At 36.1% G+C, this 57,671-nt stretch carries 48 protein-coding genes (2 of these 48 only partly in view); 21 read left to right on the top strand and 27 right to left on the bottom strand.

The annotated features are described in order from the left end of the window. The 3 genes in view from MWU65_RS00975 to MWU65_RS00965 are tightly spaced (at most 31 nt apart) and all read right to left on the bottom strand, a layout consistent with a single transcriptional unit that may run on beyond the window. Positions 1-330: the start of a DUF1080 domain-containing protein gene (locus MWU65_RS00975; protein WP_247074962.1), read on the bottom strand. The gene continues 477 nt to the left of window position 1, outside the view; 330 of the gene's 807 nt are visible here — the first part of the coding sequence; its start codon is at positions 328-330; the stop codon falls past the left edge of the window. 1 nt (position 331) lies between these two features. Beyond that, entirely contained in the window at positions 332-1,075 is a 744-nt protein-coding gene (locus MWU65_RS00970) for a DUF1080 domain-containing protein (protein ID WP_247074960.1), read from the bottom strand. A 31-nt stretch (positions 1,076-1,106) separates the two neighbouring features. Further along, positions 1,107-2,159, bottom strand: a complete 1,053-nt coding sequence (locus MWU65_RS00965) for a sugar phosphate isomerase/epimerase (protein WP_247074958.1) — start codon at positions 2,157-2,159, stop codon at positions 1,107-1,109. Between the two features lie 179 nt (positions 2,160-2,338). Here MWU65_RS00965 and MWU65_RS00960 point away from each other — a divergent pair, with 179 nt between their 5' ends. Beyond that, a complete protein-coding gene (locus MWU65_RS00960) occupies positions 2,339-2,800 on the top strand; it encodes an ASCH domain-containing protein (RefSeq protein WP_247074957.1) in 462 nt (153 codons plus the stop codon). 66 nt (positions 2,801-2,866) lie between these two features. Here MWU65_RS00960 and MWU65_RS00955 read toward each other — a convergent pair whose 3' ends face one another. Genes MWU65_RS00955 through MWU65_RS00945 form a run of 3 tightly spaced genes read right to left on the bottom strand, consistent with a single transcriptional unit; the run spans position 2,867 to position 5,500 of the window. Continuing rightward, the gene (locus MWU65_RS00955) at positions 2,867-4,003 is read right to left on the bottom strand and encodes a Gfo/Idh/MocA family oxidoreductase (protein WP_247074956.1); all 1,137 of its coding nucleotides are present in this window, start codon (positions 4,001-4,003) and stop codon (positions 2,867-2,869) included. 50 nt (positions 4,004-4,053) lie between these two features. Beyond that, positions 4,054-4,497, bottom strand: a complete 444-nt coding sequence (locus MWU65_RS00950) for a DinB family protein (RefSeq protein WP_247074955.1) — start codon at positions 4,495-4,497, stop codon at positions 4,054-4,056. Between the two features lie 16 nt (positions 4,498-4,513). Further along, positions 4,514-5,500 (bottom strand): sugar phosphate isomerase/epimerase family protein, encoded by a 987-nt coding sequence (locus MWU65_RS00945; protein WP_247074954.1) that lies wholly within the window; start codon positions 5,498-5,500, stop codon positions 4,514-4,516. A 134-nt stretch (positions 5,501-5,634) separates the two neighbouring features. Here MWU65_RS00945 and MWU65_RS00940 point away from each other — a divergent pair, with 134 nt between their 5' ends. From MWU65_RS00940 to MWU65_RS00930, 3 genes are read left to right on the top strand one after another with little or no spacing between them, the layout of a single operon-like run. After that, positions 5,635-7,353 (top strand): GMC family oxidoreductase, encoded by a 1,719-nt coding sequence (locus MWU65_RS00940; protein ID WP_247074953.1) that lies wholly within the window; start codon positions 5,635-5,637, stop codon positions 7,351-7,353. Next, on the top strand, positions 7,353-7,997 hold the full coding sequence (locus MWU65_RS00935) for a gluconate 2-dehydrogenase subunit 3 family protein (RefSeq protein WP_247074952.1): 645 nt from the start codon (positions 7,353-7,355) through the stop codon (positions 7,995-7,997). The genes MWU65_RS00940 and MWU65_RS00935 overlap by 1 nt, the downstream gene beginning before the upstream one ends. Before the next feature lie 36 nt (positions 7,998-8,033). Then, positions 8,034-8,957: a TIM barrel protein gene (locus MWU65_RS00930; protein WP_247074950.1), complete on the top strand. Its 924-nt coding sequence runs from the start codon at positions 8,034-8,036 to the stop codon at positions 8,955-8,957. 476 nt (positions 8,958-9,433) lie between these two features. Here the strand turns inward: MWU65_RS00930 and MWU65_RS00925 are convergent, their stop codons facing one another. Both MWU65_RS00925 and MWU65_RS00920 read right to left on the bottom strand, forming a co-directional pair. Further along, positions 9,434-11,896 (bottom strand): ribonucleoside-diphosphate reductase subunit alpha, encoded by a 2,463-nt coding sequence (locus tag MWU65_RS00925; protein ID WP_247074946.1) that lies wholly within the window; start codon positions 11,894-11,896, stop codon positions 9,434-9,436. Between the two features lie 115 nt (positions 11,897-12,011). Next, positions 12,012-12,995 (bottom strand): ribonucleotide-diphosphate reductase subunit beta, encoded by a 984-nt coding sequence (locus MWU65_RS00920; RefSeq protein WP_247074938.1) that lies wholly within the window; start codon positions 12,993-12,995, stop codon positions 12,012-12,014. A 911-nt stretch (positions 12,996-13,906) separates the two neighbouring features. Between MWU65_RS00920 and MWU65_RS00915 the strand changes: the two genes are divergently transcribed. Both MWU65_RS00915 and MWU65_RS00910 read left to right on the top strand, forming a co-directional pair. After that, positions 13,907-14,641: a LytTR family DNA-binding domain-containing protein gene (locus MWU65_RS00915; protein WP_247074934.1), complete on the top strand. Its 735-nt coding sequence runs from the start codon at positions 13,907-13,909 to the stop codon at positions 14,639-14,641. Between the two features lie 6 nt (positions 14,642-14,647). After that, a complete protein-coding gene (locus MWU65_RS00910) occupies positions 14,648-16,615 on the top strand; it encodes a tetratricopeptide repeat protein (protein ID WP_247074932.1) in 1,968 nt (655 codons plus the stop codon). Here MWU65_RS00910 and MWU65_RS00905 read toward each other — a convergent pair. After that, positions 16,608-17,177, bottom strand: a complete 570-nt coding sequence (locus MWU65_RS00905) for a DUF3109 family protein (RefSeq protein WP_247074927.1) — start codon at positions 17,175-17,177, stop codon at positions 16,608-16,610. The genes MWU65_RS00910 and MWU65_RS00905 overlap by 8 nt on opposite strands. Positions 17,178-17,300: 123 nt before the next feature. On the opposite strand from MWU65_RS00905, the gene MWU65_RS00900 reads away from it, so the two are divergent. Both MWU65_RS00900 and MWU65_RS00895 read left to right on the top strand, forming a co-directional pair. Continuing rightward, a complete protein-coding gene (locus MWU65_RS00900) occupies positions 17,301-17,873 on the top strand; it encodes a MarC family protein (RefSeq protein WP_247074925.1) in 573 nt (190 codons plus the stop codon). A gap of 12 nt (positions 17,874-17,885) precedes the next feature. Continuing rightward, positions 17,886-18,086: a hypothetical protein gene (locus MWU65_RS00895; RefSeq protein ID WP_247074923.1), complete on the top strand. Its 201-nt coding sequence runs from the start codon at positions 17,886-17,888 to the stop codon at positions 18,084-18,086. Positions 18,087-18,319: 233 nt separating this feature from the next. On the opposite strand, the gene MWU65_RS00890 is transcribed toward MWU65_RS00895, so the two are convergent. The 8 genes from MWU65_RS00890 to MWU65_RS00855 all read right to left on the bottom strand — a co-directional run bounded on the left by MWU65_RS00890 (position 18,320) and on the right by MWU65_RS00855 (position 33,183). After that, entirely contained in the window at positions 18,320-19,549 is a 1,230-nt protein-coding gene (locus MWU65_RS00890) for a DUF4998 domain-containing protein (protein WP_247074918.1), read from the bottom strand. A 35-nt stretch (positions 19,550-19,584) separates the two neighbouring features. Further along, positions 19,585-20,793 carry a DUF5000 domain-containing lipoprotein gene (locus MWU65_RS00885; RefSeq protein WP_247074917.1) on the bottom strand — a complete coding sequence of 403 codons (1,209 nt, stop codon included), beginning with the start codon at positions 20,791-20,793 and terminating at the stop codon, positions 19,585-19,587. 25 nt (positions 20,794-20,818) lie between these two features. Next, complete coding sequence (locus MWU65_RS00880) at positions 20,819-22,717, bottom strand: RagB/SusD family nutrient uptake outer membrane protein (protein ID WP_247074914.1); 1,899 nt, start codon at positions 22,715-22,717, stop codon at positions 20,819-20,821. 51 nt (positions 22,718-22,768) lie between these two features. Then, positions 22,769-26,092, bottom strand: coding sequence for a TonB-dependent receptor (locus MWU65_RS00875; RefSeq protein WP_247074912.1), 3,324 nt, complete (start codon positions 26,090-26,092; stop codon positions 22,769-22,771). Positions 26,093-26,549: 457 nt separating this feature from the next. Further along, positions 26,550-30,032 (bottom strand): efflux RND transporter permease subunit, encoded by a 3,483-nt coding sequence (locus tag MWU65_RS00870; protein WP_247074910.1) that lies wholly within the window; start codon positions 30,030-30,032, stop codon positions 26,550-26,552. 7 nt (positions 30,033-30,039) lie between these two features. Beyond that, entirely contained in the window at positions 30,040-31,206 is a 1,167-nt protein-coding gene (locus tag MWU65_RS00865) for an efflux RND transporter periplasmic adaptor subunit (RefSeq protein ID WP_247074908.1), read from the bottom strand. Positions 31,207-31,239: 33 nt separating this feature from the next. Then, entirely contained in the window at positions 31,240-32,577 is a 1,338-nt protein-coding gene (locus tag MWU65_RS00860) for a TolC family protein (RefSeq protein ID WP_247074903.1), read from the bottom strand. Beyond that, positions 32,578-33,183 carry a TetR/AcrR family transcriptional regulator gene (locus MWU65_RS00855; RefSeq protein ID WP_247074901.1) on the bottom strand — a complete coding sequence of 202 codons (606 nt, stop codon included), beginning with the start codon at positions 33,181-33,183 and terminating at the stop codon, positions 32,578-32,580. It abuts the gene before it with no gap. Between the two features lie 142 nt (positions 33,184-33,325). Here MWU65_RS00855 and MWU65_RS00850 point away from each other — a divergent pair, with 142 nt between their 5' ends. The 10 genes from MWU65_RS00850 to MWU65_RS00805 all read left to right on the top strand — a co-directional run bounded on the left by MWU65_RS00850 (position 33,326) and on the right by MWU65_RS00805 (position 40,980). Then, on the top strand, positions 33,326-34,300 hold the full coding sequence (locus tag MWU65_RS00850; protein WP_247074900.1) for a polyprenyl synthetase family protein: 975 nt from the start codon (positions 33,326-33,328) through the stop codon (positions 34,298-34,300). A gap of 121 nt (positions 34,301-34,421) precedes the next feature. Next, positions 34,422-35,078, top strand: coding sequence for a metal-dependent transcriptional regulator (locus MWU65_RS00845; protein ID WP_247074899.1), 657 nt, complete (start codon positions 34,422-34,424; stop codon positions 35,076-35,078). Positions 35,079-35,082: 4 nt separating this feature from the next. Further along, positions 35,083-35,868: a transporter gene (locus tag MWU65_RS00840; protein ID WP_247074898.1), complete on the top strand. Its 786-nt coding sequence runs from the start codon at positions 35,083-35,085 to the stop codon at positions 35,866-35,868. 7 nt (positions 35,869-35,875) lie between these two features. Further along, positions 35,876-36,799, top strand: a complete 924-nt coding sequence (locus MWU65_RS00835; RefSeq protein WP_247074896.1) for a zinc ABC transporter substrate-binding protein — start codon at positions 35,876-35,878, stop codon at positions 36,797-36,799. A gap of 6 nt (positions 36,800-36,805) precedes the next feature. Next, complete coding sequence (locus MWU65_RS00830; RefSeq protein ID WP_247074893.1) at positions 36,806-37,543, top strand: metal ABC transporter ATP-binding protein; 738 nt, start codon at positions 36,806-36,808, stop codon at positions 37,541-37,543. Between the two features lie 33 nt (positions 37,544-37,576). Next, entirely contained in the window at positions 37,577-37,795 is a 219-nt protein-coding gene (locus MWU65_RS00825; protein ID WP_247074891.1) for a four helix bundle protein, read from the top strand. A 14-nt stretch (positions 37,796-37,809) separates the two neighbouring features. Next, complete coding sequence (locus MWU65_RS00820) at positions 37,810-38,934, top strand: metal ABC transporter permease (protein WP_247074889.1); 1,125 nt, start codon at positions 37,810-37,812, stop codon at positions 38,932-38,934. Then, positions 38,927-40,087 (top strand): metal ABC transporter permease, encoded by a 1,161-nt coding sequence (locus MWU65_RS00815; RefSeq protein ID WP_247074886.1) that lies wholly within the window; start codon positions 38,927-38,929, stop codon positions 40,085-40,087. Before MWU65_RS00820 ends, MWU65_RS00815 begins: the two co-directional genes overlap by 8 nt. Before the next feature lie 53 nt (positions 40,088-40,140). Then, positions 40,141-40,572, top strand: coding sequence for a hypothetical protein (locus tag MWU65_RS00810; RefSeq protein WP_247074879.1), 432 nt, complete (start codon positions 40,141-40,143; stop codon positions 40,570-40,572). A 33-nt stretch (positions 40,573-40,605) separates the two neighbouring features. Next, complete coding sequence (locus MWU65_RS00805; RefSeq protein WP_247074877.1) at positions 40,606-40,980, top strand: DUF423 domain-containing protein; 375 nt, start codon at positions 40,606-40,608, stop codon at positions 40,978-40,980. A 12-nt stretch (positions 40,981-40,992) separates the two neighbouring features. Here MWU65_RS00805 and MWU65_RS00800 read toward each other — a convergent pair whose 3' ends face one another. The 7 genes from MWU65_RS00800 to MWU65_RS00770 form a co-directional block, all read right to left on the bottom strand. Further along, positions 40,993-42,510, bottom strand: coding sequence for a carboxypeptidase-like regulatory domain-containing protein (locus MWU65_RS00800; RefSeq protein WP_247074874.1), 1,518 nt, complete (start codon positions 42,508-42,510; stop codon positions 40,993-40,995). 461 nt (positions 42,511-42,971) lie between these two features. Beyond that, positions 42,972-44,150, bottom strand: a complete 1,179-nt coding sequence (locus MWU65_RS00795) for an acyl-CoA dehydrogenase family protein (protein WP_247074869.1) — start codon at positions 44,148-44,150, stop codon at positions 42,972-42,974. A 63-nt stretch (positions 44,151-44,213) separates the two neighbouring features. After that, positions 44,214-44,894 (bottom strand): methyltransferase, encoded by a 681-nt coding sequence (locus MWU65_RS00790; protein WP_247074864.1) that lies wholly within the window; start codon positions 44,892-44,894, stop codon positions 44,214-44,216. Between the two features lie 65 nt (positions 44,895-44,959). Then, positions 44,960-46,408 (bottom strand): sulfatase, encoded by a 1,449-nt coding sequence (locus MWU65_RS00785; RefSeq protein WP_247074863.1) that lies wholly within the window; start codon positions 46,406-46,408, stop codon positions 44,960-44,962. Between the two features lie 73 nt (positions 46,409-46,481). Then, positions 46,482-47,009: a ribosome maturation factor RimM gene (rimM, locus tag MWU65_RS00780; protein ID WP_247074862.1), complete on the bottom strand. Its 528-nt coding sequence runs from the start codon at positions 47,007-47,009 to the stop codon at positions 46,482-46,484. Positions 47,010-47,024: 15 nt separating this feature from the next. Further along, positions 47,025-47,558, bottom strand: a complete 534-nt coding sequence (locus MWU65_RS00775) for a 30S ribosomal protein S16 (RefSeq protein ID WP_247074855.1) — start codon at positions 47,556-47,558, stop codon at positions 47,025-47,027. A gap of 332 nt (positions 47,559-47,890) precedes the next feature. Then, the gene (locus MWU65_RS00770; RefSeq protein WP_247074853.1) at positions 47,891-48,565 is read right to left on the bottom strand and encodes a hypothetical protein; all 675 of its coding nucleotides are present in this window, start codon (positions 48,563-48,565) and stop codon (positions 47,891-47,893) included. Between the two features lie 323 nt (positions 48,566-48,888). Here MWU65_RS00770 and MWU65_RS00765 point away from each other — a divergent pair, with 323 nt between their 5' ends. After that, positions 48,889-49,359 (top strand): PA2169 family four-helix-bundle protein, encoded by a 471-nt coding sequence (locus MWU65_RS00765; RefSeq protein WP_247074851.1) that lies wholly within the window; start codon positions 48,889-48,891, stop codon positions 49,357-49,359. Between the two features lie 113 nt (positions 49,360-49,472). On the opposite strand, the gene MWU65_RS00760 is transcribed toward MWU65_RS00765, so the two are convergent. Further along, positions 49,473-50,546, bottom strand: a complete 1,074-nt coding sequence (locus tag MWU65_RS00760; protein ID WP_247074849.1) for a lactonase family protein — start codon at positions 50,544-50,546, stop codon at positions 49,473-49,475. Positions 50,547-50,809: 263 nt separating this feature from the next. Here MWU65_RS00760 and dnaE point away from each other — a divergent pair, with 263 nt between their 5' ends. Beyond that, entirely contained in the window at positions 50,810-55,246 is a 4,437-nt protein-coding gene (dnaE, locus tag MWU65_RS00755) for a DNA polymerase III subunit alpha (RefSeq protein ID WP_247074848.1), read from the top strand. Positions 55,247-55,270: 24 nt separating this feature from the next. On the opposite strand, the gene mscL is transcribed toward dnaE, so the two are convergent. After that, positions 55,271-55,717 (bottom strand): large conductance mechanosensitive channel protein MscL, encoded by a 447-nt coding sequence (gene mscL, locus MWU65_RS00750; RefSeq protein ID WP_247074844.1) that lies wholly within the window; start codon positions 55,715-55,717, stop codon positions 55,271-55,273. A 336-nt stretch (positions 55,718-56,053) separates the two neighbouring features. On the opposite strand from mscL, the gene ssb reads away from it, so the two are divergent. Next, positions 56,054-56,389 carry a single-stranded DNA-binding protein gene (gene ssb / locus MWU65_RS00745; RefSeq protein ID WP_247074841.1) on the top strand — a complete coding sequence of 112 codons (336 nt, stop codon included), beginning with the start codon at positions 56,054-56,056 and terminating at the stop codon, positions 56,387-56,389. Positions 56,390-56,466: 77 nt separating this feature from the next. On the opposite strand, the gene MWU65_RS00740 is transcribed toward ssb, so the two are convergent. Further along, positions 56,467-57,671, bottom strand: the 3' portion of a protein-coding gene (locus tag MWU65_RS00740; RefSeq protein WP_247074839.1) for a M20/M25/M40 family metallo-hydrolase. It continues 346 nt past the right edge of the window; only the last 1,205 of its 1,551 coding nucleotides appear in the window; its start codon lies off the right edge, out of view; the stop codon is at positions 56,467-56,469.

Raw genomic sequence — 57,671 nt, 5'->3', positions numbered from 1 at the left:
ATAACCAGATTTGTTTTTTACAGTAAAAAATCCTTCTTCCTTGTTTACTTCCCAAGGTGCCGGTTTGTTATTTACACCTACCCATTGTTCTAAGTTAGAACCACTAAACAGAACAATAGCATCACTAGGTGCTGCATTGGCCTTGGCAGGTATCACTGTGGGTGGTACCGGAGCGTAAAGCTCTGTCTCCTGTGGCTTGGTAGGCTCTACACCACTGTATTCTGTAGGTGTGTTATAATTTGTATCAATGGTAGTTTGGTCAATCTGGTTGTTTACTTTACAGGAAGCGATCAGTACTAGTGCAAAAAGGGGTACTATAATTTTATGCATGCTATAATTCTTTTATTTTGATATTTCTAAAAGACACAATATTTCCGTGGTCTTGTACTCCAATTTTCCCTGTTTTAAATTTTGCAAAACCATCCCAATTGCTAAATTTTGAATTGGCAAGTAAGGCATCCCATTCAGGGCCGTGAAGCGGAAATTCTGCGATAGTAACTCCATTTAGTGTACTACTACCTTTGTTTGTTTTATAGTTAATAGAAATAACGCAGCTGTTCCATTCTCCTACGGGTTTCGTGACGTCTTTACTTGGTGCAACCATATCGTAAAGGGCACCTGCATGGCGATCTGGTCCGTTTTTGCCATCTGGATGTTTCTCATTGTCTAAAACTTGAATTTCTGGTCCAGTCTCATAAGGTTGTCCGTATTTTCCATCGTCATTTATACCCCAGAAAATACCACTGTTTCCTCCTTCAGATATTTTCCAGTCCATAGTGAGTATGAAATTGGTAAATTCTTTTTTAGTAATTAAATTGTAGTTTGCCCCTTTAACACGGTCTGTTGGTGGATGAAAAACTAAGGCATCACCTTCAATTTTCCATTCTGCTCTTGGCGAATCTTCACCATATCCTTTCCATTGGTCAAGGTTTGTACCGTCAAAAAGGACAGTCCATCCATCTTGGTTTTCTTCTGTTGTAGTTGAGTTTGTAGCTGTTTCAGTTGTTTTGTTGGTTTTGTCCTTACAGCTAAAGGTCAGCACAGCAACACAAATAATAAAAAATATTTTTTTCATGAGTTCAGTTGGTTTTAGAAATGATTGAGTATTAAAGGCCAAGTATCTTTTTTAGTTTTTCTTTGTCGGTTTCAGCCCCTGCAAAGTCGTCAAAAGTTTTTTCGGTGGCTTCAATAATATGGTCTTGAATAAATTTAGCGCCTTCAATGGCTCCTTGTTCTGGACTTTTAATACAGCATTCCCATTCCATAGTAGCCCAAACATCGCAACCGTATTGGGTTAATTTAGAGAATATAGTTTTAAAATCTATTTGTCCGTCTCCTAAGGAGCGATACCTACCTGCTCTATTTATCCAATCGTTATAGCCTCCAAAAGCTCCTTTTTTTCCAGTGGGATTAAATTCAGAATCTTTTACGTGAAATGACTTAATAAATTGGTGGTAATGGTCTATAAATTCTATATAATCTAATTGTTGTAATACAAAGTGGCTAGGGTCGTATAAAATATTTACCCGTTTGTGGTTCCCAGTGGCTTCTAAAAATCGTTCAAAAGTATCGCCGTCATGTAAGTCTTCACCCGGATGAATTTCATAACAAACATCAACACCTTCATCATCAAAATGATTTAAGATAGGCAGCCATCTTTTTGCCAATTCTTCAAAGCCCAATTCTACTAAACCTGGAGGCCTTTGTGGCCATGGGTGCATGGTATGCCAAAGTAGGGAGCCTGAAAAAGTAGCGTGACTTGTAATACCTAACCGTCTGCTAGCAGTAGCCGCCTTTTTTACGGTTTCAATAGCCCATTCAGTTCGTGCTTTAGGGTTGTTGTGCAGATGTTTAGGCGCAAAACCATCAAACATAATGTCGTAAGCGGGGTGTACGGCTACAAGTTGTCCCTGTAGGTGGGTAGAAAGTTCGGCAATTTCTAAACCGTAAGAATTTACTTTACCCTTAAGGTCGTCACAATAGGTCTGACTTTCCGACGCCTTGTCTAGATCGATTAAAAAAGTTTCCCAAGTGGGTATTTGTATGCCTTTATATCCTAAATCTGCTGCCCATTTGCATAAGCCATCTAAGGAGTTAAAGGGAGGTTTGCTATCAATAAACTGTGCTAAAAAAACTGATGGTCCTTTTATTGTCTTCATTTTATGTAATTTAATCCTATATTTATCGTTTTATTTTAGATATCAAAATGGTGATATCCTAAAGTTATAAATATAAGAATTTGAAAACGATTTGCACTACCTTTTTATACGAATTGGATGGTTTTGTGCGACGAACAACATAAAACTGAAATTAGAATAAAAATATAAATCTATCATCTGTGGAAAACAATAGGTCAGCAAAAAGTTTATGGGGAGATTATTTAGATAAGCATTTAGAGGATGCTTTTGTAGAAGCTCCTAAAGTTGAACATTTTTGTGATAATGAAAAAGCAGCCAATGCATGTGCTAAACTAGTTTTAAAAGGAGTAAAAAAAGCAACCTCACATTCTTTGTTGGGTCTGCAATTACGAAAGGAACGTTTGCCTAAAATTGGAGATTTTCGGATTGTTACGGATTGGGATGGCGAAGCAAAATGTATTGTTCGTACCACGGCGGTACAATTAAAACCGTTGTTTAGTATTGATGAAAATAATGCGCAATTGGAAGGGGAAGGAGATCTGAGTTTAGTAAATTGGAAACAAACGCATTGGGCGTATTATCAACAAGAGTTAGCTCCTTTTAATAGAACGCCAAAAGAGAGTATGATTGTTGTTTTTGAAGAGTTTGTAAAAGTATTTTAAATACTTAAACTGCATAAAAAAAGCCGCTTTTAAAGCGGCTTTCTACTTTGGATTCTATAGGGTTGGTTATTTTATATCGATCCAAGTATTTCCGTCATTGTGAGAATCTATACAACTTTGTATAAAACTAAGTCCACGTACCCCATCTAACATTGTAGGGAATTCCCCATCGTTGTATTTCTCTCCACGTATAGCCTTGGCTACGCCTAAATATATGTTGGCCATAGAGTCAAAAATTCCTTCGGGGTGTCCTGGAGGTAATTTTGTACCGTTTAAAGAGAGGTCAGAATTGTAGGCATGGCCTGGCTTGTAAACTTGCATCGGCTTATCGTCACTCATTACATAAAGGTGGTTGGGATTTTCTTGTTCCCATCGGAATCCGCCTTTGTTCCCGTAAATGGTAATGGCAAGTCCGTTTTCTTCCCCAGTAGCAATTTGGCTTGCTCTAATAACGCCTTTGGCATTGGTGTTAAATCGTATTAATGCCGTTCCATCAATATCCATTTTGTTGTCCTCATACAAGTAGTTTAAGTCTGCCAACAAAGATTTAACCTGCATCCCCGTGGTGTATTCTATCATATTAAAAGCATGCACACCTATATCTCCCATACAGCAGCTAAGGCCTGCTTTTTCAGGATCTAAACGCCAAGTTGTACTTCTTTTAGCTTTTTCATGAACAATAGGGTTTAACCACCCTTGGTAATATCTAACATCTACCTTTTGAATAGTGCCTAATGCACCATCTTTTATCATTTCGCGCATTTGGCGTACCATAGGATAGCCGGTATACGTATAGGTTACAGCAAAAATTGTTCCTGCTTTCTTTAAAGTTTCTTGTAAAATAATAGCCTCTTCATAGGTGGTAGTCATTGGTTTTTCACAAATAACATGAAACCCGTTTTCTAATAGCTTTTTGGCCATTGGAAAGTGTAAAAAGTTAGGGGTTAAAATAGTACACACCTGTATGCGTTCTTCTTTGGGTAATTTTAACTCTTCTACTATTAAAGTGTCAAAATCTTTGTAAACCCTGTTCGTAGGAATATCTATTTCTTTGGCAAAATCTACATTTGCGTTAAAATCTGGATTAAATACGGCACCTACTATTTGGTAATTGTCATTCATAAAGGACGCTATTCTATGTAGCACGCCTATTAATGAATCGCCACCACCGCCTAATATTCCTAATCTAATTTTCTTACTCATAAGATCGTTTTTAATACGCTAATTTAATAGTACTGTTAATTTTTTCGTTTTTATCGTTTGTAGAATATATAATCAAAAGGGATTGGTTCAATATCATTGGATCTGAAATCTAGGGATATCTGAGCTCTGTGATGTGTAGAGTGGTTGGTGATATGAAATAACATATCCTGTATGGTGTTAGTGAACAATCGACCTTCAGAATTTTCATAGTCTATGCGTTTGTCAAAGGCATCCGTTGCCATAATAATATCAAATGATGTTCTTTGGTTGTCATAATGGATAGCTCCCCAATCTGTTCTGTCGTGATTTTCAAACACTTTGTAACTGCTAGGTTTTTCCAAAATTCGTGCATTCCAAATATGATGTGCATTTAGGATGTGGTTGAATAATGCACAACTTTTTTCTGGTACGTTTTCTAAAATAGTACATTCTTCAATCAATTTTTTATTGCAGTAAAAATTGTAATCGAAAAGTTGATTAAAGAATGTTTTCATCTTTAAAAGTTTTAATTTATTTTAAATTTTTAGAGGCTTTCACCAATAAATCTCTTGTGGCAATTATACCTTCTATTTCTCCTACTTGAGATCCTTCGTATTCTACACCAATAAAACCAGTATAGCCAGCATCTTTTACAATTTGAAGTATTCTTACGTAATCTATATTTTTTTCATTGCCATCAGCATCAAAAGCATGAGACTTAGCGCTTACCGCTTTAGCGTAAGGCATTAACTCTGTAACTCCCTTGTAGATATCGTACATTTCAGCACAGCCATCTTTAGATCTTTTAATACAGAAGTTTCCAAAATCAGGTAAAGTTCCAACATTTTCCATATTTACTTGTCTCATCACCTCGGCTAACAAAGCACCATTAGATGAAAGTCCGCCATGGTTTTCTACCGTTACCTTAATATTGTGCTCTTTTGCATAAGTTCCCAATTGTGTTAACCCATCTACAGAACTAGAAATCCAGGCCTTTTCTTCTTGAGCACCTGATAAGTTAACGCGGATTGCGTGGCAACCCATTGCGGCAGCAGCCTTAACCCATTTGTAGTGGTTTTCTACAGCTTTTTTGCGTTCTTCATCATTAGCTGTGGCAAGATTACCTTGTCCGTCTATCATAATTAACACATTTGTCATTCCGTGCTTTTTTGCTTCTTCATTTGACTTGGCTACAAAATTTGCCATAGCTTCGTCAGAATAATCGGCTTTACTTAGATCCCCATACAAGCCACTAACATATTCTAAACCAGAAAAGCCTAGTTCTTTAGCTTTCGCCGCAAATTGATAAGGATCTGCACCATCATTGCGAACGGCTCTATGTAAGGACCATTGTGCAAGCGATAATTTAAAGAATGGTTTTTGATCTACTGTAGTAGCTGCAATTTCTTCTTTTACTTCTTCTGTTTTTTTTGCGGCATCTTTACAAGAAGCTAAACTTAAAACAAGTACTATTAATACACATTTAATACTTTGACTAAGGAGATTTTTTACTTTCATTTTGTTACTTATTTAATTTTTAAGACTTTATATCCACTATAACGTTGTAGTATGTTATCCTCAATGATAACAGGGTTTAAATGTAGAAAATTTATTTTATATTTGAGAAACTTATGAAATAAACAATTCAATGTATGGGCAAATTTTATTATAATGAAGAGCAGGAATATTATGATGCTATCGTTGTTGGAACGGGTATAAGTGGGGGATGGGCAGCAAAAGAGTTGTGTGAAAATGGATTAAAAACATTGGTTCTTGAACGCGGAAGAATGGTGACTCATAGAAATGATTACACTACTGCCCATTCTGAAAAATGGGATTTCCCAAATAATGGCGCTATATCTCCAGAAGAAAAAGAGAAACAATTTAAACAAGCTAGAACAGGGTATACCGTAGGTGCAGCAACCAAACATTGGTTTGTGAACGATTTAGAACATCCTTATAATGAAACAAAAAGGTTTGATTGGATGCGTGGATATCATGTTGGAGGACGTTCTTTAACATGGGGAAGACAAAGTTATAGATGGAGTGATATTGATTTTGAAGCCAATAAAAAAGAGGGCATTGCTGTAGATTGGCCCGTGCGTTATAATGATATTGCCCCTTGGTATGATAAGGTAGAAAAGTTTATAGGGGTTTCGGGAGAGAAATTAGGATTGCCTCAATTGCCAGATGGGGATTTTGAACCAATGATGGAGTTAAATTGTGTTGAAGAGGTGGTTAAAGAAAAGGTGGCCGAAAATTTTAATGGGAGAGTGGTTACCATTGGCAGAACTGCCCATATTAATAGTGATAAAAAATTTACAGGAGATGGCCGGTCTAGGTGTCAGTTTCGTAATCGATGTAGTCGTGGTTGTCCTTTTGGAGCCTATTTTAGTAGTAATTCATCTACTTTGCCTGCAGCAGAGGCTACTGGGAACTTAACCTTACGTCCAGATTCTATAGCTTATGAAGTGGTCTATGATGAAAAGACAAAGAAAGCCACTGGAGTAAAAATTATAGATAGACTTACCAAAGAAAAGATAGAATATAAAGCGAAAGTAATTTTCTTATGTGCTTCTACAGTCGCTTCAACATCCATATTGATGCAATCTAAATCTGAGACCTTTCCAAATGGAATGGGGAATGAGTCGGATCAATTGGGAAGAAATATTATGGATCACCATTTAGGGTCTGGTGCCAGAGGTAAATTTGATGGTTTTGAAGATAAATACTATAAGGGGAGGAGACCCACGGGTATTTATATCCCTCGATTTAGAAATATTGGAGGTGACTCTAAGACTACTGAATTTTTAAGAGGATATGGCTATCAAGGTAGTGCTAGTAGAGGCAATTGGCAGGACGACATTGCAGAAGTATCTTACGGAAAAGAATTAAAAGATGTTATTTTAAAACCAGGAGGTTGGACTATGGGTATTATGGGCTTTGGAGAAGTGTTGCCGTATGAAGAGAATAGGTTTACCCTGGATTATGATAAATTGGACGATTGGGGCTTGCCTACGGTTACCTTTGATGCAGAGTTTAAGGAAAATGAATGGAAGATGCGTGAAGATATTAAAGAGCAAGCTATGGCTATGTTAAAAGCTTCTGGTTGTACCGATGTCTCAACTTATGACAATCCAGGAGCCCTTGGTTTGGGGATTCATGAAATGGGAACAGCGCGTATGGGTCACAACCCTAAAACTTCGGTTTTAAACAAAAACAACCAACTACATGCTGTACCAAATGTTTATGTGACCGATGGTTCATTCATGACTTCATCTGCCTGTGTAAACCCATCCTTAACCTATATGGCATTTACAGCTAGAGCAGCCAACCACGCCGCAGAACAACTAAAAAAAGGACTACTATAATGGAAAGAAGAATAGCACTTAAAAATTTAGGATTAGCGTTTGGATATGTTGTTGCAGCTCCTACTTTACTTAGTATAGTTCAAAGCTGTAAGAATGAAAATGGGGTTGCCTGGGCACCAGAATTTTTCACCGATGAAGAAGGGAAGGTTTTACGGAAACTCGTAGACATTATACTTCCAAAAACAGATTCGCCTTCGGCCTCGGAGGTTAATGTACATCTATTTATAGATCAATATATCAATGTGGCGAACACCAAAGAACAAAAAGACTTGTTTAGGGCAAAGATGTCGAGCTTTACATCTCTTGCAGGATCAAATACAGGTAAGGATAGGGCTCAAGAGCTAAATGCGGAAGAATTAGAAGCAACCTTGGCTCGTTGTTTACAACTAAAAGAAGAAGATCTAATGGCCAATAATAGAGCCATGCAAAACTACACCAAGGCTATTGCAGCTGGAGAAATAGTTGAATTGGACGTAAATAGTGGCGCTGCTGCATTTGCACGTGAATTAAGAGGATGGGTTATCAACGGCTATAAATCATCTGAAGAGATTGCAAAAAATTTCTTGGCTTTTGACCCTATACCAGGAAAATTTGTGCCTTGTGGAAACTTAGAAGAGTTAACTGGTGGAAGAGCTTGGGCTTAACAAATAAAAACTTTAAATAACAACTAATACCTAAATATGAAAAGAAGAAGTTTTATACAGAAAACAGCACTTTCCAGTGGGGCAGTGACATTAGGGGGGGCACATTCGTATGCTTTTTCAGCAAATAAAGGAAATGGCTTGGCAGCACATAAATTTAACCTAAAATATGCTCCACATCTTGGTATGTTTAGAAATCATGCAGGAAATGATCCTATAGACCAAATAAATTTTATGGCAGACGAAGGTTTTACGGCTATAGAAGATAATGGTATGATGGGGCGTGATCTATCATTACAAACAAAAATGGGGGAAGCCTTAGCCAAGAGAAACATGGATATGGGTGTTTTTGTTGTAGATAAAGGGGGTAATATGGCCAATACCTTAGCCGCAGGAAAAAAAGAGAATGTAGATATTTTTTTAGAGGGTTGTAGAAAAGCTGTAGAAGTTGCCAAACGGGTTAATGCAAAATGGATGACCGTTGTACCTGGTGCTTACGAGAGGAGATTGCCTATAGGCATTCAGAATGCAAATGTTATTGAGGCATTGCGTAGAGGAGCTGAAATTTTTGAGCCGCATGGCTTGGTTATGGTGTTAGAGCCATTATCTGATTCTCCAGATCTCCATTTACAAACTTCAGAGCAGAGTTACCTTATATGTAAAGGTGTAAATAGTCCTTCTTGTAAAATATTATACGATATCTACCACATGCAAAAAACGGAGGGGCACCTTATTCATAACATGGAGCTTACGTGGGACGAAATCGCCTATATTCAAATAGGAGATAATCCGGGAAGAAAAGAACCAACTACTGGAGAGATAAACTACAAAAATGTGTTTAAATATATTCATAGTAAGAAATTTGACGGTATCTTAGGAATGGAACACGGTAACTCTAGACCGAATAAAGAAGGGGAGCTGGCAGTTATTAATGCCTATAAGGAGGTTGATAACTTTTTGTAGGGTATTGTTTTTTTTGACATAATGAAAGCTTACATCTGAAAGGATGTAAGCTTTGTCTTTTAACGGAATATTAAAAAAACTTAACAAAAAGTTAAAAAATGTGATTTCCTATCGATTAAGTGTGGTTTTTTTTGGTTGTATGCAATCTTTTTGTATTTTCATAACGTATATATAATGTAGGTTTAATACAGCATATATAGTAACACATACAACAATACTATTATGGAAAATTATTTCATTTTACTGATTATATATACCACAGCATTAATTTACTCTACGGTAATTAGGCGAAGGGTTAAGAAATAATACAGTTCACATTCTGTTGTTTAGTTTATACTGAGCAAGAAAAGCACGCTCAACTAATTAGTTGAGCGTGCTTTTTTTTATTGCTCCAGTTTTTCTTTTAAGAGTAGAAATCAAAAAAACCTCACTGTATTTCATTTAGTGAGGTTTTGTATGGAGAAGTTTAGATTTTTTTAAGAACCGCACATAAGACAATCGTCATCTGCTTCACCTGCTTTCGCCTGTGCAATAAGTGCTTTCATTTCTGAAGCTGTCATTGGCTCTATATTAGTTTCCTCTGGTTGTACTGGAGATGGTGTAACCTTTATTTCTGTAGCTACAGTCACTTCTGCTTCAGCCATTACGTTAACAGGAGCTTCCTTTTTCTTCGCATTATCTAAGGTGAATTTAATGGCATCTACTGCTGCCTTTGTTCTTAGGTAATACATTCCCGTTTTAAGTCCACTTTTCCATGCGTAAAAATGCATAGACGTTAACTTGGAATAGTTGGCATTTTCCATAAATAAGTTTAGAGACTGACTCTGGTCAATAAAATACCCACGATGTCTAGACATATCTATAATGTCTTTCATACTCAATTCCCAAACAGTTTTGTATAGTTCTTTGATTTCTTGTGGAATAATATCGATATGTTGAATTGAACCGTTGGCACGCATTAACTCTTGTTTAAGGTTTTCGTTCCAAAGACCCAGTTGTACCAAATCTTCCAATAAGTGTTTGTTTACTACAATAAATTCTCCAGATAATACTCTACGGGTATAGATATTAGAGGTATAAGGTTCAAAACATTCGTTGTTTCCTAATATTTGAGATGTAGATGCTGTTGGCATAGGTGCAACCAAAAGTGAATTTCTAACACCATTTTTTTGAATTGTTTTACGCAATTTTCCCCAATCCCAACGACCAGAAAGTTCATCATCTTGAATGCCCCATAAATTGTGTTGAAAATCTCCTTGTGAAATAGGAGAGCCTTCGTAGGTAGAGTAAGTACCTTCTTCTTTTGCCATTTCCATTGATGCAGTAAGTGCAGCAAAATAAAGTGTTTCAAAGATTTCTTGATTCAGATTTTTTGCCTCATCACTGGTAAACGGCATACGCATCATTATAAATGCATCTGCAAGCCCTTGTACGCCTAGGCCAATTGGTCTATGACGCATATTAGAGTTTTCAGCTTCTTTTACAGGATAGTAATTTCTATCTATTACCTTGTTTAAGTTGCGTGTAACTTGTTTGGTTACGCGGAACAACTCTTTGTGATCAAACTCACCATTTTTAACGAACATCGGTAAGGCAATGGAAGCCAAATTACATACAGCAACTTCATCAGGAGAGGTGTACTCCATAATTTCTGTACATAAATTTGACGAACGTATTGTTCCTAGGTTTTTCTGGTTGCTCTTTCGGTTAGCGGCATCTTTGTACAGCATGTAGGGAGTACCAGTTTCTATTTGAGATTCTAGTATTTTTTCCCATAATTCACGTGCTTTTACTGTTTTTCTGCCTTTTCCGTCGGCTTCAAATTTAAGGTAAGCAGTGTCAAACTCATCACCGTGCTTTTTGTATAAGTCTGGGCATTCATTTGGACACATTAAGGTCCATTCTTGATTTGCCTCTACTCGTTTCATAAATAAATCTGGAATCCACATGGCGTAAAAAAGATCACGTGCACGCATTTCTTCTTTACCGTGGTTTTTCTTAAGATCTAAAAATTCAAAAATATCGGCATGCCATGGTTCAACGTACACCGCAAAACTACCTTTTCTTTTTCCTCCACCTTGATCTACATAACGGGCTGTATCGTTATAAACTCGCAACATTGGAACAACACCATTTGAAGTTCCATTGGTGCCAGCTATATAAGATCCTGTAGCTCTTACATTGTGTATAGATAATCCTATTCCTCCTGCAGATTGAGAGATCTTAGCGGTTTGCTTTAAGGTGTCATATATACCATCAATACTATCATCTTGCATCGCTAATAAAAAGCAAGAAGACATCTGTGGTTTTGGTGTTCCAGAATTAAATAGGGTTGGCGTAGCGTGTGTAAAGTATTTTTTAGACATAAGCTCATAGGTTTCTATGGCCGACTCTAAATCATTTAAATGAATTCCTATGGAAACACGCATAAGCATGTGTTGTGGGCGTTCCGCTATTTTGCCATTCAGTTTAAGCAGGTAAGAGCGTTCTAATGTTTTAAATCCAAAATAATCGTAACTAAAATCACGGTTGTATATTATTGTAGAATCTAGCCTTTCTGCATTCTCCATAATCACTTTGTAGACTTCATCAGACAAGAGAGGAGCTTTCTTATCTGTTCTAGGGTTAACATAGAAATAAAGGTCCTTCATAGTTTCTGAGAAGGATTTTTTTGTGTTTTTATGTAGGTTAGAAACAGATATACGGGCTGCTAATTTTGCGTAGTCCGGATGTGTTGTAGTCATGGTAGCTGCAATTTCAGCGGCTAAATTGTCTAGCTCAGAGGTTGTAACAGAGTCGTACAAGCCTTCTATTACACGCATAGCAACTTTTAATGGATCTACTAATGGGTTAAGTCCATAACAAAGCTTACGAACTCTTGCCGTAATCTTATCGAACATTACTATTTCTTTTCTGCCGTCTCTTTTTACTACATACATGCTACAAATGTTTTTTAGTGATACGTTGGTTAGGTCAAATCTTTAGGGATTTAACAAATGGGTTATTTTTTTAAGTTATTTTTTAGGAAAATCTCCTAAAATATATGGGTTTAATCTAAAAATCTGCGTCGAAGCTAATTTTCTGTGCATCATCACCATCTTTATTAGTGACACCAGATTTTTGGTATTCAGCTACTCTTTTTTCAAAGAAATTTGTTTTTCCTTGAAGTGAAATCATATCCATAAAGTCAAATGGATTGGTAGAGTTGTACACCTTATCACATTCTAATTCAACAAGCAAACGGTCTGTTACAAATTCTAAATATTGAGTCATTAATTTAGAGTTCATACCTATTAAACTAGCTGGCAAAGATTCTGTAATAAATTCTCTTTCTATGTCTAAAGCATCTACAAGTATTTCTGTAATACGCGCTTTAGGCACTTTGTTTATTAAGTGGTTGTTGTGTAAGTGAACTGCATAATCACAATGCATCCCTTCGTCTCTGGAAATTAATTCGTTAGAGAAGGTTAATCCGGGCATTAAGCCTCTTTTCTTTAACCAAAAAATAGAACAGAATGATCCCGAAAAGAAAATTCCTTCAACAGCAGCAAAAGCAATTAAACGCTCTGCAAAACTTGGAGAGTCTATCCATTTTAATGCCCAATCTGCTTTTTTTCTAATGGCGGGAAAGTTTTCTAAGGCGTGGAATAAAATATCCTTTTCCTTTTCGTCTTTTACGTAGGTGTCAATCAATAAGGAGTAGGTTTCAGAATGAATGTTTTCCATCATTATTTGAAAACCATAAAAGAATTTAGCCTCTGCATATTGCACTTCACTAACAAAATTTTCTGCTAAGTTTTCATTTACAATTCCATCAGAAGCAGCAAAAAAGGCTAAGATGTGTTTTACAAAATAGCGTTCGTCATCATTTAGTTTGTTATTCCAGTCGTTTAAATCTGCGTGCAAATCTATTTCTTCAGCCGTCCAGAAACTCGCTTCACATTTTTTGTACCAATCCCATAAGTCATTATGTTTTATCGGAAAGATTACAAATCTATCTTCATTTTTTTCTAAAATAGGTTCAATTGCTGCGGACATAATTTAATTTTGGATTATAACGATTCTAAAATGGTAAGGCGAAAATTTCCTTACGCTTGGGGATAACAAAGATTGTAAAATGTTGTCAATTTGTAAAGCCCTTTTTTGCAATTAGGGCACAAAGTTTTTAACACAGAATGTTGAAATGTAACCTGACTAGTGATGTTTGTTGCCTTTGTAGGAAAGATAACTTTTTTAAGGGTTTTTGGATAAAAAACGGGACTAAAAAATAAACCAAAAAGTATATTTTGAGGATCAGTGGTTTGCGGAAGAGATTCCAATTTTATGATACACCAAACTTTTACGATCCAACTAAAAAATACCCAAATAAAAATTAGTTGATTAAGGTAGTTCCCCCCGAAACCATTAAACCAACCAAATTTAAATTCAGTATTGGTAAAATTTATGATAGGCTGTTAGTTAAAGTGACATGTTCGTTTAATAACACGCTATCTAAACGGATCGTAAGTTTGTAGTTTGGTGGTTACATAATATTGCTTTTTGCGATAATGGTATTAATGTTTTGAGCTTGCCCATAAGGAGTCGCTTATATGATTGTTAGATAATAATACATCGGTTTCTTGTTGGGTTTGGTTATTTTCAACGATTGAAGCGAATATTATTAATAATAATAGAACACTAAACATAAGAACACATTTTTTCATAATTTGGGAGTTTTTGAATTATTAATCCTAATACTAAAATTATTGATGTAATTAAGCTTATGCTAAATTAGGACATTAAAAAGCTAAGTAATTTGGTTATGTATATTTGGTAAAAAAACCTGTGTATTTTGTAAAATGCTGTTTATCTGTATTTTGCCGCGAATAATACTCGATAGTAAACCAATCATACAATTTTGATTTCCTTTTGTTCTTTACACCGTATTTTTGTGTACTTTAATATATAATATGCTAGAAGCAGTACTAATAGATGATGAAGAAAAAGCACTCCAAAGTTTAACGTGGGAGCTAACCAATTTCAGTAGTGAAATTAAGGTGGTTGCTTCATTTACAGACCCTTTTGAGGCTTTAAATTATTTAGAAAATAACAAGCCAGATTGTCTTTTTTTAGATATAGAAATGCCTATTATGGATGGATTTCAGTTTATTCAGAAAATAAAAAATAAAGATTTTCCAGTAATTATTACGACAGCATATAATCAATACGCAATAAAAGCATTAAAAAATGAAGCGATTGATTATCTATTAAAACCAATTGATACCGATGATTTAAATGATACAATTGCCAAGATCAAGAAATATAATTTAAAGAATAACACAGTAAATAGACTGGAAAAAATATTGTTAAATTTAAATTCCAACTCAGGCCAAAAAAGAATTACGCTCAATACGGATGGTAAGCTTTTATTTTTGGATAGCAATGATATTTTATATGCAGAATCTGACGGGAATTACAGTACTATTTTTTTAGAAAATGGACAAAAAATTGTATTGACCAAGAAACTTAAAGAGGTCAATGAATTATTGCCAAACGAAGACTTTTTTAGAGTTCATAATTCGTATGTTGTAAATTTAAATAAGATAAAAGAGTTTATTAAGACCGATGGTTATGTAGTCTTACAGTCTAACCATAAAATCCCTGTTTCTAGACAAAAAAAATCTGACTTTTTAGATTTGTTGTAAATTTCTATGAATTTAAAAAAATCAAATAAAGGGTCACAATCAACGGTACAAGTATGTATACGGTTGTTGTGCCTGTTTGTGATTTTTAGTTCTATGTCTGGTGCTGCGCAGTCAAATACGGATATTTTTAAGCATAAAATAGATAGTATTGTTAAGGCAAAATCAAAAACCTATTTAGAAATTGAGGGGGTTCTAGGTGCGAAGAAACAAGATACTGTGTTAATGCGGTATTTTATAAAGGAATCTGTAGCGCATAAGTATGCCATTGGGCAAATTTTTGCCTACAACCAGTTGGGCACCAAATACAGAAACTTAGCGCAATATGTAAAAGCAATAAAGCTACACGAGATCGCATTAGATATTGCCACCGAAGTAGATAATTTAGAATTTACCGTTTATAGTTTAAATATGTTGGGTGTTGTGTATCGTAGGAGCGATGCTATAAAAACAGCTTTAGATTACAATCAGAAAGCCTTGGAGCTTGCAGAGAGTGCTGAAAATAGGACTAAAGGACTCAAGCGCAGCATTAATGTTTCTCACAATAGTATCGGAAATATATACCAAATTCTAGAGCAATATAACTTGGCTATAGATCACTATAAACGATCCCTAAAGCAGGAAGAAGAATTGGGTAATAAACTAGGGCTGGCCATTAATCATCAAAACATAGGGGAGTCTCTTGAAGCTCAGGGAAATCTAGAAGAAGCGCTTAGAAGTTATGAAATTTCTTTGCGTTATAACAATGAAATTAATTCTGATAAAGGCAGGGTTATTTGCAGAAACAGTATTGCTCAGATTTACATTAAGCAAGATAGGCCCAAGGAAGCATTAGCGCTTTTGGAGCCCGCATTGTTATTGTCTGAAGAGTTGGGTGATAAATATATTACGGTTTTTGTTGAGATGAATATTGGTTGGGCAAACATGAAACTTAATAGGTTTGATACAGCGGAACCGCATATCTTAAGAGGGTTAAACCTTGCAAAAAAACATAATATGCCACGTGTAATTTCTATGGGGTACAAATTTATGTCAGAATTGGAATCGCTTAGAGGTAATTATAAGGAGTCTTTAAACTATTATACAAGAGCCATTAAGTTTGATGATGAAATTACTAGTGCAAGAAACTTAAGGTATGTTAATGATGTGATTGTACGCTATGAAAGTGAAAAGAAAACCAATGAAATTGAAAACCTTAAAAAAGACTTCGAAATTGCTCATTTAAAGCTAAAGAAAACGAATGCAACGTTTTTAATTATGGGAGTAGCTTTATTGTTGTTAACAGCAATCTTATTTGTTTTGTATCGGCAACATCAATTAAATAATGAAAGGAAGTTGTTGACTTTAGAACAGAAAATGTTGCGTAGCCAAATGAATCCACATTTCTTATTTAATTCATTAAACTCCATTAAACTTTATATTATTAATAATGAAAAAAAGAATGCTGTTCATTATTTAAATAAGTTTTCAAAGCTGGTACGTAAGATTTTAGAAGCATCCTCCTTAAAAGAAATTTCCTTGGCAGATGAATTAGAAACAGCAGAGCTTTATATGAATATAGAAAACATTCGGTTTTCTAATAAAATTGATTTTTCGTATACAATAGACAAGTCGGTCGATGTAGAGCATGTTAAAATACCCTCCTTAATTCTTCAGCCCTTTTTAGAAAATGCCTTGTGGCACGGTTTGTCTTCAAAGGAAGGAGAAAAGGTAATTACGATGCATATAAGTAAAATAGAGGATGGATATATTAAGATAAGCATTGTAGACAACGGAATAGGTAGGGCGGCATCGGAAAGGATTAAAGAAAATAAGGTGTTAAAAAGAAAATCTTTAGGTGTGAATATTACCAAAGAACGCTTAGCAAATTTCTCTAAGGATTATTTAAATACTTTTAATGTAGAATTTGTTGATTTGTTTGATGATGATAAAAATGCAATAGGTACCGAAGTGGTATTAACTATCCCTATTATTTAGTGTGTTCTTTGGCTACAATTTCTAATTCAGCATACCATTTTTCACCAAATTTCCGAATTAAGGCTTCCTTTACAAATTTATAAATAGGCACTTGTAGTTCTTTGCCAAGCGAACAAGCAGTATCGCAAATTTCCCATTTGTGATAATTTACGCTGGTAAATTCTGAGTATTCCCTAGTTCTAACTGGGTATAAATGACAAGAAACTGGTTTTTTCCATTGGGTAGCACCTTGGTTGTAGGCCTCTTCTAAGCCACATTTGGCAGTTCCATTGTCGGCAAAAACTACATAAGCACATTCACTACCATTGACCAGGGGAGTTTCCCATTCCCCATCTTCGCCCTTTACAAAGGCACCTTGATCTTCTATGGTAGCTATACCTTCGGGTCGTAAAAAAGGTTTTACACTTTGGTATATGTCTACTAAGATTTCAGTTTCTTTGTCTTCTAAGGGGGCACCTGCGTCTCCGTCTATACAACAAGCGCCTTTACAGGCAGTTAAATTGCAAACAAAATCGTTGTCGATAATTTCTTCAGATACAATGGTTTTTCCTATTTGAAACATAGTTTTTTTATAATTCTTGCAAAGATACTTCTTTAAGACTAAAGCAGTATTAATTTTTCAATTAAGTAACCTATAACCGTATTATTCGATGTAAATTTGTGGCGATTTTTAAAGACTGTAGGAATGAATTTTGATTTTAAAGAAATAGTAACAGCAAGTATGATTCTTTTTGCTGTCATAGATATTATTGGGAGTATTCCCATAATTATAAGCCTAAGAGGAAAAGTGGGTCATATACAATCTGAAAAAGCTTCCTTGGTGGCAACCGTGATTATGGTAGCCTTTCTTTTTGTGGGTGAAGAGATCTTAAATTTAATTGGTATTGATGTTAATTCTTTTGCCGTAGCGGGTTCTTTTATCATTTTTTTCTTGGCCATTGAAATGATTCTAGGGATAACATTGTATAAGGATGATGCGCCAGAAACGGCTTCGGTGGTACCTATTGCTTTTCCATTAATTGCAGGTGCCGGAACTATGACTTCTTTGTTGTCTTTGCGTGCAGAGTACTATGTTGAAAATATTATAATTGCTATTTTTATAAATATTGTAGTGGTGTATATTGTATTAAAGTTTTCGGCGCGTATAGAAAAAGTCTTGGGAAATAATGGTTTAAGTGTCATTAGAAAAATTTTTGGTGTAATTTTGTTAGCGATTGCCGTAAAACTATTTGCAGCAAATATTAATGAACTTTTTTAAAATAGGTTGGTTATGAATAAAATAGTGTTTTTTATCTTTATGTTAATCGCTGGTTCGTTAATAGGATATAACCTTACACAGGTAGATTTTAATGATCCTTTTAATGGTCAAAGTACGGTTGCACTCATCTGTATTGTCGCTGCCTTATGCGCTATAGTACTGTTGGTGATCTTTATGATTTCAAAAAAAATTCAAGGGAAAATAAAGGAATAATACAATAGGCTTACATCACTTTAATTAGATAGTGGTTTCACTGTGGAACTAACGTATAGGTTTTCTTTGTAAATGAGCATTAAAACCATATGAGTTTCAGAATTTTGGGTAGTGAGATCTACTGCCATTAGCTTTTACATTATTTAAAATTGGTTGGTATTGCCATTAACGACTACAAAAAAAAGCCTAGATAATAGATATCTAGGCTTTGGTTAAATTAAAGAAATTGGTTGTTATTCTATCTCTGAAGCAAAAAATGTAAATTCATTAAAATTGGCATCCAAACCTCCATTTATTGCGGCTATCCCTACAACTCTAAGGTATTTATAGTTAGCAGTGTTTTCTATATCAATTTCTAGAGCGCCCACAGTATTATCTGTAACATCTAATAGTTTTACCCATCCTTTAGCTACAGCATCAGCTTCCCAAGCAGCAATTATTGTTGGGTTAACAACAGTAGGGTCTGCAGGGTCATTTATATCCATTGTTTCTGCACCTGTAAGGTCATTGGTTCCCCATATTTGATAATTTCCTAATGATCTACCTGGAAAGCCAGAGCGGATATCTACTTTAAAACCTCTTACTTTAGCGGTTACTCCTAAGTCAAAAGTTTTTACAAATGGATATTGGTCTTCTGCAGTAGCGCAGTTATGCCAAAAGGCATTTGTAGCGCCATCTGTTAGAGTTTCAGCCGTACCCCCGTAACAACCAACTGCAGAGGCATCAAATGGTAGAACTACAGTACTTATTTCTGCAAAGTCTAGCTTAAATTTATCCGGAAAAGTCCGATTAGCACTAGAAGTAAACGTTTCAATTGCATTTTCTGTTGGCTTAAAGGTATTTTCAATAGTTAATGAGCCACCAACCTTATAACTTTCTATTATGGTCTGTGAAACAGTATTGGGAACTTCTAGGGTTTGCATAACGCCATCGGCATCTTCATATGTAAACATTGTAGTTAAGGCTCCCGGAGGTACATTACCCCAATTAACTTCTATTTGGTTTGGGAGAGCGATCATGCTAGAGATGCCTCTACTTAATAAGGCAGCTTGGTAGTTGTCTCCGTATACGATAGAATTTATCTCGTATGGAATGGAAGTGTTCATAGCTGCATCTTTTAGGATAACATCAAAATTATAGTCCCCTTCTGGAATATCTACCGTTAACACAATGGTATCCTGACCGGTATTTGCACGGGTTACATTAAATTCCTGTACAAAAGATAAATCTTTTGTCTGTATCACCCCACTGGTTATTTTAGGATCTGCATTGATTATAACAGTAAATTCTAATTTTTCGATTCCTGGAGCTATAATTACTGAATCTGGAGTACCTACGTAGGTTGTTTCACCATCTTTAGTAAATTCATTATAGGTTTCTACCTGTGTTTCACAAGCCAAAATCAGAACAAGTAAGGATATCACAAATGTGGGAATCCAAATATTTAGTTTGTATTTTTTCATTTTTTTTCTTTTAAAAGTTTTTAGTACTTATTCAACTATTGAAGTTGCCCCCAGAATTCAAATTCCATAACGTGTAAAAACTTCCCTTCTGTCCAATTCTCAATTTGAACAAAACGTATATAACGTATAGGAGGAGCGTCAATTGGTGCATCGAACTCGTGACCAGCTGCGGCTGCGGCATCATCTTCCGCACTTCTTACGCCTATAGCTGCGCCAGAAGGTTTAATAACTTCGCCGTTTGCAATTAATAAGGTCCAGCCATCAAAGGAGGCGCCATCATCTGCAGGTATTTCATCGATACCCCAAATTTCAAAATAGCGAGGATTTCCGTGGGTATAAGCCCAAGTACCTCCTCTTTGCCATAATCTTAGGCGACTTATTTTTGCTACTGCCCCTAGATCTAAAGTAAACATATGATAAGGTTCAGTATAAGGAGGTATTAATGCTCCAGGTCTTGTTTGATCGGTATGGAACCCAGTACCTAGGTTATTGTCGAATAATCGATCCAATGTCCAGCCAAATCTAGTAGGTTCATCAGTAGGTAAAAAGACAGTATCATAATCTTCTTTTGCAAGATTAACCTCTTCAAAGGGAGTAATAGTTGCTTCTGTAATTGTGGTAATATTGTTCCAACGATCTATAAGAGCTACTCCAAATTTTTGAGGTACTGGCCCAAAAGTTCTAAAGGTAGTATAGTTGCTAACGTTATTATCTATAAACGCAGATTGATTATACGTTGGAGTACCATTGGCATTAATAGTATAGAACAATATTTCTGCTTTAATGTTATCCTTATTGTCATAATAAACACGTACGCCCCCAAAATCTGCAGTCATACTTATAGACTCAAAAAGAGTATCTATAGGAGGTGTTTGTGGGTTTATGGTTACCGTAACTGCTTGTGAGCGATTGTCGCTACGGTCTACTACGGAAAGGGAAACTTCTTGTGGTGTAGTTTTGTTTAATCCTTCTATGTTTACAAAATTTTTGTAAACGGAAGACCGTGCTGTTATTAGTTCGCCATTACGCTCATAGGCAGCTTCTACTAACAAAATATCCTCGGTTGCAGGAACTTTGTATTGAATTTTTGCTCCGCCGGGCATGTTCTCTACTGTCACCTCAGAGACTACTCCGGGGATGGTTTTATCCGTAACTAAAGGCCCTCTTTCTTCCTCTTCACAAGACAAAAAAAGCGTAGTGAACGATAGAACCAATAAATAAAATAGTGATTTATAATTTTTCATATTTTTAAATTTAATAAGGTTATTGTTACCAACCAGGGTTTTGGATTAAATTTGAATTTGCTATAATATCTGCTTCAGAAATAGGCCATAAATAATCTCTATTTAAGAATTTATAGGTACCTACATTAATTATTTTGTAATAATCTTCCGTAGTTTCTCCTTCGGCATTCCATGCTCGGATATCACTGTTTAAAAATTCACTAGCTCTTTTCCATCGTCGTAAATCCCAAAAACGGTGACCTTCAAAAACCAGTTCTATCATACGTTCATCTTGAATAATATCTCTAAGTCCCGCTTGCGTACTAGGTTTAGTAGGATTGTTTGAGGCAGTTGCCCAAGAGTTTACCACGCCATCCAAGCCAGCTCTTTCTCTAATAAGGTCTATCCAAGGAATTGCTTGTCCTGTTTGTCCAGATTCGTTCAATGCTTCTGCATACAATAAGTATAGATCAGCCAAACGTACCATTGGAAAAGGATAAGCTCTATTGCTATACCCGCTGCTTGTTCCTCTTTGAACGTTTTCAAAATATACTAATTTTTTTGGCCAATACCCAGAAAGACCCCAACGATTTGCATCAGTTTTACCTGTTCTTTCTCCTTTTTTTGCATTTACGATGAGCGAATTTTCGTCATCTTTAACGCCATGTCCAAACCAAAGTCCACCATCAAAACCTAATGAGGCATAAAAACGAGGTTCACGGTTCATATTTAAATTGGCAGTTTCAAAACCAGTTCTTATATAATATTTATGTGCAGCGTCGGCAGCAGATACATCAAAACGATTGGCAAAGTTATAATTTATGTCTTCATCTATTGGAACTCCATTTTCTGAATAAAACATTTCTGCAATTCTTACTGGTGCATTCCAATACGATTGTACACTTTCTCTTGTTTCTGCACTAAGGTCTAATGCAATTTTTGCTTGCGCCCAGTTTTGTAATGTACTCACTGTACGGCCAGATGCTCCCCATACTATTTCTTCATTCCATCTTTCTGCAATACTACCTCTAATACTTAACTCGGTTACCGTAGTGTCTGTCCATATTTCAGGCGCCTCTAAAAATTTATATAAAAAATGGCCTCCTTGATCTGCTAAATCTATGGCTTCCTTAGCGGCTGTTGCTGCTCTGGTCCATTTTTCAGCATCAAAGGTGGTACTAATTAATTCATTGCCATCTGCATCTAGAAAATTAGTATAATCAGCATTACCGTTAAATAAAGGGCTAGCTACCGTTGCCAAGGTGCGTGCTTTAATTGCTGCGGCAATAGGTGCCGTCATTCTACCCAATTCACTTGCTTCATCTTCAATAACTATTGGTAAGTCTGCAATTGCTTCGTCTAGTATTTGAACAATATAATTAGCAACCTCATCTACAGGGTCTCTGCTAACTCGTACCGCATCTACTCCAGCACTCACTTCAATGTTTTCATCGATAATAGGAATAGGGCCATACATACGCATTAAATAAAAATGATAGTATGCTTTTAATGCTTTAGCTTCTGCAATCCACTTGATTTTTTCGCCCTCAGTAATATCAAATGGTTTGTCTATGTTTGCTATAAATATATTACAATCTCGTAAAGCCTGAAATAAGTTTGTAACACTACCTGTTCCCCAATAACTGAGTCTTGGAGAAATAATGTTTTGCCCACCTCTAGAAATGGTTGTAGAAGCCCAATTACGCGATACGTTGTCATTCACTTCTATCTCATCTCCAGCAGCTAGTGCAGGGTTGTTTATACCGTTAACTGGAGGCATATACCCATATAATGTTGCTAAATAGCGCTCGGCACTATCTCTTGTTTCAAAGGCATCTTCTATTACCGCTATATTGTCTGGTACTACATCTACATATTTAGAACATGATGCTGCCATTACAACTAGGGCAATATTTGCCAAGGTTTTTATGATTTTTATTTTCATTTTTTTATATCTTAAATTGATTAATCATAGTTTTTTATTTCTCATCAATGTCTAAAATCCTACCTGTAAGCCAACGTTTACTGTACGTTGAAGCGGGTAATTAAGTCCATTTCCTTTTAATTCTGGATCCCATAATTTAAATGTACTCCATGTTAAAAGGTTACTTCCAGATAAATAAAGTCGCATTCTAGTTAGTTTTATTTTGTCCTCTAATCCTTTAAGGAGATCAAAACCTATTTCAACTTGCTTTAATCGTAAGAAAGAACCGTCTCTTAACCACCATGTACTGGTTTGAGTGTTGTTTTCTATTGGATTTGTGGATAATCTAGGCCAAAGTGCATAAACATCTTTATTGTCTTCAGACCAGTGACTATCTGCATAGGCTTGTAAAAGTCCATTTTCAGACAATAATCCATTACCTCCTCTAATATTAAAACCGTTTCCAATACTATTAATGAAAGGTCCAGTGCTCGTTGGGTTTATAAAAAATGATGTTTCCCCCAGCCCTTGAAAAAATAAACTCACATCCAAGCGTTTGTAGCCGGCAGATAATCCAAAACCATAGGTAATTTTAGGTACAGACGGCTTCCCAATGGCTGCACGGTCTAAGGAAGTAATTATGCCATCGCCGTTTAAATCTTTGTACTTAATGTCACCGCCACCGTAATCTACTCCAGGTGTCCCAAATTGGGCAGGAGAGTTTAAGGCTTCTTCATCATCTACAAACAAACGTTCAGCTATGAAACCTTGAGAAACACTAACATTGTTGCCAATGTTTGAACGCCAAGGAGCACCAATTTGTGCGAAATTTGGTTCTTCAAAAACCGTATACTCATTGTCTGAATACACAAAGGTAGCTCTACCAGTTAGCCAAAAATCTTCGTTAAAATAATGATTTATATCTAAAGAGGCATCAACACCTTGTAATTCTACTTCTCCAACATTGGTTTGTATACTCGTTTGTAAACCTAAGGTAGTTGGGATGTCTGCTCTTGTTTGTAAAATATTACTTCTTTTGTCTTTAAACACATCTGCTCTAAACTGTACAGCGTCATTAAACAAGTTTAAATCCATACCAATGTTTGCTTTTTCCGCTGTTTCCCAAGTCACCAATGGGTTTGCGTATCTGGAAATAGAAACACCATTTAAATTAGAACTTAAGTCTCTACCAAAAGTATAGCCTCTACCACCAGCATCTATATTTACTTCAGATAGGTAGAAAAAACGATCTTGTCTTGTATTTCCTATTTGGTCATTACCTACCCAACCAAATGAGGCTCTAAATTTAAGTCTACTGATGGTTTCTGATTTAAAGAAAGGTTCATCAGAAGCTAACCAACCTACACCAAATGAAGGGAAAAATCCAAAACGATTTTGTTTCGCAAAACGCTCAGATCCATTGTAACCAAAATTTGTTTCAATAAAATACCTATTCTTATAGTCATAACTAAATCTACCAGCTAAACTAATGTTACGGCTAGGAAGTGATAGCTGTACTGTATTAGCGTTACCATCTAAGAATTCTCTACCCGTAAAGGCAATTAATCCAGATACCGAGTGGTTTTCATTAAATGTTTGGGCGTAATCTGCAGCAAGCTCCATATACAATACAGAATTGTTTATCTGTTCTCCGTTTTCTAATTCTAAAGATTCATTTCCTTCTGCTGTTCTAGTAAGAATATAATCTTCTGTAGCTGCATCAAAAGTTGAGACTCTATAAAAGTAAGGATTATAAGATCTTCGGTTTTCAAAGGAAGATGTGGTATTTGCATTCCCTAAAAAACGAGCTTTAAGACCTGGTAGTATAGATGCTAAATCTTGTTTAAATTCTAATTGCACCAATGAAAGTTGGCGTCTATAATCTCTATACCCTCTTTGTAATTCTGCATACGGGTTATACCATACTGCACCATTATCTCCAAAACCTCCTAGCCTTGGTCCTAAATCATTACCAAAGGTTATGTGCGGTACACCTTGTAAAGCACGATCTGTAGAGGAAGGTTCTAATACTGCAGGAAAACGAACAGGACTTGTACGTACTGCCGCATTGTAAATTGCGTTACCGCCTTGTAGTGGCCCTCTATAATCATCTATAGTAGAGTGTAACCTCACAATCATCTCTGTGTTATCATGTAGGTCAATATTAATGTTAGACCTTAAAAGGTATTGTTTTAATTTAATGTTGTTGGTGAAATTGTTGGTATTGTCTACTTTTAATAAACCATCATCTTGGCTAAGAGCACCAGCCACATAATAGCGAACTTTGTCTCCACCACCTCTAACATTTAAGTTTAAACGGGTAGATCCTGCCCAATCATTAAATAATTTATCAAACCAATCAACAGCTGGGTAAATGTTTTCATTTCCACCTCTAGCTGTTCCTGCTATTTTTTCTTCAGTAAATGTTGGGAACAAACCTCTGGTTCTATCTGCTTCATTTTGCAATCGCATGTGTGTAACAGGATCTGCTAAATCAATAGTAGATACAGGAGAACTATAAGAATTCTCATAGCGTAAGCTCACCATCGCTTTACCTTTAACACCAGTTTTTGTTGTTACAAGTATTATACCATTGGCACCACGTGCACCGTAAATTGCAGTAGTTGTTGGATCTTTCAATACCGCAAAACTTTCAATATCATCAGGTTGTAATCGTGCTAAATCATCAACGGTTAATTCTACACCATCAATTAAAATAAGTGGTCCGTTTTGACCATTAAAGGAAGCGACACCACGAACAAAGAATTCCGCGTTATTTTCACCTGGCTCACCACTTGTTTGGTAGGCAACAACCCCAGATAATCTTCCTGCTAAGGCAGTAGTTAAGTTACTCGAAGGAATTTTAAGTTCTGAAGGTTTTATTGATGCTACTGCACCTACAACAGATTCTTTCTTTTGAGTACCAAAACCCATTACAACTACTTCATCTAAGGCAGAAGCATCTAATTGTAAGGAAATTGAGATATTCGTTTTTCCATTTACCGGAACTTCTTGCGGTGTATACCCTACATACGAAATAATCAATATTGCGTTTGAACTGGATACTTTTATGGAATAGTTACCATCAAAATCGGTTTGCGTCCCATTGGTGGTTCCCTTTTCTATTACACTTGCTCCTAATAAAGGAGTTCCTTCATCATCTTTAATAGTTCCTTTTATTTCTTGCTGTACAATTGAAACTAAGGTTGTAGCACTTGATATTGTATTTAAGTTAGTTGGGATGTAATTGTTTGTATTAGTGTGAATTTCATTTGTGTTTGCATACAGGAAAATAGATGCTGTAAGAAAAAACAATAAGACTAAATTAGTCTTTAGATGAAATTTAGGAAACAAGAACAAGATCTCTTGCATTGTTTTTTGAATAGGTTTTTTCATATCATATTGGTTTAAATTACGGTTATTGTTTTAATGTTAATTTCTGTTTCATCATTAGAAAGGGTTCATGATATCATATTTAAGAGGATTAAGTGATTGTCTTTATTTTGTGTTTTCAAATCTTCATATCTAGCGTTAAATATTATTAATATATGAATATTTTTATGATGATATTAAGATATTGATACAATATTAAGATTTATATTAGGTTCGCACTACCTATTTATTTTCCATTACTAATACTTTTTTGTCATATATATTAAAATATTAACAAATTTTTAGAATTAGATTGTCAGTTGGTTCCTGTGAGCCTTGATGTTTGCTGTGTTTTTTAAGAAATGAGGTTGTTTAATTTCTTTTAAATTTTTTTGTGGTAAGATAAATGTGTAGCAATAAAAAAAGGGGCTTCCATGCTATGGAAACCCCTTTTTTTATTACAATGTAAATCGGCTCTATTTTAAGCAGCCTCCGCAGTTGTAGATGGCTTGTCTTTTGAAAATCTAATTTTTAGTCGGTACGTAATATTAAACAATACAGGTACTATTATAAGTGTAAGAAAGGTGGCAACAATTAATCCGAAGATCACTGTCCATGCCAATGGACCCCAGAATACAACATTATCTCCACCGATATAAATTTTAGGATTAAACTCAGAAAACAAGGAGAAAAAATCAATATTTAATCCAATTGCCAATGGTATCAACCCAAGTACCGTAGTAATAGCCGTTAATATAACGGGTCTAAGTCTAGCTTTACCTCCTTTTACAATAATATCTGTTACTTGCTTCCTAGATAAAACTGCCTTTTCATCTATGGACAAGCTTACTTTTTTACGGTCTATTAAGAGTTGGGTGTAATCTAACAAGACAACCCCGTTATTAACCACAATACCAGCTAGTGATATGATTCCCATCATTGTCATCATAATAACAAAGGACCAGCCTGTAATCATTAAACCTCCAAACACACCAATAAAACTTAGGAAAATGGCAATCATAATTATTAATGGCTTAGAAATACCCCCAAATTGGAAAATTAAAATCAGCATTATTAATCCTAAACCAGTAAAGAATGCACCTACCAAGAAAACCATTTGTTTGTTTTGTTCTTCAATTTGCCCGGTATAATCTATTTTTACAGTCGCAGGAAGATCATTGTAGTCTTCCATTTCTTTTTGAATTTCAGATACAATGGCAGCAGCATCTGTAAAGCCAGGTTGTAGTCCAGAATATACGGTAACAACTCTTTTGTTGTCTCTGTGTTTTATAGCGCTAAAAGCCGAAGTGTTTTTTATAGAGGCAACTGCCGAAACAGGAATCTCTTTTATCTGACCATTAGCAGGATCTCTAAAAATAATATTCTGATTAAACAAAGCGTCTTTATTGTAACGTAAATCTTCATTAAAGCGAATATTAATATCGTAATCATCACCATCTTGCTTAAATACACCTGCTTTTTCTCCAAACAATGCTCTGCGCAACTGATTGCCAACTTGAGCTACTGAAACCCCGAGCTCTCCAGCTTTTTCGCGATCTACAGAAACTTCCATAGACGGTTTGCTTTTGTTGACGTCAATTTTTATTTCTTCAATACCAGCAATATTTTTAGTATTGATAAAGTTCCTGATATTTTCCGCAACGGCAATAAGTTCATCATAGTCTTTGCCTTCTAATTCAATATTTATAGGGTAGCCTGCAGGTGGGCCATTCGCTTCTTTTTCAACAGAAATATTAACCCCTGGGTAAATACCGCTTAATGAGCTTTGTACTTTGCCACGAATATCTTCGGTGTTAATTCCTCTTCTAAACTTAAATTCACTAAAGTTTATCGTTAATTTTCCTTTATGTGGTAATTCTGCAGCAGAGCCACTGTCTGTTTGTGGGTTTCCAGCGCCTTCACCTACTTGTGATACTGCAGAGGTGACCATAAAGTTTTCTCCTTGGTATTTGTAGGCATCATCGTCTAAAAGTTCATAAACTCTTTTTTCGATGACCTTCGTAATCTTGTTTGTTTTTTCTATGGAAGTCCCTTCTGGATACTCTATATAGACATAGATTTCATTGGGTTTGTTGTCTGGAAAGAACTCAATTTTAGTTCTTTGGCTACTTATAGACTGCCCAAATAACATAAAAACGGCTATGAGTAAAAAGAAAGTAACACCAAAATACCAATAAACATTGTATCCTCGTAAGGCGTGTTTTAATCTTCTTTCGTACCAATTCTCAAAACGAACCATGGTGTTTTTTTGAAAACGAAGTGCCCATTTTTTAAGGAAATATTTGTAGACCCAGAACATAACAGCGGTAACCAATAATACGGTTCCTAGACCACGCATTGCTCCGCCAAAAAATAGAATCAACAAACCAAAACCACCAAGAATTATACTTATGCGTAGCAGTTGTTTTACGGTTAACTCTTTTTCTCCTGTTTCCATAAATTGAGAAACCAACATGGAGTTCATTAAAATGGCAACTACCAATGAAGATCCGAGTACTACGGATAAAGTAATGGGGAAATAGATCATAAATTGTCCAAAAATTCCAGGCCATAAACCAAGGGGAACAAAGGCCGCTACAGTGGTTAGTGTAGATACAATAATAGGAAAAGCAATTTCGCCAATTCCTTTTTTTGCAGCTTCGGTACGTGACATCCCTTCATCCATTAATCGATAGACGTTTTCAACAACTACAATTCCGTTATCTACTAGCATCCCTAAGCCCATAATCATCCCAAATAAAATCATAGTATTTAGGGTGTACCCTAGCCATGATAAAATCATAAACGACATAAACATGGACATTGGAATGGCGAAACCAACAAAGAGTGCGTTTCTAAATCCTAAAAAGAACATGAGTACAGTTACCACTAGGATAATACCAAAGATGATGTTGTTTACCAAATCGTCTACTTGGTTTAGCGTTCTCGCTGAAGAATCATTCGCAATAGAGATGTGTAAATCTGGCGGATAATAATTAGCTCGCTTGTCTTCAACTATTTTTTTTATTTGATCTGCAGCAGAGATTGAATTTCTACCAGCTCTTTTTTTAACATCGAGCATTACCACACTTTCACCAAATTCTCTTGCAAAGGTAGTTTTGTCTTTTTCGTGATAGTTAATCTGGGCAATATCTCGTAAATAAGTTGCTCCGTTTTCAGACTTTACAACAAAATCATTTAGTTCTTTGGGATCTTTAACCTCCCCCAGAATACGGATAGTTCTTCGCTGTTCTTGGGTTTTTAAATTTCCGGCAGACATGGTAACATTTCCACGAGAAATGGCGCCAATAACGTCATCAAAACTGACTTTGGCAGCCATCATTTTATAGACATCAACAGCGATTTCTACCTCTTTATCTTGAGCACCACGAATATCAACCTTCTTAATTTCTTGAAGGTCTTCTATTTCATCTTGTAAATATTCTGCGAACTCCTTTAACTTATCAACTGGATAATCCCCAGTAAAGTTAATGTTCATTATCGGAAATTCTTCAGAGAGATTCAAATCAAAAACATTAGGTTCTACCTTTGCTCCGTTGAATGTAGGCCAATCTTCACCCGCCTTTTCCGCGTCTACTTCATCTTTAATTTTTTGCTTCGCTGCTTCAACCGAAATGCCCTCATCAAACTCTACCATGATCATGGAATAATCTTCTTGAGAGGTAGAGGTATATTCAACTACATTGCTAACGTTCTTTATTTTATCCTCTAGAGGATCTGTTATTAAACGCTCTATGTCTTCTGCCGTGTTGCCTGGATATGGAGTGCTAATGTATATTTTTGTTTCAATAATTTCTGGAAAATCTTCTCTTGGCATTGCAAAATATGCAGAAAGACCTATCCATAAAAATATGCCAATTATGACGTAGATCACCGAGGGATTATCAATAGCCCAAGACGAGATTTTAAATTCCTTATTTGCGTTTTTTTCTAATTTGCTCATGGAATTCTTAGTTTAAAATTTTTATTTTTTGGCCATCTTTTACCGTTCTAGCGCCTTCTTTAATGATGTGCTTTCCGGGTTCCAGTCCAAATAAAACTTCTACCAAAGCCCCTTGAGTTTTACCAGTTGTAATAATTTTTTTCATTGCTGTAGCCTCATTCTCAGAATTTACATTTTCTGCAACATAGGTATACTGCTCTCCATCTGCGTTTTCAGAAATTACACTTTGTGGTATCAGTATAGCCGCATCACTGCTGTAGTCATTTATTTGCACCTTGGCCGTAAGGTTAGGCTTTATAGCACCGTTTTTATTAGGAACCGGAATTTCTACAGTAAACGAACGGTTGCTAGGATTGATAAAATTTCCAGTTTGACGAATTTCGGTTACAATACTATCGTTTAAGATGGGAAAAAACACCAATACTTGTTTGCCGTTATTTACTGAATTTAAATACGCTTCAGGCACCTCAACGTCAATATACATATCAGAAAGATTAACAATTCTGAATACCTCCGATCCTGGTCCTGGAGCTACTACCGTTCCTTGATCTTTTATTATATCATCAATGATCCCAGAAAATGGAGCTCTAATTGTGGCTTTTCCAAGTTGACTCTCTGCTTGTTTTATAGCACTAACTTGAGCTTGGTAGTTTGTTTTGGCTTGAAGAAATTGAATTTCGGAGCCTATTTTTTGCTCCCAAAGTCTTTTTTGTCGCTCAAAAGTAGTTTTTGATAATTCTGCCTGTGTTTTTAATTGAGCGAGTTGACTGCTCATTCCACCGTCATCAATAGAAGCTAATAGTTGCCCTTTGCTTACTTTTTGCCCTTTTTGAACATATACTCTTTGTAGCGTTCCTGCCATTTCAGGATATATTAGCACATTTTGTTTCGTCTTTACGTTGCCTTGTAATTCTAAAAAGTGATTAAATTTTTCAGCTTTTGTTTCAATAGTGCTAACCAATGGGAAATTTTGGTTTCCATCTAATTCGGCAATCACAGAATCTAAAAGCGCCATCTGACCTTCTAACGTTTTGTGTGTATGAGATATCTCTGTTTTTTTTGCCCGAATGGCCTCTAAGTTTCCTTCAGAAATAAGGCTCTCTACTGTTTTGTCGTTTCCGCCACAAGAAGTAATAACAGTTGTAATGATTAGTAAATAGAATATCTTTTTCATATGTATTGTATTGGTGATTTGTTTGTAGTTGACTTATTCGTTGTTTAAAATGATTTCAAGCGCTGTTTTCTTGTTTATAACGTCTATCATAGATTGTAAATACTCTTGTTGGGTGCTGTATAATTGCGTTTGGGCTTGTCTTAAATCAAAACTACTAGCGATGCCTTCAAAATATTTTATTTGGTTTTTTTTCTCAATACGCTCAGCCAATCCAAGGTTTTCTTTCGCCGTTTGATACTGATCTATTGCCAAAGTGTATTCGCTTTTGGCATTTTCCCATTGTAAGTTTAAAGATTCTTCAGCTTCAATTTTTTGGGTCTTCGCTTTTTCTAAGGCAATTTTAGCTCGCTGAGTAGTTGCACTTCTTTTAAGAGAACTAAAAATAGGGATGTTTAGGTCAAAACCTAAAACAGAAGAATCATACCATTGCGTCTCCTTTTTAAAAAAATTAAACTCATCGCTAAACGCCGATGAACCATAATTAATAAAAGCATTTAAAGTAGGTAAGGCCCTGCTTTTTTCCAATTTAAGTTCTAGTGCGCGCTGTTCATTTAGGTTTAATATTATTTTGTAATCTACATTGCTTTCTAAATTTAGATTGGTTTCCAATATATTTACATCTATTTTTTGCTCCGTTAACAAGTCTAAATTTTCAGTTAATTTTGTTGGATGGCTTGTCTCTAATCCCATTACTAAGTTTAACATTTGTAGGGTTATCTTCTTTAAACGGATGGCGTTTTTAAGTTGACTGTCTACAGAAGACAACGTAATTTGTAATTGTTCAACATTTTCCTCTTCGGTTAGTCCATTTTCAAAAATCTTGTTAGTTTCATAAAGATTTTTTTCTAAGGTAGCCTTGTTTTTTTCTAGGATTAAAGTGCTCTCTTCGGCTAATAAAACGTTACCATAGGCTTCAACCACCGACTTTCTCACGTCTAGGGCTGTTTTTTCTTTATTGTTTGCGCTGTAGTCTATAAAGGTTTTGGTTGCCTGAACGCCTACAATATAAGAACCATCAAATATTTGTTGTCTTAAGGTAGCTGTAGCGGTTGCTGTTTGGGCTTGGCCAAAAACAACAGGGATAAAGGTTCCTGGATCGCCACCAGCCAATTCTCCTGGGATAAGTGATACTGGTTGCTTTAATTGATTTTGATAACTAATATTTCCATCAATTTGAGGCAATCCACTAGCGATAGTTTGCCATTTTTGATGGCGTGCATCTTCAATATCCCGATCAGCATTGATCGCATTGTAGTTGTGTTCTAATGCATAATTAATTGCTTCTTCCAATGTAAAACTGGAAGGTACTTCTTGAGAAAATCCTGTTTTAATAGCGAAAAACGCAAGTACTAAAAATAGACTTTGTTTCATTTATGATTGATTTGAGTTTATAATTTCATTTAATATTTTTCTTCCCTTAGGCGTAATAATGCCTCGGAGATGATATTCTAAATAGTCATCCATAAGTAAGGCCCGTGGAAATTTAGCTATAGGGAACAGATCATCATCCTTGATCGAGGTCATACCAGAAAAATAAATACGGCTAACAAAATCCACATTGATATTTTTTCTGTAGATGTCTTGTTTTAATCCCCTTTCTAGATTTTCTATAACACAACTCTGCATTACCGCAAATTGTTTTTGTCGAATGGATTTGAATATTTTGGGATAATACTTTTGCAATTGGTATTGGGGTGAGGATTTTTCGTCCTTTAAATGGATCATTACAAATTTCTTAATCTCGTATAATTCTTCAATTGGGTTTTTCTGGGATTCGCGAATAGAATCTATACCACAAGCGATAGATTGAAAAAGAAATTGGGTACATTCTTCAACAAGCTTTGTCTTGTTTTCAAAATGGGTATAAATCGTTTTTTTTGAAATACCCAGTTCGTGAGCAAGATCATCCATAGTAATACTCTTAAACCCAAGGGTTAAGAATAGATTTGTGGCTTTTTCTAAAATTTTTTCTTTCATATGCGGGTGCAAATGTAATGCACGGAAACTTAAAAAACAAAAATAGTTTCCAAAGTTTAAGTTTATTTCACCTTCGTTTTAAATGTATTTAAAAAATTGAAAGTCTTCATCGCTATTTCTTGTATTTTTGAAAAAAAAAGGAATGCATACCATTGATCAGTACCGGGCTTTATTTATTGCTCATTTAAATAAAACCATTCAAGAGAAAAAGCCAGAAAATCTATACAAGCCCATTGCATATATTCTGCAATTAGGAGGAAAGCGGTTACGCCCTATCTTAACCTTGATGGCTGCAGATATTTTTGGAGTAGACTATAAAAAGGCATTGGATGCTGCTATGACCGTTGAGGTTTTTCATAATTTTTCTTTGGTGCATGACGACATTATGGATGATGCTCCCTTGCGAAGAGGCAAACAAACAGTTCATGAAAAGTGGGATGTGAATACAGGGATATTGTCTGGTGATGCTATGCTCATTGAAGCGTACAGGTGGTTAGAATCCTATGAGGATAAGGAGTTTAAAAAGTTAGTAAAATTATTTAGTGAAACAGCATTACAAGTTTGTGAGGGGCAGCAATACGATGTTGACTTTGAAACTAGGGACGATGTTTCTATTGCGGAGTACCTTATAATGATAGAATATAAAACAGCGGTTTTAGTGGCTGCTGCAATGAAAATGGGTGCAATAATAGCAGAGACAACAGATGAGAATCAGAATTTGATCTATGATTTTGGAAGAAACCTTGGAATTGCTTTTCAGTTGCAGGATGATTACCTAGATGCCTTTGGAGACCCTAAAACATTTGGAAAACAAGTAGGAGGTGATATCATTGAAAATAAAAAAACATTTTTGTTTTTAAAGGCGTATGAATTGGCCAATAAAGAAGAAAGAGATTCCTTGGAGCAATTGTTCTCCATACAACCTAATAATACTAAGGATAAAATAGCATCTGTAAAAGGGATTTACCAAGATACAAAAGCAGATGTACTAACCAAGGAGGCTATTGAGGAGTATACAAATAGAGCATTTAAGATATTAGATACACTAAGCATACCTGCCAATAAAAAAGAGCAGTTACAACAATTTGGAATAGGCCTTATGAATAGAAAGGTTTAAAGTACAAGTTTATACCTTGTAAAACTCCTGCAGTTCTTCTAGTGCAGGAGTTTTTTGTTATTAAAATTTAAAATTTAGATTAGTCTAAAAATAATTCATACATTTGTCAAAAAAAGAAGGTATGTTTTCTCAAACGGAAGAAAATTATATAAAGGCTATTTACGCTTTAAGTGTGCAGACGGGGAAGGCAGTAAGCACAAATTTAATAGCTGAGAAGATGGATACTAAGGCATCTTCAGTAACAGACATGATTAAGAAATTGTCTGATAAAAAACTGGTAAACTATAAAAAGTATCAAGGGGTTTCATTGACGAAAATGGGACAAAAAACAGCGCTATCTATTATTAGAAAACACCGTTTGTGGGAGGTATTTTTAGTAGACAAGCTAGACTTTTCTTGGGATGAGGTACATGATATTGCTGAACAGTTAGAACATATTCAGAGTGAAAAACTTATCGATAAGTTGGATGAGCATCTGGGCTTTCCGTCATTTGATCCACATGGTGACCCAATTCCTAATAAAGAAGGGAAATTTAAAGAACGTAAAAAAATACTGCTTTGTGAGTTGCCAATTAGAACAGAAGGGGTTTGTGTGGGTGTAAAGGATTCCTCTAGTCAATTTTTAAAATTTCTTGATAAGAATAAAATTGCCTTGGGTGATAAAATTACAATTGTGGATAGGGAAAAGTTTGATAGTTCTATGCACCTAAAAGTAGGAGAAAGAGCGGTTCATATCTCTCAAAAGATCGCGTCAAATTTATATTTAAAATTAATATAAAAAAATGAGGCTAAAAAAGTTAAGTTTCTTGTTTTTGTTTACAATGGGTTTATCTGTAGCTCAAGAAAAGAAAACAGCTGAGGAAATGGTTACAGATAGGCCCGATGCTACAGAATCATCAAGAGTAGTACCCAAAGGGAGTATTCAAATAGAAACCGGGGCATTTTATGAAACCTATAAGAAGACTTTTATACAAAAGGAACAGTGGGCTTATCATACAACTTTGGTGCGTTATGGGTTGCTCCATAATTTAGAATTGCGTTTAGGAATGGATATGGGGGGTACTTCGGTTGCCTTAAACAACAGTACCATTGGTGTGCTAGATAAAATGATTTCACCCTTGTTGCTGGGAGTTAAAATTGCCATTTCAGAAGAAAAAAATGGACTTCCAGAAATGGCATTTATAGGTCATTTACATTTGCCATTTACAGCTAGTACTATGATTAAACCGGAAACTACCGGAGTAGATTTTAGGTTTGCAGCAACGCATACTTTAAGTGAGCAATCTAGTTTGTCTTATAATGTAGGTATGCAATGGGGAGAAGGTTCTCCAGAAGCGGCTTATGTTTATACCGTGGCTTATGGCTATTCCTTTACATCCAAATTAGGTGGTTTTGTAGAGTTGTATGGTGATCTTCCAGAAAACTCAATTGCCAATCATCTATGGGATACAGGAGTAACATACTTACTTAACGCTAATATCCAATTAGATGCTAGTGTAGGAACTAGCATCACAGACGGACAAGATATTTTAATAAGCGCAGGGGTCAGCTTTAGACTTCCAAAATAAATTTAAAATGAAAAAAACAGCATATTTTATAATGAGTATTCTAGTCCTGTCCTTGGCAGGCTGTAAAACGAATTCTAATAAAGAAACAAACGGGAAATTAAACATAGTTACCACCACAACAATGATTACAGATTTACTTCAGAATGTGGGAGGTGATGCTGTCAACGTAGTTGGTTTAATGGGGAGTGGGGTAGATCCTCATTTGTATAAAGCGAGTGAAGGGGATGTAACCAAATTGGTCAATGCAGACATTGTTTTTTATGGTGGTTTGCACTTAGAAGGGAAGCTCGTTTCTGTTTTTGAGAAAATGGAGAAAACGGGTAAAAAAACGGTGGCAGTTTCAAATGCCATAAATGAAAAAGAACTCATAGGTTCAGAATATTTTGCATCCAATTACGATCCGCATATTTGGTTTAATGTGGACTTTTGGAAGCAAATTACGAGCTATGTGGCCCAAGAACTAATAAAAGTAGACCCCGAAAATGCGACTGTTTATAAGGAAAATAGTAAGGTGTATATAGAAAAACTAAATGCTTTAGATGCAGACATAAAAGCAACGATAGACCAATTGCCAGTTGAGAAAAGAATTTTAGTGACCGCCCATGATGCCTTTAGTTATTTTGGAAAATCCTATGGTTTTCAAGTGGTAGGTTTGCAAGGCTTATCAACGGCAACAGAGGCTGGAGTTCAAGATGTACAGGAATTATCCCAGTTCATTATAGAAAAACAAGTAAAATCTATTTTTGTAGAAAGTTCTGTTCCAAAAAGAACCATTGAGGCGCTACAGGCCTCTGTTCAGTCTACAGGCTTTAATGTAACCATTGGAGGCACTTTATTCTCTGATGCATTAGGAGATATGGGCACTAAAGAAGGTACCTATATAGGAATGTTTACCTACAATGTAACTACAATTGTTACGGCTTTAAAATAAAAACAAATGGAAGAAAAATACGCCATTACAGTAGATGATTTAACGGTTGCCTATAACTATAAGCCTGTTTTGTGGGATATCGATTTAGCGATACCGGAAGGTGTACTTATGGCTATTGTTGGGCCTAATGGGGCAGGTAAATCTACCCTAATTAAATCAATTTTAGGTATTATAAAGCCTATTGCGGGAAGCGTAAAAATATTTGGAAAACCCTACAGCAAACAACATAAAGAGGTGGCGTACGTACCGCAAAAGGGAAGTGTAGATTGGGATTTTCCAACAACGGCATTAGATGTTGTAATGATGGGTACTTATGGTAGTTTAGGATGGATTAAAAGGCCAGGGCAAAAAGAAAAAAAAGCATCCTTAGAGGCGCTCGAAAAGGTAGGGATGTTATCCTTTAAATCAAGACAAATTAGTCAGTTAAGTGGCGGACAACAACAGCGTATTTTCTTAGCAAGGGCCTTGGTTCAAAATGCAAGTATTTATTTAATGGATGAGCCTTTTCAGGGGGTAGATGCAACCACCGAAAGGGCAATTATAAATATCTTAAAAGAACTGCGAAAAGCAGGCAAGACGCTAATTGTGGTGCATCATGATTTGCAAACTGTACCGGAATATTTTGACTGGGTTACTTTTTTAAACGTAAAAAAGATTGCAACTGGCCCTGTTAAAGATATTTTTAATGATGGGAATTTAACAAAGACCTACGGAATTAATTATAAGGTTAGTGTGCAAGAATAGATTGTAGTGGATCGTAATTTAGAAGGTGGCAAAATGGCTGAGATAAAATTTAGATTTGAAGATTTAACGATGAATGAAAAAGCATTGGATTTTGTTTCTTTATCATACGGAAGGTGTAAAAACTTTCCAAAAAATGAGGATTATGCATTTTGTTCTCCGTTTACTAAAGCCCCTACATCCATTGCCTTAAGTATTGCCGAAGGCTCGTCTGATACAGATAAACAGTTAAGAACTAAAAATACTAACCTCTAAAAACTAATCTTGCTTTGAATTTCACAGAATACATAGATTTACTTTTTACAGATTATACCTTGCAAACCATCACCTTAGGGACTGCGGTTTTGGGAGCATTGTGTGGTATGTTGGGGAGTTTTGCCGTATTGCGTAAACAGAGTTTGTTAGGAGATGCAATCTCGCATGCAGCATTGCCGGGAATTGCATTGGCCTTTTTAATTACGGGGTCTAAAGACAGTAATACCTTACTTATAGGCGCCCTAATAAGTGGCTTGGTAGGTACATTTTGGATAAGAGGAATTGTTAAAAACACCCATTTAAAATCGGACACTGCTTTAGGTTTAATTTTGTCATTGTTTTTTGGTTTTGGAATGCTCTTGCTCACATTTATCCAAAAAATGCCCAATGCCAATCAAGCCGGACTGGATAAATATTTGTTTGGGCAGGCAGCAACCTTATTGACTAGTGATGTTTGGACCATGTGTGTTATCGCTGGATTAAGTTTGTTGGTACTGCTTGTTTTTTGGAAAGAATTAAAGCTGATGCTTTTTGATGCCGACTATACAAAATCTTTAGGGTTCAATATAAAGTTTTTAGATGTTCTAATTACTTTTTTTATAGTAGTATCTATTGTAGTTGGCTTACAGACAGTCGGTGTTGTGTTAATGAGTGCTATGTTATTAGCACCAGCGGCGGCGGCGCGGCAATGGACTAATAGTTTAAGTGTAATGGTGGGTCTTGCAGCAATTTTCGGAGCCACTTCAGGGGTTTTAGGAACTGCAATTAGTGCAAGTGCAAACAACCTGTCTACGGGCCCGGTAATTGTATTAATTGCGGCTGTTTTTGTATTGATATCCTTTGTTTTTTCCCCTAAAAGAGGATTATTGTTCCGTGAAATTCGGTATTGGAACAATCGGAAAGATTTACAATTAAACAAAACGCTGGCATTTATGTACCATATTGTTAAAACACATGAAAATATTGACCATCCACACGCCATAAAAATATTAAATAGCTTTCAGGGGTTTACAAGAAAATCGCTTCAAAAACTGGAAGATAGGGAGTATATAACACTTAATAAATCCATGTGGTCCCTTACGGAAAAAGGTTTTGAAAAGGCAGCAAATTTGTATAATCAATCAGAGGAAAATGAGTAGCGCACAAATAGAAATACAACTTATCGCTAGTTTGGTAGCCATAGCATGTGCTATTCCGGGAACTTTTTTGGTGCTCCGTAAGATGGCCATGATTAGTGATGCCATTAGTCATTCTATCTTACCGGGTCTGGTGGTAGGTTTCTTTTTAACCGAAGACCTAAACTCGCCTTGGCTAATATTGTTGGCAGCTATAACTGGGGTAATCACTGTAATTATGGTCGAATTTATACAAAAAACGGGTTTGGTAAAAAAAGACACGGCAATTGGTTTAGTTTTTCCAGCCTTGTTTAGTATTGGCGTAATTCTAATAGCCAAAAATGCCAATGATGTACATTTAGATGTGGATGCTGTTTTGTTGGGAGAACTGGCATTTGCCCCTTTTGATAGGGTCTTGATGAACGGAATGGACTTGGGGGCCAAATCACTTTGGGTCATTGGGATTATCGTTACCGTCACTGTAATTTTATTAGTTACCTTTTTTAAAGAATTAAAAATTAGTACGTTTGATAAACAACTGGCAGCCACATTGGGTTTTTCTCCGCTAGTATTACACTATGGTTTAATGTCTGTTGCGTCTATCACAACTGTTGGTGCTTTTGATGCCGTTGGTGCTATTTTGGTTGTAGCGTTAATGATTGCTCCCGCGGCAATTGCATATTTACTCACCAATAACCTAAAAAAAATGTTGGTTATTGCCGTAATTGCAGGAGTGTCTTCTTCCATTGGTGGCTACTGGGTTGCCCATTATTTGGATGCTTCCATTGCGGGGTCTATGACTACCGTATTGGGACTCTTATTTCTCTTGGTGTATTTATTTGCGCCTAACAAAGGATTAGTCGCGGTCTTGTTCCGACAAAAAAGACAACAAGCAGAAGTGCATTTGCTTACCTTTATGCTGCATTTACAAAATCATTCTGAAGAATCGGAGCGCCATATTAATCATTTACGGGAACATATTAACTGGGGTAAAATACAATCGAAAACAGTGCTCGATTTGGCGCTAAAAAACAATATGATCGTTATTTCTGACGACATCATTTCCCTGACAGAAAAAGGGAAAGGATTTACCGAAAAAGCAATTGATTATATCACAACAAATAGTACTGTGGCAATAGAAAAAATGAAAGAAGATTTCTTTTTGTTTCGAGGGTAATTTTTAAGTGGTATTTTTTTACAAGTTGAATCTGTTGTACATTCGCGCATACCATGACAAATAAAAAAAGAAACTGGTTTTGGAATACTTTAATTGTACTCTCACTTATTGTGGTGGCTATTGCTTTTGTAGTTCATTCTAAAAACTGGATAAAGATTGATGGGGAACAATTTAAAATACTTTCGGGTATCTATTATAAAGAACTTAAGTTTTCAGAGGTGAATGCCGTAAGCATGGTAGATAAAATTCCATCCTTGGAACGGATCAATGGATTTTCAGTAAAAGAAATTGAGAAAGGTATTTTTAAAGATTCTATTCACAAGACTGAGGTGTATATTTTTGTAGATAAATTAACGAGGCAAAAAGTGAAAGTTACCTACAAAGATTCCTTGCAATTGTTTTTTAATGTGTCAGATTCTCTAGAGACCCAAAAAATTTACAGCTTATTTTCTCAAAAAATTGATAGCCTGGCCAAACTGAAGTAAAAGCCTCCTAAATCTTTGAATAAATTCCTTTTTATGATAGTTACAGTCAAAGTATTTGCCGTTTTATACGGTTTACTAGCCGTTATTTTTGGAGCATTTGGTGCACATGCATTAAAGAAAACCTGTACAGTTGATCAACTAAAAAGTTTTGAAACTGGGGTAAAGTATCAAATGTATCATGCGCTTTTGTTATTGTTGTTAGGCTTTAATCTTAGTTTCACCTCCTCCATAGAAGTATATATGGCTTATGCCTTTATTCTGGGAACCTTTTTATTCTCCTTTAGTATTTATGGTCTCTGTATTACTGCTTCCAAAGGAAAGAAAATTAAGGTCCTGGGGCCCATTACTCCTTTGGGCGGTTTACTGCTCGTAATTGGTTGGTGGCTTTTGCTAGTAAGTTTTTTATAAGTTTCGTACTTCTTACTCCTCCGCGGTAAAATCCCGAATGGCCATATTGGGTTCCATAATGTTGTGGCCCTTCCAGAATTCAGGGTCGTATTTGTTTAAGTGTATTGGGCTAATTTTATTCTCCTCCGTATAATTTACAAATTGCGCTTCGGAAATAGGAGAAGTATCAAAAATCACAATCTCATATTTATTAATATTGCTAACCGCCATATCTAATTTCACATAGAGTTCGTTTTGTCTATTTTTTCCCTTTACTATTCTATTTTTTTCAATGATTTTTAAGGGTCTATCGATACCTGCTCTACTACCTATTTCTTTTTCGTAAAATTGTAAATCGTAGGTATTGGCCTTGTTTTTTGAAAAAATCATCTTGCCTCGGGAAATGTTTTCTTGGTATGAAATTCCGAATAGTTTTATGTTTTTTAGATTTTTTACATTTTCATAATCTATTCTAATGATGGCAAAATCATCAGCATTTACATACAATTTACCTTTGTAATCTGCCCCTCTTTTTGGCTCAAAAGTTAAGACATATACTGGAGCATCACCCAAATATGTATAATCTTCTAATTCAAACTCATACCTGCCAGATTTATGGACTACGTTAATATCTGAATCCTCCATAAAGATGAGGTTTTTAAATTGGGAACTTAGGCTGTTTTTTTTCCAAGTGGAATAATGATTTTTTCTGGCTTCTTCACGTTTTTTTCGTTCTTCTAGTTCTTTTTTTAAAGCAATACTGTCTTTTTGTACGTCTGCAATTCCCATTTCTTTCGCATCTATTTTGGTGCCAAAAATGCCAGATTTTATTTTAAAGTAGGAGCCGGGTTTTACATTTTTTTTAATGATATCATTGAACTTTTCTTCCAGTTTTGTGATGTCTAACTCGCTATTTTTGTCATAGAGTCTACATGCCTTTAAAGTGTTTATTTTAAGTTCGTCCCTATTGTAATTCCCGTATAAATCACATAGTATTTCCGAATAACTATTGTCTCTTTTGGGAACTGACCGTAAAACACTATCTAAAAATTCTTTGTTCAACTCTTCTATGGTAGATTTCATAAAAGTATAGTTTGTTTTGTCTAAATTTTGGTGGTAAGACTCCCTGAAGAAGATTTTCTTTTTTGTATAATCTTTGTTGTAATTTTTATCAAGACTGTCTTTTACGAGATCAATAATTTCTTCTGCTGTATAATTCTTGTTGGATACTAAAACCTCTTTTAGTTCTATTGTTTTAGGAACCATATAGATAATGGAATCTTTAATTTCTAGCACTGGAGTAGCAATAGATTCGTATCCAATACAGGAAATAAAAAGGGAATCTTTTTCTGTACTGTTTGTGATTGACAAAGAGAAACGACCTTCTTCATTGGTGATGACTCCCTTTTTGTTAGACAAAACCACGGTCACATACGGAATAGGTTGGTTGGTTTTGGAATCTTCTATACTCGCATTTAGGGTTTGAGTATGGCCTGTATGGAATATTGTAATTGTAAAAAAGATTATAATCAGTTGTGTAGTTTTATACATGTTTTCAGTATCGGTTACTAGTAATCTATATGGAAGACGACGCTATGCTTAATAGTGTTGCCTGACTGTGCTGTAAAATTAATTTGAATGAATTGTTTTGGTTTTAGCGCGTTGCTAATTAAGACAATCCGCAGCTTGAAAAACTAAATTTTTGGATAGTTTTAATACAGAATTAGTTTTTTATTAACGTAATTAAGAGAAAATTAGGAAAAAAGAAGGGAGAAAGACATACTGTAACTAATTACATCCACAATCATCAGTTCCGCATGATTTTTTATTTTTTTTAGAGGAAAAGAGTGATTTTGGAAGAAAAAATTTCTTGGCCAAATACCCAAAAGCTATGGCTGTGGTAATAAAAACAAGTACGGTTTGTATGGTTTCCATAAGCTATCATTGTAGATTTTATTCAAAAAAGGCAAAAACCTTATTTAGAATGTGTAAAGATAGTAAAAATTTTAGAACTACTTAAAAGCATTTAGACCTGTTATATCCATTCCCGTAATTAATAAGTGGATATCATGTGTTCCTTCATAAGTTATAACACTTTCTAGATTCATCATATGCCTCATTATGCTGTATTCTCCTGTTATACCCATAGCACCTAAAACTTGTCTTGCTTCTCTGGCTATCGTTAGTGCCATGTCTACATTATTACGTTTGGCCATTGATATTTGAGCCGTTGTTGCTTTGCCTTGATTTTTTAATTGACCCAGACGCAAGACTAACAATTGTGCTTTGGTAATTTCGGTAATCATTTCTGCCAGCTTCTTTTGTTGCAATTGGTAGGCTCCAATAGGTTTGCCAAATTGAATACGCTCCTTGGCATATCGTAAAGCGGTATCATAGCAGTCCATTGCGGCACCAATGGCACCCCAGGCAATACCATAGCGAGCAGAATCTAAACATCCCAATGGGGCGCCTAAACCACTTTTGTTGGGTAGTAAGTTTTCTTTGGGAATTTTTACATTGTCAAAAATAAGCTCACCAGTTGCAGATGCACGTAAGGACCATTTGTTATGGGTTTCGGGAGTAGAGAAGCCTTCCATTCCGCGTTCTACAATAAGGCCATGTATGCGTCCATCTTCATTTTTTGCCCAAACAACGGCGATATCACAAAACGGGGAATTTGAGATCCATAATTTGGCACCATTTAAAAGATAGTGATCGCCCATATCTTTATATTTGGTTTCCATCCCACTGGGGTTAGATCCGTGGTTGGGTTCTGTTAATCCAAAACTTCCCATAAACTCCCCACTGGCAAGTTTAGGTAGGTATTTTTTACGTTGTTCTTCTGTGCCGTAGGTGTAAATTGGATACATGACTAAAGACGATTGTACGGAGGCCGTAGAGCGAACTCCACTATCACCACGCTCTATTTCTTGCATGATTAAGCCGTAGCTAATTTGATCCAAACCTGCGCCGCCATATTCTTCAGGAATATAAGGGCCAAAAGCGCCAATTTCTGCCAATCCGCTAATTATTTGCTTGGGGAATTCTGCCTTTTGGGCGTATTCTTCAATGATAGGAGAAACGTCTCTTTTAACCCACTGTCGGGCTGCATCTCTTACTAGTTTGTGCTCTTCAGATAGTAAATCATCGATATTGTAATAATCTGGTGCTTCAAATAAATCGGGCTTCATAGCTATGTGTTCTGATTACAATCAAAGATATGTAAAGAAATATAACATTACAAAGTCACGCTGTTACATTTTTAAATAAAAATCTTTAGTAAGGTCAATGTAGTCTTTGGTGTATTGATGTCGCTCTTCCTCTATTATAAGTTCTGTAGTTTCTACAGGAATTATTGCTTGTTGGAATTCTAGAAGACTGCGTTTAATTTCTGCCGTGGCATTCCCTTTCACACGAGTAATCCGCTTAGGGAAAAGCTGAAATGTAGCTGCCATAGCAATGAAATTTTCCTCTTCTTTAAAAGGGATTATGGTAGAAAATAGTCCGTTTTCAGCTAATAATTTTGAGACACCGCTGATCAATTCATCAAAGGGAAGTGAGGAATTTTGACGGGCATTGTCTCTTGCTTCATTACCGCTAGGAACAGCTTCTGCATAAAAGGGAGGGTTAGATACAATTAAATCATACAATTCATCGGTATCTATATCGTCTGTTGCATATTCATCTACAAATTCATCAAAGCCGGCGTGAAAACAAAACAAACGATCTGCCCAAATAGAAGTTTCAAAATTTTCTGTACATTGCTCAAAAGCGGCATCGTCTAATTCTATACCTTCAATGGTGTCTGCAGCGCTACGTTGTGCAAGCATTAAAGCAATAATGCCGGTGCCAGCGCCAATATCTAAAATAGAATAGGGATTGTTGTCTAAAGATGTCCAAGCACCCAATAAAACTCCATCAGTACCTATTTTCATAGCACAACGGTCTTGGGCAATGCTAAACTGTTTAAATTTAAATGGTTTGCTCAATAGAATTGATGTTATTTTTCAGTTGCTTTTTCCACCCTACCAGGTTCGCGGTTTTCAACACCTTGTATACCAGTTAAAGAATCGCCAACCTGTCTACGCATTTCATCGGCCAGTACTTTTATTTTGGCAATCACTTCTGGGTGTTGGTCCGCTACGTTATTCGTTTCGCTAATATCTTGATCTAAATCGTACAATTCAATTTTTTCCATATCAACAAAGCGGTAAGCTCCCGGGAGTCCGTCTTTTCCAGGTTCTTGTCCGTCCATAGTTCTGTACTTATGCGGAAAGTAGAGTTTCCAATTTTTATAACGTACCCCCATAAGTTCATTTACTCTATAGTAAATAAAATAAGCTTCTTGCGGACTTTCATCACTTTCGCCAGTAAATACTTTCCAAGCACTTTTCCCATCAATTTTTGCCGTTGGTAATGGTGCGCCGGTAATCTCGGCAAAGGTTGGCAATAGGTCTATGGCATTTACGGTGGTGTTTATGGTTCTTCCTGCCGTTATTTTTTTAGGGTATTGCATCACAAAAGGTTCCCTGCTTCCACCTTCCCATGCAGATCCTTTTCCTTCCCGCAATGGTAAAGCACTTGCTGCGTGATTGCCATAGGCTAGCCAAGGACCGTTGTCTGAGGTGAATATCACGAGGGTGTTTTCTTCCAATCCGTTTTTTTGTAAGGCTTCAATAATTTGACCTACAGACCAATCTAATTCCATTATGACGTCGCCATACAAACCTCTTTCAGATTTTCCTTTAAACTTATCAGATACATATAAGGGAACATGTGGTTGTGGGTGTGGCACGTATAAAAAGAAAGGATTGTCCTTGTTTCTATTGATGAAATCTACACTTTTTTCTGTAATCCAGGTGGTTAATTGCGACTGTTCCGTTAAAGTATCTATAACGGTTTCGTTTTCATACAATGGCAAGGGAGGAAAATTAAACCATTTGCCTTGCATGGGGTGGTTGGGCCACATATCGTTGGAATATGGAATTCCGTAAAATTCATCAAATCCGTGCCTTGTAGGCATAAAAATAGGATTGTCTCCTAAATGCCACTTGCCGTAAATAGCAGTTTTGTAGCCAATGGATTTTAGCATCTCAGCGATGGTAGTTTCAGAAGAATTAATGCCAGTGGGACTACCAGGTCCTAAGGCGTTATGTATTCCAATTCGGTTGGGGTAACAGCCGGTAAGTATTCCTGCTCTGGAGGCAGAGCAAATGGGTTGAGCCGAGTAGTAATTGGTTAGTTTTACCCCATTTCTAGACATTTTGTCTATATGTGGTGTTTTTATGTTAGGAGATCCAAATACACCTACATCCTGATAGCCTTGATCATCCGTAAAGATTAGAACTATGTTTGGTGGAACTTCCTTTACTTTTATTGTTGTTTTTTTATCATTTTTACATGAGGAAAAAATGATAAGAAGTAATAATGTATAGGGTATTCTAGACATGGTTAAGACGTTTTAAATGCAATAAATTTTTTAAGCGTCTAAGATACTAAAGAGAATTCACTTTTAGGATTCTTTAATTCAAGTATAAATCCACTAAACCTTCTGGAGTAGTCACGAAAATGGTCTTGTTGTCACGGTCTACTTTGGTGATAATTTCATCGTTAATAGGAATTAACAATTGTTTGTCTCCTTTTTGAACTTCAAAAAGTGCCTGTGAGGTAGTGTCGTTTACATTGGTGATATTGCCAATGTCTCCGTGTACTTTGTCTTGTAGTGTAAAACCAATTACTTCATGGTAATAAAATTTATTCCCAGATAATTTCGGTAAAAACTTGAGAGGAAGGTATAATTTTGATCCCATAATGCGATCAGCATCCGATTCGTTTAAGACTTCTTCAAATCGAATTCGCAGTAGACTAGATTTGTGTAGTCTACATTTATCAATAAAAAATGGAATCAGATTGCTTCCTAGTGAAACAAAAACTGATTCCATATTTTCGTAAATTTCGGGTTCATCCGCATCAATTTTCACTAATACTTCACCCTTAAAGCTATATTTTGAAACGATTTTACCTAGGTAGAAACAATCTTCCTTTTGCATCGTTTATAATTTTAACTATTCTTCTTCAGAAGAGGCAACTGCCGCTTCAGCATCTGGTTGTGCAACTTCTTCTTCAGCTTCTTCTACTGCCGGAACTAATGCTGCTGCTGCATCTGCTGCACGCTTTTCATTAATTGCTTTTTCAGCTTCAAAGATTTTAGCCGCTTCGTCAGCTTTCGCTTTATCTAAACCTTCAACTTTTCCTGTAACACTCTTGTCTTTATCAGCAATCCAAGCATTGAATTTTTCTTCAGCTTGCTCTTCAGTTAATGCACCTTTTCGTACACCTCCTGCTAAGTGATGCTTCAATAAAACACCCTTGTAAGATAAAATACGCTTGGCAGTGTCAGATGGTTGTGCACCATTCTCTAACCACTGTACAGCGTTTTCAATGTTTAAATTAATTGTTGCAGGATTAGTGTTTGGATTGTAAGTTCCTAGTTTTTCTAGGTATTTACCATCTCTTTTAGAGCGAGAATCCGCTGCTACTACCCAATAGAAAGGTTTTCCTTTTTTTCCGTGTCTTTGTAATCTAATTCTAACTGGCATATCACATTAAATTTGTAGGGTGCCCGACCCTGGTTATTAATTCTTTTTTTTGCTTTTGACTTAAAAGCGGGTGCAAATATACAATTTCTATTTAATTGGCAATGGTTTCTAGTGCCTTTTTTTATAAAACAGGAAAGGACAATTCTAAACTGTGTTTTATTAGGTAATAGCCACCTCCAAAGATAAGTAACAGTGAAAGGATTATGATTTTAGGATTCTTTTTTTCTTTTCTTTTGAATTGCTTAAATAACATTTGAAGCCCTTTTAAAAAAATAAAAAAGGAAACCAGTTGAAGGAAAACAAATAATATTAATTCCATTACAGTCATAAGTTTAGCTTCTTGACATACACCATCCAAATTCTGCAACAGTGATAGCAATACCGATAGGGCCTAAAAATTTCTTAGCCACATTTTTTAAAATTGATTTTGCTGCCATTCGCGCCCCACTTTCTCCAAGTTCTCTAATTGCGTCAAAGATATTTAGTCCCAAGGCTTCAACTGCGCAGTCTAAGGTTTTATCTTTAGATTCCGTGGCATAGACTTTTGAAACAAATAAATTGGATAAATTCATAGACATTTCTCTAGTGGATGAATTATGAGCTGCTAAAAAGGCTAAGCCGGCTAATACAATTTTGGGGTCAGAAGAATTTCCAAACTCTCTTTCAAAATCGGTGTGATTTATTCCAAAATTTTGAAACATTATTTTAGTTCCTTCAATTAGAGGTTCCAATTCTTGAATTATTAGTGCATTCGTTAAGGTGTTGGAACTTTTACTTGATGGTGCTAAGTCCTTGAATTCTAAATTTTGAATTAATAACTGAAGCTTCGGAGTTGTTTGATTAACTAAATTCTCGAAATTGATAAGCGCTATTTTGTGTGCTTCTTTTTCGTTTAATTCAGGTTCTATACTGCATGCTTGGTTTAGTGTTGTAAAACCTATTAAAACAAACTTTATTAGCAGAATTGCGAACATTCCTTTTGCGAACTTTTTTATTCCATTTTTCATAATTTAAAGTTTTAAAAATTATTAGTATAGACTTTTATTTCGAATTTAAAATGTAAGAATAATCTTTAAAATATGTAAAAATAATTTAAATAACAAGGAAAAAGGCTGTTAAAAAACTTGTAACCGGTTGAAAAACAAGAAAATATATTGTTCAGTTGTTAGGTTTGCGATAAATAACGTAAAAAAACCTTGCGTTGTTTAACAGTCGTTAAGAATAGGCGTTAAACTTAGGCTAAACCGCTGTGTTTTTTTGGATTTGCCCTTTAATCTAGGTAGTTTAGATGGACAAGATTGTTGAGAATCAACACGGTTAATTAATTTAAATGATAAGAGATATTATGAAGTATTCAGAAAAAATTTCAAACAGATTAAACAATTTATTAGAAAAGACATACGATGCCGAAAAAGGGTATAAGCTTGGATCAGAGAAAGTAGAAAACTCTGCTGTGAAACGGTTTTTAGATACTAAGATAGGACAACGCAGAGAATTTGCAGAACAATTGAAAACAGAAATACTAACCTATGGCGAGTTGCCAAAAAAGGAAGGTAGTTTTAAGGGAGATTTGCATAGAACTTGGATGAATATAACAGCCAGTTTGTCTCCAAATGAGACGGAGATAATTTTAAGTGAAGTAGAGCGTGGAGAAAAGGCATTTGTGGCAGAGTACGATGAGATTTTAAAAGATGAAGAAGTTGTGCTAGCGCCCTCCACAGAGAATTTATTGATAAGTCAAAGAAACAGTGTTCAATCAGCATTGAATACTGCAAAAACATATGAAGAGATGATATCTTAAAAGTTTAGGTTTGGTTGATTAGTTTGGAAGGCAGGGCGAGAGTCCTGCTTTTTTTATTTTAACTACTACCAAAACGTAAGTTGTTCCATCCATTTTCTTTAAGTTGCACCCAATTAAAATAATAAACAGACAGGTGTAGGTGCTATTACAGTAGATATCAAGCTAAGTTTTCCAGTCCCCCCATCAATTTTAAAAACAGTAATAGTGTTGCTTCTTTGATTTGCTGCTAATAAAAATTTCCCGCTAGGGTCTAGTGTAAAATTTCTAGGCCAATCTCCCTCAACACCTATGTTCTGAATTTTTTCAAGGGTGCCGTTGGTCGTATTTCTTTTAAAAACTGCGATAGAATTTTCACCCCTATTAGAACCGTATAGGAAGTTCTCATCTTTAGAGAGATGGATATCGGCACAATAACTTTCGCCTTTAAAACCTTCTGCTAAGGTAGTGTCAAAATCAATTTGTTTAAAGCCAGAGCTGGTTCTTTCAACGGAAATTACAGAATTACCATACTCATTAATGATGTATATAAATTGTCCGTTTTTGCTTATGGTGAAATGCCTGGGGCCTAGATTTTCGCTAGTCTCCATAATATTGGGGGTCCCAATTTTGTAGTTGTCGCCTTGTAAGTTATACTGATAAACGGCGTTTGTTCCTAAATCGGCCACGTATAATTCGTCCTTGTAAAATTGAGCCGAATGGGCTCGGGATATCTTTTCTGCTGTGGTATTGTAATTAAAAACCTGAGATGCAGGTCCCAGTGAACCGTTTGCTGTTATGGAGTATACAGAGGCACTTCCGCCGCCGTAATTAGACACTACAGCCAGGCTACCTGCTTTGTTTAATGATATATGGCAAGGGCCTGCACCATTGCTGCTAACTTGGTTTATGTATTCCAAGGTTCCCTCCTCTTTTACTTTAAAGGCAGCGGCATAGCCCCCATCACTGTTGCTTACTGAATAAATATGAGATTTGTCTGGTGAGTAGGCTAGAAAGGAAGGGTTTTTAGTGGCTACCGCCAATTCCATTTGGCTGAGTTCGCCGGTTTGGGTGTTGAATTGGAATTTGTAAATGCCTTCGCTATCACCATCTGTAAATATGCCAACATACAAGGGGATATTTTGTTCTTTGCAGCCTATTAGGGAAATAAAAAGACTACATACTACTAAGGTTATTTTTGTAATTTTCATTGAATGTCTGTATGCTGAGTTAAGAAAGCAATAAAAATAGGCTATTTTTTTAAAAGGAACACGCTTATTCCGAATTGGCAAATTATAGCACTGGAGTGAAGCAATTGTGTTGGCTTTTTGTATTCCTCATATCGACATTTGTTTAAAATTTGTAATAACTTCTCGTAAATGCGCCCGGTATTATATGTAAATTTATACCCTATTTTTTAGCCAGAATTCCTGGGCTGTAAAAATGCCAATTACTGAATCTTGAGACCCAATATATGTACTTAATTTTTGATACTGAAACTACCGGATTACCAAAGCGTTGGGATGTGCCGTTTACGGACACAGACAACTGGCCTAGATGTATACAGATTGCATGGCAATTGCATGATGCTATGGGTAATGTTATAGAACATCAAGATTATTTAATTAAGCCAGAGGGTTTTAATATTCCCTATGATGCAGAACAAATTCACGGTATTTCTACGGCTTTGGCAGAACAAGACGGACATCCGTTAGCGGAGGTTTTAGAAAAATTTAATACAGCCTTACAGAAGACAAAATTTGTTGTTGGACAAAATGTAGGGTTCGACCTGAATATCATGGGGGCCGAGTTTCACAGGTTGCAGGTAGACAATCAATTGCAAGAATTACCCGTTTTAGATACCTGTACAGAACATACGGCTAGTTTGTGTCAGATCCCAGGAGGTAGGGGTGGTAAGTTTAAATTGCCAACCTTAACAGAATTGCATCAGTTTTTATTTGGGGAGCCTTTTGGAGAAGCCCACAATGCAACGGCAGATGTTGAAGCAACCACACGCTGTTTCTTAGAGTTGGTTCGTAAAAAGCAATTTACAATAGAACAGTTAGATGTTCAGCCCGATTATTTTAAAAACTTCTCAGAGGCCAATCCACAGGAGATTCAGTTAATCGGATTAAAACACATCAACCTAAAAAAGGCTTCAAAAAAAATAGCCGATAAACTTTGGGCCCAAGATACCGGAGGTGTTTCAAAAGAAGAGATTAAGGAAAACTTAGCAACATTAGAAACAGCCGAGTTTGCTCACCTGCACAACCATACCCAGTTTTCCATTTTGCAATCTACCATTAGTGTAGCCGATTTAATACAGGCTACAGTTAAGAATAATATGCCGGCGGTTGCAATGACAGATCATGCCAATATGATGGGGGCATTTCATTTTGTGAACGGGGTTCTTAGCCATAATAAAGGAGTGGTTGCTAGGAATGAAGAAAACCAAAAACGCTTTGAAGCTACACAAAACGGAACCTTAGAAGACGGACAAGAACCACTAGCTGAATTGCCAGCCCTAGAAAATGAGATTACGCCTATTGTAGGCTGTGAGTTTCAGGTGTGTGAAGACCATAAAGATAAGTCGCAAAAGGATAATGGGTATCAAATTGTGTTGCTTGCCAAAAACAAAAATGGGTATCATAATTTAGCAAAAATGTCTTCCATTGCCTTTGTTGATGGAAAATATTATGTGCCTCGGATCGACAAAAAAGTAATAGAACAATACAAAGAAGATATCATTGTTCTAACCGGGAACCTATATGGGGAAGTTCCAAGTAAAGTACTTAACGTTGGGGAAAATCAGGCAGAAGAAGCCCTGATTTGGTGGAAAGAACAATTTGGAGACGATTTGTATATTGAGCTTATGCGGCACGGTCAAGAAGATGAAGATCGGGTAAACCAAGTACTTGTTCAATTTGCTCAAAAGCATGCCGTTAAATTGGTTGCCACCAACAACACTTATTATACAAATAAGGAAAATGCCAATGCACATGATATTTTATTGTGTGTAAAAGATGGCGAAAAACAAGCGACACCCATTGGTCGTGGTCGTGGTTATCGCTATGGCCTGCCCAACCAAGAATATTATTTTAAGTCTTCAGAAGAAATGAAGAGCTTGTTTAAAGATATTCCAGAGGCAATTACCAATATTCAAGAAATAATAGCCAAAGTAGAAACCTATACCTTGGCTAGAGATGTATTGTTGCCTGCTTTTGATATTCCAGAAGAGTTTCAATTCCAAGAAGATGCCTTGGATGGTGGCAAACGCGGAGAAAACAAATTCTTACGTCATATCACCTATGTAGGGGCTAAAAAACGCTATGGTGATATTACGCCAGCGATTGATGAACGTTTGGATTTTGAGCTTAAAGTAATTGAAAAAACCGGCTATCCGGGTTATTTTTTAATTGTTGAAGATTTTATTAGAGCAGCTAGAGCAATGGATGTATCCGTTGGACCTGGACGTGGTTCGGCAGCAGGTTCTGCTGTGGCCTATTGTTTGTGGATTACCAATTTAGATCCCATTAAGTACGACCTTCTTTTTGAGCGTTTCTTAAATCCAGATCGTGTATCTATGCCAGATATTGATATCGATTTTGATGATGAAGGCAGGAGTAGGGTTATGGATTATGTGATCAATAAATATGGGAGCAATCAAGTAGCGCAGATTATTACCTATGGTACAATGGCAGCAAAGTCCTCTATTCGCGATACTGCCCGAGCCCTAGATTTACCTTTGGGGGATGCGGATCGAATGGCAAAGCTTATTCCGAACATGTCTAAGCTTAAAAAGATTATTGGGGTCGATGAAAAAATACTAAAAAGTAAATTTAATAGTGAAGAACTAGCAAAAGTAAATGAGCTTATTGCTATTTCAGAAGGTGATGATTTGGAGGCGGAGACCTTAAATCAGGCCTATGTATTGGAAGGATCTGTTCGGAATACCGGTATTCATGCCTGTGGGGTAATTATCACACCCGATGATATTACCAAATTCGTTCCTGTGGCATTGGCTAAGGATTCAGAAATGTACTGTACTCAGTTTGATAACTCGGTCGTAGAAAGTGCAGGCTTATTAAAAATGGATTTCTTGGGTTTAAAGACCTTAACCCTAATAAAAGATACCGTTAAAATTGTAAAAGCAAAACACGGAGTGGACTTGGATCCAGAAAATTTCCCCTTGGATGATGAAAAAACATACGAGCTCTTTCAGCGTGGGGAAACAGTTGGGGTTTTTCAATATGAATCTCCGGGGATGCAAAAACACATGCGGGCATTAAAACCAACGGTGTTTGCAGATTTAATTGCCATGAATGCCTTGTATCGCCCAGGACCTATGGAATATATTCCGAGTTTTATTGCGCGGAAACACGGTACCGAAGAAATTATATACGATTTAGATGCCAATGAAGAATACCTAGCGGAAACCTACGGAATTACGGTGTACCAAGAGCAGGTGATGTTGCTGTCGCAAAAGTTGGCCGATTTTACCAAGGGTGAAGCCGATGTTTTGCGTAAGGCAATGGGTAAAAAACAAAAGCACGTTCTAGATAAGATGAAGCCAAAGTTTATAGAACAGGCTTCTGCAAAAGGACATGCTGCTGATAAATTAGAGAAAATTTGGAAAGATTGGGAAGCCTTTGCAGCTTATGCCTTTAATAAATCGCACTCCACATGTTATGCTTGGATTGCCTACCAAACGGCTTATTGTAAAGCGCATTACCCGGCCGAATATATGGCTGCGGTGCTGTCTAATAATATGAACGATATTAAAACGGTTACCTTTTTTATGGAAGAGTGTAAGCGTATGGGCTTAGAGGTATTGGGGCCAGATGTGAATGAATCGTACTATAAATTTGCCGTAAATGATGCGGGTGCCGTACGTTTTGGTATGGGCGCGGTAAAAGGAGTAGGCCGTGGTGCTGTGGAAACTATAGTAGAAAATAGAAAGGAAGAGGGACCCTTTAAATCGGTTTTTGATTTGGCAAAACGGATCGATTTGCGGGCAGCCAATAAAAAGGCATTTGAAAACCTAACCTTAGCAGGTGGTTTCGATTCTTTTGGAGATTCGCATAGGGCACAATATTTACACCAAGAAGGTGACGGTATTACTTTTTTAGAGAAGGTCATGAAGTACGGTGCTAAGTACCAGGAAAGCCAAAATTCATCGCAGGTGAGTTTGTTTGGTGATGCTAGTGAAGTGCAAATTGCAGAACCTATAGTGCCTCCCTGTGAAGAATGGGGTACCATGGAGAAATTGCGCAGAGAGAAAGAAGTCGTTGGGATTTATATTTCTGGACATCCCTTGGATGATTTTAGTGTTGAAATTAATGCTTTTTGTAATGGAGGTGTAGGTGCCTTTAATACGATGGAGAGTTATGTGAATAAAGAACTTTCTGTTGCAGGGGTAATAGCAGATGTACAGCACCGGATTTCAAAAAATGGTAAGGGCTGGGCCATGTTTACTATGGAAGATTATACAGATACTTACGAGTTCCGAATCTTTGGGGAAGAGTATTTAAAGTTCCGACACTTTCTCATGATTAACTCTTTCGCTTATGTTAAAATATATGTGAAAGAAGGTTGGGTAAATCGCGATACGGGTAAAAAAGGAGATCCTAGACTACAGTTTAATAGCTTTATGCTCTTGCAAGAGGTGATGGAACACTATGCTAAAAAACTGACCATAAAATTAAATATAGATACTTTAAAAGAAGAAGATGTGTTCAGTTTAAAAAGAACGTTGTCTTGTGAAAATGGAACTCATCCGTTGCAGTTTGAAGTGTATGAAATGGAAGAGCAGGTGAAAGTGGAGCTATCTAGTAGAAAGCAAAAAATAAATATAACCAATGAATTGTTAACCCAACTGGCAGAAAACGAAGTAATATTTAAATTGAATTAGTGCGTTTGAAAACGACAATTTTCTTTAGTTGTTCTTTTTTCGTAACAATGCATTCTGTTCTTCCATCAGTTCAGTAAGGCTAGAGAGTAGTTCAATATCTTTGGGTGTGGTTACCGTTTTGTTTTTGGCGTCATGCGATTTGTTGCGTAATCTGTTCATTGCTTTTACCACTAGAAATACTGTAAATCCTACAATGATAAAGTCTAAAAAGGCTTCAAAAAAAGCACCATAGGCAATAGAAACTTCTTGTGAGCTTATGGTGCCATCGGCAGCCAAAACAGCATCGCGTAATACATAAATCTTGTCTTGAAAATTTAAACCATCAGTAAGTAGGGATAGGGGAGGCATAAATATTTTTTTTACCAATACATCGATGACCTTATTAAAAGATGCGCCAATGATAATACCAATGGCCATATCCATCATATTCCCTTTCACAGCAAATTCTTTAAACTCTTTTAGAAATTTCATAGTTCTTTTTTAAAAATCGATTGGAGCAAGATACCAAATGTTGCCGAAATGGAGAAGGCCATTTTCTGAAAAAACAATCTTTTTAATGCTAAATGAATGAGGTGTAAGTGGTGCTATATTTTTGTTATCGGGTTTTTCAAGTGGATTTAAAATTTGAATACAATAACGTAAGTAGTTGAAAATAAGAAATAAAAAAGTTTTTAAATGACTACAAACATTTACAACCGAAAGTAAATACTTTTCAACCGAGTAAACTTTGAAGTCTGTTTTAGGTTTGCAGTGTCAGTGGATAAGAACGCTGATTGCATTAACTGTTTAACATTAAAAACAAATATTATGAACGCACTTAGAAACAAAGTACAGTTGATTGGGAATTTAGGAAATGATCCAGAAATTATTAATCTAGATGGTGGTAAAAAACTAGCAAAGTTTTCCATAGCTACCAATGAGTCGTACAAAAACGCCGCTGGCGAGAAAGTAACAGATACCCAATGGCACAATGTTGTGGCCTGGGGTAAAACTGCAGAGATTGTAGAAAACTACTTAACCAAAGGCAAGGAAATTGCCTTGGAAGGGAAATTGGTAAATCGTTCATACGAAACCAAAGAAGGTGAAAAAAGATACATCACCGAAATTAATTGCAACGAGCTTTTAATGTTAGGGAAAGGATAATTGTTCCTAACAGTATATTGAAAAAGGGATGATTCTTAGGATCATCCCTTTTCTATTTAAATACACTAGCTTACTTTTTATTTGCCTCCATCGCGATTAGGAGATCTTGGGCTTGGCCAATTTTGTTGTTCCCCTGTTCTTCTACTGATAGGTAAAACGGCTTTTTCACGTGAAGACCGCTCTGGATCTTCACTAGCCATATAGGTTAATATTGCCGTAAGAATAACGTTGTTACGTACGTCATCAAACACAATTTTATCATAGGTATCTAGGTTGGTGTGCCAGGTGTAGTTCCAGTAACTCCAGCTTAAGGAGCTTAAATTAAATGCCGGTGCTCCTGCTGCAACAAAAGAAGCATTGTCAGAACCGCCTCCACTAGGAGATCCTGGGAATGATGTTTCAATATGCTTGGTGACATCATTAGGAACGGCAGACAGCCACCTTCCGATATAGTCATACGAATTTAAAAATCCAGCTCCGGAAATATTGACCACTCTTCCGGTACCGTTGTCCTGATTAAAAACAGCTTGAATATTTGCTACAATCTCCGGATGGTCTTCTACAAAAGCGCGAGAACCATTTAAGCCTTGCTCTTCACTTCCCCAATGGCCCACTAGAATTGTACGTTTTGGGTTTGGATAAATTTCTTTTAAGATTCGGGCTGCTTCCATCATTACTATGGTGCCTGTACCGTTGTCTGTAGCTCCTGTTGCACCATCCCATGAATCGAAATGTGCAGAAAGAATAATGTATTCATCCGGGAATTCAGAACCTTTAATCTCAGCAATGGTGTTAAAGTTTGGTACTGTTCCCAATTCCTTAGATTCTGCTACTAATTTAAGGGTAGGCTTGGCTCCACTTTCTGCCATTCGGTACAATAATCCATAATCTTCTAAGGTAAGATCTATCACCGGTACCTTTTTGGTGTTCGCACTAAATATTTTATTTGCACCAAAACCATTAGACCATCTGGATTGGATTATTGCAACGGCACCAGCATCTTCTAAGGCTGTGTTAATGGTTCTGGAAGAAAAGCCAGTTTTTGCAAGTCGTTCACGCCATGCTTTGGTTGCCTCATTGCGGTCTTCCTTCATTTTAATAAAAGATTCTTCCGTAGCAAATTCTTCCCAATTGTAATCGGGTCTCCCCGTAGGCTGGTCCATAGAAACCAAAACAATTTTTCCTTTTGCACTAGATAACCATCTATTAAAGGCTAAGGAATCTGAAACTTCAGGAAGCACCACAACTTCTGCAGTAACCCCTTTTTTAGGGGTGCTAGGAC

Source organism: Cellulophaga sp. F20128 (assembly GCF_023015805.1).
Taxonomy (GTDB): Bacteria; Bacteroidota; Bacteroidia; order Flavobacteriales; family Flavobacteriaceae; genus Cellulophaga.
Note: the sequence above shows the minus strand (reverse complement) of the source record. Positions and strands in the feature narration are given on the sequence as shown.

Excerpts from the sequence above, each read along its gene's own strand:
- MWU65_RS00970 (WP_247074960.1), bottom strand. The coding sequence starts at position 1,075 with ATGAAAAAAATATTTTTTATTATTTGTGTTGCTGTGCTGACCTTTAGC.
- MWU65_RS00965 (WP_247074958.1), bottom strand. The coding sequence starts at position 2,159 with ATGAAGACAATAAAAGGACCATCAGTTTTTTTAGCACAGTTTATTGAT.
- MWU65_RS00955 (WP_247074956.1), bottom strand. The coding sequence starts at position 4,003 with ATGAGTAAGAAAATTAGATTAGGAATATTAGGCGGTGGTGGCGATTCA.
- MWU65_RS00950 (WP_247074955.1), bottom strand. The coding sequence starts at position 4,497 with ATGAAAACATTCTTTAATCAACTTTTCGATTACAATTTTTACTGCAAT.
- MWU65_RS00945 (WP_247074954.1), bottom strand. The coding sequence starts at position 5,500 with ATGAAAGTAAAAAATCTCCTTAGTCAAAGTATTAAATGTGTATTAATA.
- MWU65_RS00940 (WP_247074953.1), top strand. The coding sequence starts at position 5,635 with ATGGGCAAATTTTATTATAATGAAGAGCAGGAATATTATGATGCTATC.
- MWU65_RS00935 (WP_247074952.1), top strand. The coding sequence starts at position 7,353 with ATGGAAAGAAGAATAGCACTTAAAAATTTAGGATTAGCGTTTGGATAT.
- MWU65_RS00930 (WP_247074950.1), top strand. The coding sequence starts at position 8,034 with ATGAAAAGAAGAAGTTTTATACAGAAAACAGCACTTTCCAGTGGGGCA.
- MWU65_RS00925 (WP_247074946.1), bottom strand. The coding sequence starts at position 11,896 with ATGTATGTAGTAAAAAGAGACGGCAGAAAAGAAATAGTAATGTTCGAT.
- MWU65_RS00920 (WP_247074938.1), bottom strand. The coding sequence starts at position 12,995 with ATGTCCGCAGCAATTGAACCTATTTTAGAAAAAAATGAAGATAGATTT.
- MWU65_RS00915 (WP_247074934.1), top strand. The coding sequence starts at position 13,907 with ATGCTAGAAGCAGTACTAATAGATGATGAAGAAAAAGCACTCCAAAGT.
- MWU65_RS00910 (WP_247074932.1), top strand. The coding sequence starts at position 14,648 with ATGAATTTAAAAAAATCAAATAAAGGGTCACAATCAACGGTACAAGTA.
- MWU65_RS00905 (WP_247074927.1), bottom strand. The coding sequence starts at position 17,177 with ATGTTTCAAATAGGAAAAACCATTGTATCTGAAGAAATTATCGACAAC.
- MWU65_RS00900 (WP_247074925.1), top strand. The coding sequence starts at position 17,301 with ATGAATTTTGATTTTAAAGAAATAGTAACAGCAAGTATGATTCTTTTT.
- MWU65_RS00895 (WP_247074923.1), top strand. The coding sequence starts at position 17,886 with ATGAATAAAATAGTGTTTTTTATCTTTATGTTAATCGCTGGTTCGTTA.
- MWU65_RS00890 (WP_247074918.1), bottom strand. The coding sequence starts at position 19,549 with ATGAAAAAATACAAACTAAATATTTGGATTCCCACATTTGTGATATCC.
- MWU65_RS00885 (WP_247074917.1), bottom strand. The coding sequence starts at position 20,793 with ATGAAAAATTATAAATCACTATTTTATTTATTGGTTCTATCGTTCACT.
- MWU65_RS00880 (WP_247074914.1), bottom strand. The coding sequence starts at position 22,717 with ATGAAAATAAAAATCATAAAAACCTTGGCAAATATTGCCCTAGTTGTA.
- MWU65_RS00875 (WP_247074912.1), bottom strand. The coding sequence starts at position 26,092 with ATGAAAAAACCTATTCAAAAAACAATGCAAGAGATCTTGTTCTTGTTT.
- MWU65_RS00870 (WP_247074910.1), bottom strand. The coding sequence starts at position 30,032 with ATGAGCAAATTAGAAAAAAACGCAAATAAGGAATTTAAAATCTCGTCT.
- MWU65_RS00865 (WP_247074908.1), bottom strand. The coding sequence starts at position 31,206 with ATGAAAAAGATATTCTATTTACTAATCATTACAACTGTTATTACTTCT.
- MWU65_RS00860 (WP_247074903.1), bottom strand. The coding sequence starts at position 32,577 with ATGAAACAAAGTCTATTTTTAGTACTTGCGTTTTTCGCTATTAAAACA.
- MWU65_RS00855 (WP_247074901.1), bottom strand. The coding sequence starts at position 33,183 with ATGAAAGAAAAAATTTTAGAAAAAGCCACAAATCTATTCTTAACCCTT.
- MWU65_RS00850 (WP_247074900.1), top strand. The coding sequence starts at position 33,326 with ATGCATACCATTGATCAGTACCGGGCTTTATTTATTGCTCATTTAAAT.
- MWU65_RS00845 (WP_247074899.1), top strand. The coding sequence starts at position 34,422 with ATGTTTTCTCAAACGGAAGAAAATTATATAAAGGCTATTTACGCTTTA.
- MWU65_RS00840 (WP_247074898.1), top strand. The coding sequence starts at position 35,083 with ATGAGGCTAAAAAAGTTAAGTTTCTTGTTTTTGTTTACAATGGGTTTA.
- MWU65_RS00835 (WP_247074896.1), top strand. The coding sequence starts at position 35,876 with ATGAAAAAAACAGCATATTTTATAATGAGTATTCTAGTCCTGTCCTTG.
- MWU65_RS00830 (WP_247074893.1), top strand. The coding sequence starts at position 36,806 with ATGGAAGAAAAATACGCCATTACAGTAGATGATTTAACGGTTGCCTAT.
- MWU65_RS00825 (WP_247074891.1), top strand. The coding sequence starts at position 37,577 with ATGGCTGAGATAAAATTTAGATTTGAAGATTTAACGATGAATGAAAAA.
- MWU65_RS00815 (WP_247074886.1), top strand. The coding sequence starts at position 38,927 with ATGAGTAGCGCACAAATAGAAATACAACTTATCGCTAGTTTGGTAGCC.
- MWU65_RS00810 (WP_247074879.1), top strand. The coding sequence starts at position 40,141 with ATGACAAATAAAAAAAGAAACTGGTTTTGGAATACTTTAATTGTACTC.
- MWU65_RS00805 (WP_247074877.1), top strand. The coding sequence starts at position 40,606 with ATGATAGTTACAGTCAAAGTATTTGCCGTTTTATACGGTTTACTAGCC.
- MWU65_RS00800 (WP_247074874.1), bottom strand. The coding sequence starts at position 42,510 with ATGTATAAAACTACACAACTGATTATAATCTTTTTTACAATTACAATA.
- MWU65_RS00795 (WP_247074869.1), bottom strand. The coding sequence starts at position 44,150 with ATGAAGCCCGATTTATTTGAAGCACCAGATTATTACAATATCGATGAT.
- MWU65_RS00790 (WP_247074864.1), bottom strand. The coding sequence starts at position 44,894 with ATGAAAATAGGTACTGATGGAGTTTTATTGGGTGCTTGGACATCTTTA.
- MWU65_RS00785 (WP_247074863.1), bottom strand. The coding sequence starts at position 46,408 with ATGTCTAGAATACCCTATACATTATTACTTCTTATCATTTTTTCCTCA.
- rimM (WP_247074862.1), bottom strand. The coding sequence starts at position 47,009 with ATGCAAAAGGAAGATTGTTTCTACCTAGGTAAAATCGTTTCAAAATAT.
- MWU65_RS00775 (WP_247074855.1), bottom strand. The coding sequence starts at position 47,558 with ATGCCAGTTAGAATTAGATTACAAAGACACGGAAAAAAAGGAAAACCT.
- MWU65_RS00770 (WP_247074853.1), bottom strand. The coding sequence starts at position 48,565 with ATGAAAAATGGAATAAAAAAGTTCGCAAAAGGAATGTTCGCAATTCTG.
- MWU65_RS00765 (WP_247074851.1), top strand. The coding sequence starts at position 48,889 with ATGATAAGAGATATTATGAAGTATTCAGAAAAAATTTCAAACAGATTA.
- MWU65_RS00760 (WP_247074849.1), bottom strand. The coding sequence starts at position 50,546 with ATGAAAATTACAAAAATAACCTTAGTAGTATGTAGTCTTTTTATTTCC.
- dnaE (WP_247074848.1), top strand. The coding sequence starts at position 50,810 with ATGTACTTAATTTTTGATACTGAAACTACCGGATTACCAAAGCGTTGG.
- mscL (WP_247074844.1), bottom strand. The coding sequence starts at position 55,717 with ATGAAATTTCTAAAAGAGTTTAAAGAATTTGCTGTGAAAGGGAATATG.
- ssb (WP_247074841.1), top strand. The coding sequence starts at position 56,054 with ATGAACGCACTTAGAAACAAAGTACAGTTGATTGGGAATTTAGGAAAT.